The 57,671-nt window shown below is 57.1% G+C and carries 53 protein-coding genes, 3 tRNA genes and 1 pseudogene (1 of these 57 running past the window's edge); 19 read left to right on the top strand and 38 right to left on the bottom strand.

All coding sequences use genetic code 11. The features are described 5' to 3' along the window. From rpsP to QP442_RS06145, 6 genes are all read right to left on the bottom strand, one after another. Nucleotides 1–481, bottom strand: partial view of a 30S ribosomal protein S16 gene (rpsP, locus tag QP442_RS06170; protein ID WP_103631881.1) — the 5' portion only. 8 nt of this gene lie to the left of the window's left edge; the window shows 481 of its 489 coding nt (coding positions 1–481); it begins with the start codon at nt 479–481; its stop codon lies beyond the left edge, outside the window. A gap of 227 nt (nt 482–708) precedes the next feature. Continuing rightward, nucleotides 709–1,815, bottom strand: a complete 1,107-nt coding sequence (locus QP442_RS06165) for an amidohydrolase family protein (RefSeq protein ID WP_006681185.1) — start codon at nt 1,813–1,815, stop codon at nt 709–711. Beyond that, nucleotides 1,812–3,404, bottom strand: a complete 1,593-nt coding sequence (gene ffh / locus QP442_RS06160) for a signal recognition particle protein (RefSeq protein WP_285069701.1) — start codon at nt 3,402–3,404, stop codon at nt 1,812–1,814. Before ffh ends, QP442_RS06165 begins: the two co-directional genes overlap by 4 nt. A gap of 154 nt (nt 3,405–3,558) precedes the next feature. After that, nucleotides 3,559–4,836, bottom strand: coding sequence for a signal recognition particle-docking protein FtsY (gene ftsY / locus QP442_RS06155; protein ID WP_285069700.1), 1,278 nt, complete (start codon nt 4,834–4,836; stop codon nt 3,559–3,561). 88 nt (nt 4,837–4,924) lie between these two features. Further along, on the bottom strand, nt 4,925–5,269 hold the full coding sequence (locus QP442_RS06150) for a hypothetical protein (protein WP_050998791.1): 345 nt from the start codon (nt 5,267–5,269) through the stop codon (nt 4,925–4,927). A 117-nt stretch (nt 5,270–5,386) separates the two neighbouring features. After that, complete coding sequence (locus tag QP442_RS06145; RefSeq protein ID WP_285069699.1) at nt 5,387–7,267, bottom strand: RNA polymerase sigma factor; 1,881 nt, start codon at nt 7,265–7,267, stop codon at nt 5,387–5,389. A 198-nt stretch (nt 7,268–7,465) separates the two neighbouring features. Between QP442_RS06145 and QP442_RS06140 the strand changes: the two genes are divergently transcribed. Next, complete coding sequence (locus QP442_RS06140; protein ID WP_103631884.1) at nt 7,466–8,566, top strand: polyprenyl synthetase family protein; 1,101 nt, start codon at nt 7,466–7,468, stop codon at nt 8,564–8,566. Between the two features lie 104 nt (nt 8,567–8,670). Here QP442_RS06140 and QP442_RS06135 read toward each other — a convergent pair whose 3' ends face one another. Then, the gene (locus QP442_RS06135; RefSeq protein WP_006681191.1) at nt 8,671–9,021 is read right to left on the bottom strand and encodes an Rv2175c family DNA-binding protein; all 351 of its coding nucleotides are present in this window, start codon (nt 9,019–9,021) and stop codon (nt 8,671–8,673) included. A 120-nt stretch (nt 9,022–9,141) separates the two neighbouring features. On the opposite strand from QP442_RS06135, the gene pknB reads away from it, so the two are divergent. Then, nucleotides 9,142–11,184 carry a Stk1 family PASTA domain-containing Ser/Thr kinase gene (gene pknB, locus QP442_RS06130; protein ID WP_219585188.1) on the top strand — a complete coding sequence of 681 codons (2,043 nt, stop codon included), beginning with the start codon at nt 9,142–9,144 and terminating at the stop codon, nt 11,182–11,184. A 302-nt stretch (nt 11,185–11,486) separates the two neighbouring features. Here the strand turns inward: pknB and QP442_RS06125 are convergent, their stop codons facing one another. From QP442_RS06125 to QP442_RS06115, 3 genes are all read right to left on the bottom strand, one after another. Beyond that, a complete protein-coding gene (locus tag QP442_RS06125; RefSeq protein ID WP_179369715.1) occupies nt 11,487–12,902 on the bottom strand; it encodes a class II 3-deoxy-7-phosphoheptulonate synthase in 1,416 nt (471 codons plus the stop codon). 8 nt (nt 12,903–12,910) lie between these two features. Further along, nucleotides 12,911–14,128: a pyrophosphate--fructose-6-phosphate 1-phosphotransferase gene (locus tag QP442_RS06120; RefSeq protein ID WP_179369716.1), complete on the bottom strand. Its 1,218-nt coding sequence runs from the start codon at nt 14,126–14,128 to the stop codon at nt 12,911–12,913. Between the two features lie 125 nt (nt 14,129–14,253). After that, nucleotides 14,254–15,072, bottom strand: coding sequence for a lysophospholipid acyltransferase family protein (locus QP442_RS06115; protein WP_179369717.1), 819 nt, complete (start codon nt 15,070–15,072; stop codon nt 14,254–14,256). A 49-nt stretch (nt 15,073–15,121) separates the two neighbouring features. Here QP442_RS06115 and QP442_RS06110 point away from each other — a divergent pair, with 49 nt between their 5' ends. After that, complete coding sequence (locus QP442_RS06110; protein ID WP_219585189.1) at nt 15,122–15,868, top strand: 3'-5' exonuclease; 747 nt, start codon at nt 15,122–15,124, stop codon at nt 15,866–15,868. A 148-nt stretch (nt 15,869–16,016) separates the two neighbouring features. On the opposite strand, the gene trpD is transcribed toward QP442_RS06110, so the two are convergent. The 6 genes from trpD to QP442_RS06080 all read right to left on the bottom strand — a co-directional run bounded on the left by trpD (nt 16,017) and on the right by QP442_RS06080 (nt 21,425). Then, a complete protein-coding gene (trpD, locus tag QP442_RS06105) occupies nt 16,017–17,078 on the bottom strand; it encodes an anthranilate phosphoribosyltransferase (protein WP_179369719.1) in 1,062 nt (353 codons plus the stop codon). Then, nucleotides 17,075–17,470 carry a response regulator gene (locus tag QP442_RS06100; RefSeq protein WP_006681198.1) on the bottom strand — a complete coding sequence of 132 codons (396 nt, stop codon included), beginning with the start codon at nt 17,468–17,470 and terminating at the stop codon, nt 17,075–17,077. Before QP442_RS06100 ends, trpD begins: the two co-directional genes overlap by 4 nt. 119 nt (nt 17,471–17,589) lie before the next feature. After that, nucleotides 17,590–18,585 carry an FKBP-type peptidyl-prolyl cis-trans isomerase gene (locus QP442_RS06095; protein ID WP_219585190.1) on the bottom strand — a complete coding sequence of 332 codons (996 nt, stop codon included), beginning with the start codon at nt 18,583–18,585 and terminating at the stop codon, nt 17,590–17,592. A 13-nt stretch (nt 18,586–18,598) separates the two neighbouring features. After that, nucleotides 18,599–18,952: an iron-sulfur cluster insertion protein ErpA gene (erpA, locus tag QP442_RS06090; RefSeq protein WP_006681200.1), complete on the bottom strand. Its 354-nt coding sequence runs from the start codon at nt 18,950–18,952 to the stop codon at nt 18,599–18,601. Nucleotides 18,953–19,065: 113 nt separating this feature from the next. Beyond that, nucleotides 19,066–20,052 (bottom strand): glycerate kinase, encoded by a 987-nt coding sequence (locus tag QP442_RS06085; RefSeq protein WP_219585191.1) that lies wholly within the window; start codon nt 20,050–20,052, stop codon nt 19,066–19,068. Further along, nucleotides 20,049–21,425, bottom strand: a complete 1,377-nt coding sequence (locus QP442_RS06080) for a M20/M25/M40 family metallo-hydrolase (protein ID WP_103631890.1) — start codon at nt 21,423–21,425, stop codon at nt 20,049–20,051. Before QP442_RS06080 ends, QP442_RS06085 begins: the two co-directional genes overlap by 4 nt. Nucleotides 21,426–21,526: 101 nt before the next feature. On the opposite strand from QP442_RS06080, the gene QP442_RS06075 reads away from it, so the two are divergent. Further along, on the top strand, nt 21,527–22,120 hold the full coding sequence (locus tag QP442_RS06075) for a DUF3043 domain-containing protein (RefSeq protein ID WP_006681203.1): 594 nt from the start codon (nt 21,527–21,529) through the stop codon (nt 22,118–22,120). A gap of 106 nt (nt 22,121–22,226) precedes the next feature. On the opposite strand, the gene QP442_RS06070 is transcribed toward QP442_RS06075, so the two are convergent. From QP442_RS06070 to QP442_RS06040, 7 genes are all read right to left on the bottom strand, one after another. After that, a complete protein-coding gene (locus QP442_RS06070) occupies nt 22,227–23,102 on the bottom strand; it encodes a TrmH family RNA methyltransferase (protein ID WP_285069698.1) in 876 nt (291 codons plus the stop codon). Then, complete coding sequence (locus QP442_RS06065) at nt 23,099–24,157, bottom strand: quinone-dependent dihydroorotate dehydrogenase (RefSeq protein ID WP_285069697.1); 1,059 nt, start codon at nt 24,155–24,157, stop codon at nt 23,099–23,101. The genes QP442_RS06070 and QP442_RS06065 overlap by 4 nt, the downstream gene beginning before the upstream one ends. An 18-nt stretch (nt 24,158–24,175) precedes the next feature. Next, nucleotides 24,176–24,688 (bottom strand): hypothetical protein, encoded by a 513-nt coding sequence (locus QP442_RS06060; RefSeq protein ID WP_006681206.1) that lies wholly within the window; start codon nt 24,686–24,688, stop codon nt 24,176–24,178. 386 nt (nt 24,689–25,074) lie between these two features. Further along, the gene (locus tag QP442_RS06055) at nt 25,075–25,236 is read right to left on the bottom strand and encodes a MetS family NSS transporter small subunit (protein ID WP_006681207.1); all 162 of its coding nucleotides are present in this window, start codon (nt 25,234–25,236) and stop codon (nt 25,075–25,077) included. Next, a complete protein-coding gene (locus QP442_RS06050; RefSeq protein ID WP_006681208.1) occupies nt 25,233–26,855 on the bottom strand; it encodes a sodium-dependent transporter in 1,623 nt (540 codons plus the stop codon). The genes QP442_RS06055 and QP442_RS06050 overlap by 4 nt, the downstream gene beginning before the upstream one ends. A gap of 166 nt (nt 26,856–27,021) precedes the next feature. Next, a complete protein-coding gene (gene glf / locus QP442_RS06045) occupies nt 27,022–28,164 on the bottom strand; it encodes a UDP-galactopyranose mutase (RefSeq protein ID WP_006681209.1) in 1,143 nt (380 codons plus the stop codon). A 150-nt stretch (nt 28,165–28,314) separates the two neighbouring features. Beyond that, entirely contained in the window at nt 28,315–29,331 is a 1,017-nt protein-coding gene (locus QP442_RS06040) for a glycosyltransferase (RefSeq protein WP_103632055.1), read from the bottom strand. Nucleotides 29,332–29,531: 200 nt separating this feature from the next. On the opposite strand from QP442_RS06040, the gene QP442_RS06035 reads away from it, so the two are divergent. The 4 genes from QP442_RS06035 (at nt 29,532) to QP442_RS06020 (ending at nt 32,444) form a co-directional block, all read left to right on the top strand. After that, entirely contained in the window at nt 29,532–30,476 is a 945-nt protein-coding gene (locus tag QP442_RS06035; RefSeq protein WP_181002086.1) for a ketopantoate reductase family protein, read from the top strand. A gap of 69 nt (nt 30,477–30,545) precedes the next feature. Next, the gene (locus tag QP442_RS06030; RefSeq protein WP_006681212.1) at nt 30,546–31,376 is read left to right on the top strand and encodes an HAD family hydrolase; all 831 of its coding nucleotides are present in this window, start codon (nt 30,546–30,548) and stop codon (nt 31,374–31,376) included. A gap of 169 nt (nt 31,377–31,545) precedes the next feature. Continuing rightward, nucleotides 31,546–31,776 carry a glucose PTS transporter subunit EIIB gene (locus QP442_RS06025; protein ID WP_006681213.1) on the top strand — a complete coding sequence of 77 codons (231 nt, stop codon included), beginning with the start codon at nt 31,546–31,548 and terminating at the stop codon, nt 31,774–31,776. Nucleotides 31,777–31,913: 137 nt separating this feature from the next. Continuing rightward, nucleotides 31,914–32,444 (top strand): PTS sugar transporter subunit IIA, encoded by a 531-nt coding sequence (locus QP442_RS06020; RefSeq protein WP_219585197.1) that lies wholly within the window; start codon nt 31,914–31,916, stop codon nt 32,442–32,444. Nucleotides 32,445–32,581: 137 nt separating this feature from the next. Here QP442_RS06020 and malQ read toward each other — a convergent pair whose 3' ends face one another. Together malQ and QP442_RS06010 are read right to left on the bottom strand one after the other, a co-directional pair. Continuing rightward, nucleotides 32,582–34,738, bottom strand: a complete 2,157-nt coding sequence (gene malQ / locus QP442_RS06015) for a 4-alpha-glucanotransferase (protein ID WP_103631895.1) — start codon at nt 34,736–34,738, stop codon at nt 32,582–32,584. A 92-nt stretch (nt 34,739–34,830) separates the two neighbouring features. After that, the gene (locus tag QP442_RS06010; protein ID WP_103631896.1) at nt 34,831–35,085 is read right to left on the bottom strand and encodes a PTS transporter subunit EIIB; all 255 of its coding nucleotides are present in this window, start codon (nt 35,083–35,085) and stop codon (nt 34,831–34,833) included. 220 nt (nt 35,086–35,305) lie between these two features. On the opposite strand from QP442_RS06010, the gene QP442_RS06005 reads away from it, so the two are divergent. The 3 genes from QP442_RS06005 to QP442_RS05995 all read left to right on the top strand — a co-directional run bounded on the left by QP442_RS06005 (nt 35,306) and on the right by QP442_RS05995 (nt 38,662). After that, complete coding sequence (locus QP442_RS06005; protein ID WP_285069696.1) at nt 35,306–36,265, top strand: acyl-CoA thioesterase; 960 nt, start codon at nt 35,306–35,308, stop codon at nt 36,263–36,265. Between the two features lie 1,126 nt (nt 36,266–37,391). Further along, entirely contained in the window at nt 37,392–37,892 is a 501-nt protein-coding gene (locus QP442_RS06000; protein ID WP_006681219.1) for an integrase core domain-containing protein, read from the top strand. 248 nt (nt 37,893–38,140) lie between these two features. Then, entirely contained in the window at nt 38,141–38,662 is a 522-nt protein-coding gene (locus QP442_RS05995) for a methyltransferase family protein (protein ID WP_006681220.1), read from the top strand. Here QP442_RS05995 and QP442_RS05990 read toward each other — a convergent pair. The 5 genes and pseudogenes from QP442_RS05990 to orn all read right to left on the bottom strand — a co-directional run. Beyond that, nucleotides 38,632–38,955: pseudogene (locus QP442_RS05990) on the bottom strand (terminase TerL endonuclease subunit); the annotation flags it as partial. The gene QP442_RS05995 and the pseudogene QP442_RS05990 sit on opposite strands and share 31 nt — an antisense overlap. Continuing rightward, nucleotides 38,955–39,890: a nucleoside hydrolase gene (locus QP442_RS05985; RefSeq protein ID WP_006681222.1), complete on the bottom strand. Its 936-nt coding sequence runs from the start codon at nt 39,888–39,890 to the stop codon at nt 38,955–38,957. The pseudogene QP442_RS05990 and the gene QP442_RS05985, both read right to left, overlap by 1 nt. 111 nt (nt 39,891–40,001) lie before the next feature. Continuing rightward, nucleotides 40,002–41,684 carry an energy-dependent translational throttle protein EttA gene (gene ettA / locus QP442_RS05980; RefSeq protein ID WP_006681223.1) on the bottom strand — a complete coding sequence of 561 codons (1,683 nt, stop codon included), beginning with the start codon at nt 41,682–41,684 and terminating at the stop codon, nt 40,002–40,004. A gap of 141 nt (nt 41,685–41,825) precedes the next feature. Next, complete coding sequence (locus tag QP442_RS05975) at nt 41,826–42,554, bottom strand: single-stranded DNA-binding protein (RefSeq protein WP_285069695.1); 729 nt, start codon at nt 42,552–42,554, stop codon at nt 41,826–41,828. Nucleotides 42,555–42,747: 193 nt separating this feature from the next. Next, on the bottom strand, nt 42,748–43,374 hold the full coding sequence (gene orn / locus QP442_RS05970; RefSeq protein ID WP_285069694.1) for an oligoribonuclease: 627 nt from the start codon (nt 43,372–43,374) through the stop codon (nt 42,748–42,750). 299 nt (nt 43,375–43,673) lie between these two features. Between orn and ilvA the strand changes: the two genes are divergently transcribed. Beyond that, nucleotides 43,674–44,975 (top strand): threonine ammonia-lyase IlvA, encoded by a 1,302-nt coding sequence (gene ilvA, locus QP442_RS05965; protein ID WP_103631904.1) that lies wholly within the window; start codon nt 43,674–43,676, stop codon nt 44,973–44,975. A 95-nt stretch (nt 44,976–45,070) separates the two neighbouring features. Here the strand turns inward: ilvA and QP442_RS05960 are convergent, their stop codons facing one another. From QP442_RS05960 to rpmF, 5 genes are all read right to left on the bottom strand, one after another. Then, on the bottom strand, nt 45,071–45,502 hold the full coding sequence (locus QP442_RS05960; protein ID WP_285069693.1) for a winged helix-turn-helix domain-containing protein: 432 nt from the start codon (nt 45,500–45,502) through the stop codon (nt 45,071–45,073). 313 nt (nt 45,503–45,815) lie between these two features. After that, nucleotides 45,816–45,888 (bottom strand) — tRNA-Arg (locus tag QP442_RS05955). Nucleotides 45,889–46,128: 240 nt separating this feature from the next. Next, nucleotides 46,129–46,419 carry a putative quinol monooxygenase gene (locus QP442_RS05950; RefSeq protein WP_006681228.1) on the bottom strand — a complete coding sequence of 97 codons (291 nt, stop codon included), beginning with the start codon at nt 46,417–46,419 and terminating at the stop codon, nt 46,129–46,131. An 84-nt stretch (nt 46,420–46,503) separates the two neighbouring features. Beyond that, on the bottom strand, nt 46,504–47,712 hold the full coding sequence (locus QP442_RS05945) for a cation:proton antiporter (RefSeq protein WP_285069692.1): 1,209 nt from the start codon (nt 47,710–47,712) through the stop codon (nt 46,504–46,506). 343 nt (nt 47,713–48,055) lie between these two features. Continuing rightward, entirely contained in the window at nt 48,056–48,226 is a 171-nt protein-coding gene (rpmF, locus tag QP442_RS05940; protein ID WP_006681230.1) for a 50S ribosomal protein L32, read from the bottom strand. 276 nt (nt 48,227–48,502) lie between these two features. Between rpmF and QP442_RS05935 the strand changes: the two genes are divergently transcribed. The 4 genes from QP442_RS05935 (at nt 48,503) to QP442_RS05920 (ending at nt 51,787) form a co-directional block, all read left to right on the top strand. Further along, entirely contained in the window at nt 48,503–49,144 is a 642-nt protein-coding gene (locus QP442_RS05935) for an IMPACT family protein (RefSeq protein WP_219585201.1), read from the top strand. 251 nt (nt 49,145–49,395) lie between these two features. Further along, the gene (gene cysK, locus QP442_RS05930; protein WP_285069691.1) at nt 49,396–50,328 is read left to right on the top strand and encodes a cysteine synthase A; all 933 of its coding nucleotides are present in this window, start codon (nt 49,396–49,398) and stop codon (nt 50,326–50,328) included. A 181-nt stretch (nt 50,329–50,509) separates the two neighbouring features. After that, nucleotides 50,510–51,118 carry a serine O-acetyltransferase gene (gene cysE / locus QP442_RS05925; RefSeq protein ID WP_006681233.1) on the top strand — a complete coding sequence of 203 codons (609 nt, stop codon included), beginning with the start codon at nt 50,510–50,512 and terminating at the stop codon, nt 51,116–51,118. A gap of 177 nt (nt 51,119–51,295) precedes the next feature. Beyond that, nucleotides 51,296–51,787 (top strand): GNAT family N-acetyltransferase, encoded by a 492-nt coding sequence (locus tag QP442_RS05920; protein WP_006681234.1) that lies wholly within the window; start codon nt 51,296–51,298, stop codon nt 51,785–51,787. A gap of 122 nt (nt 51,788–51,909) precedes the next feature. Here the strand turns inward: QP442_RS05920 and QP442_RS05915 are convergent, their stop codons facing one another. Beyond that, nucleotides 51,910–52,872: an Fpg/Nei family DNA glycosylase gene (locus tag QP442_RS05915; protein WP_179369738.1), complete on the bottom strand. Its 963-nt coding sequence runs from the start codon at nt 52,870–52,872 to the stop codon at nt 51,910–51,912. A gap of 221 nt (nt 52,873–53,093) precedes the next feature. Beyond that, entirely contained in the window at nt 53,094–56,024 is a 2,931-nt protein-coding gene (locus QP442_RS05910; protein WP_179369739.1) for a leucine--tRNA ligase, read from the bottom strand. 117 nt (nt 56,025–56,141) lie between these two features. Here QP442_RS05910 and QP442_RS05905 point away from each other — a divergent pair, with 117 nt between their 5' ends. Then, nucleotides 56,142–56,582 carry an HIT family protein gene (locus QP442_RS05905; protein ID WP_179369740.1) on the top strand — a complete coding sequence of 147 codons (441 nt, stop codon included), beginning with the start codon at nt 56,142–56,144 and terminating at the stop codon, nt 56,580–56,582. Between the two features lie 30 nt (nt 56,583–56,612). Here QP442_RS05905 and QP442_RS05900 read toward each other — a convergent pair whose 3' ends face one another. Beyond that, nucleotides 56,613–57,392, bottom strand: a complete 780-nt coding sequence (locus QP442_RS05900; RefSeq protein ID WP_006681238.1) for a metal-dependent transcriptional regulator — start codon at nt 57,390–57,392, stop codon at nt 56,613–56,615. A 97-nt stretch (nt 57,393–57,489) separates the two neighbouring features. On the opposite strand from QP442_RS05900, the gene QP442_RS05895 reads away from it, so the two are divergent. Together QP442_RS05895 and QP442_RS05890 are read left to right on the top strand one after the other, a co-directional pair. Beyond that, nucleotides 57,490–57,562: transfer RNA gene (locus QP442_RS05895), tRNA-Lys, on the top strand. Nucleotides 57,563–57,597: 35 nt separating this feature from the next. Then, a tRNA-Lys gene (locus QP442_RS05890) sits at nt 57,598–57,670 on the top strand. Nucleotide 57,671 lies beyond the last annotated feature (1 nt).

Here is a 57,671-nt window from a genome sequence, read left to right as displayed (position 1 = left end):
CCTCGCCAGCTTCAGCCGGAGCTTCTTCAGCTTCAGCTTCTGCTGCCTTTGCTTCAGCCTCGGCAGCTTCAGCAGCGGCCTTTGCTTCTGCTTCAGCCTCTGCCTTTGCAGCTGCCTGAGCAGCCTTCGACTTTTCGGCTTCTGCTTCTGCAGCCTTGACAGCTTCAGCAGCTGCGCCAGCCTTGTCAGACTCGGCAACCTTGACGCGGGAAACCGCATCCTTCTTGCCGTTGAACTTTGCGATGTCGCCGGTCAGGACGAGCAGGTTACGAACCTGGTCGGACGGCTGTGCGCCAACACCCAGCCAGTACTGAGCGCGAGCCGAGTCGATGCGGATGATTGACGGGTTCGGCTGTGCGTCGTACAGACCGATCTCTTCGATGACGCGACCGTCACGCTTCTTGCGCGAATCGACGACGACAACACGGTATGCGGGAGCGTGAATCTTGCCCACGCGCTTCAAACGAATGCGAACTGCCACTTGTGTGGTCACTCCTGTTTCTAGTTCAGAGTTGGAACGTGCACTTCCCCGGTGGGAAACACAGGTCAATGTTTGTTCCGGGACGCGGTCAAAGAAGGTGAGAGGGTCCTTCAGTGCCCGAGTACGCCCTCAATTGTGCCATAGTTGGCGCCCGATGCCCCAAATCTGGGGCTCATCACACGCTTCAACCCGCCGTGGAATCGGTCACGTCCGAAGCAAAGCGCAATTCAAGAACGCGAATAAACCAGCTGCCCATTGATCACGACATGGTCGGGCTGATCCAATGCACCGCTTGTTCGCGGATCCTCGCGGTAGATCAGAAGATCCGCACTGGCACCCGGACTCAACTGCTCAAAGTTCAGTGCAATGCGGGACTTCCATGTGGCGACATCGATCAGTTCTAAGCGCGATACTCCCCGATCCAGCCAGAGTTCAAACTCTTTACCGATCGTCCCATGCTCTTGGTAGCCACCAGAATCAGTACCCATCACCAAGGTGACGCCGAATTCCCGGAGCATCGCGAAATGCTCGCGACGCTCGTCGTACATACGAGACATGGTCGCACCGTATACGGGGTATTTCGCTCCGGCCTGATCAGCGAAGTCCTTGAACAATTCAACTTGAAGTAGCGTCGGAGTGATCAGCACTCCCCTGCGCGCGGCCTCATCTGCTTGATCCGCGTCCATGCCCGTCGCGTGTTCAATGTCGTCGACGCCCGCTTCAAGAAGCGAGTCGATCGTCGCGTGAGCGAAGGAGTGAACCGCCACTTTCGCACCGTTTTCGTGGGCAGCTGCAACGGCATCCACAAGAACCTCCGTCGGCCACAGCGGCTCGAGGTCAGAATCTACACCATTCGAGCGATCAATCCAGTCGCCGACCAGTTTCACCCAGCCGTCGCCCCGTTTCGCCTGCTCAGCGACGAGGTCCGGAAGATCAGCGAGATTCTCACAGTCGATGGGCATGCCACGAATGTATCGCTTGGGACGAGCAATATGACGTCCTGCTCGAATCAGTTTCGGCAGGTCATCGCGTGAATCCAACCAACGGTTATCAACGGGAGCGCCACAATCGCGCAGAGCCAAGACACCCGTGTTCCTCTGGGCACGCGCCTGTACTTCTTGCTCTTCAAGGCCCACGGGCCCATCTGATCCAACGCCAATATGGGCGTGAGAGTCAACGAATCCGGGCACCGCAAAGCCGGTGAAGTCCGAACCTGTCGTCCCGGCCTCGTCGATCATGGTGATGCCGGAAGGATCAATCTTCCACGAACCGGTTGTCCACGATGCCGGTGAGCCGGAGGTCGCGGACCAGAGTAGCGATCCCTGAAAGATCACTTGAGGCCGGCCATCATGCGCTTGATGTCGTCTGGCAGATCATCCATCGACGGACGAGCGGTCGGCTCGGGAGCAGGCGCACCGCCGAATGCGGATCCTGCAGCGGGAGCAGACGAACGTTGCTCGGGCGGAAGAAGAGCCTCAAGCTCCTGCTGGCGACGCTTCGCAGGATTACCGGAACGCGCCTTCTTCTTGACCTTCGCACGCTTTGCCTGAGCGGCACGCGCATTCGCCTTCTGCTTCGCCTTACCGCCCTGGCCGGGCATGTTACCGAAGCCGGGCATTCCGCCCATCGCACCCATCTGGCCCATCATGGCCTTGGCAGCTTCAAAGCGCTTGACCAGCGAGTTCACCTCAGCAACCGTTACACCGGAGCCTCGTGCGATACGCGCACGACGCGAACCGTTCAACAGCGAAACATCTTCACGTTCCGCTGGCGTCATCGAACGGACAATCGCCTCAATACGGTCGACCTCGCGTTCATCGAAGTTTTCAATCTGCTCGCGAATCTGGCCTGCGCCAGGAATCATGCCGAGCATCTTCTTCATCGAGCCAAGCTTCTTCACCTGTTGCAACTGCGAGAGGAAGTCACCCAAAGTCAGTTCGCCGGCCATTGCCTTTTGCGCCATGCGCTCGGCTTCTTCGGCGTCCAGCTTCTTTTCTGCCTGCTCGATCAGGGTGAGAATGTCGCCCATATCGAGGATGCGTGACGCCATACGGTCAGCGTGGAAACGCTCAAAGTCATCGAGGTTCTCACCCGTGGACGCGAACAGGATCGGTGCACCGGTCACGCCTCGCACGGAGAGCGCAGCACCACCGCGGGCATCACCGTCGAGCTTCGACAGGACAACACCGGTGAAGCCCACGCCATCGCGGAACGCGGTCGACGTTTGGACGGCATCCTGACCGACCATCGCGTCAAGCACGAACATGATTTCGTGCGGTTGAACAGCATCGCGGATCGCGACAGCCTGAGCCATCATTTCTTCGTCGACACCCAAACGACCCGCGGTATCGACGATGACCACGTTAATGCCGTTTTCAATCGCGTGGTTCAGACCCGAGCGTGCGACCTGCACCGGATCGCCAACGCCGTTACCGGGTTCGGGTGCCCACACTTGAACGCCAGCACGCTCACCCACAACCTGCAACTGGTTCACTGCATTCGGACGCTGAAGGTCAGAGGCAACAAGAAGAACGGACTTGCCTTCTTCGCGGAGCCACTTACCGAGCTTTCCGGCAAGCGTCGTCTTACCGGCACCCTGCAGACCAGCAAGCATGAAGACCGTCGGGCCGCGATCAGCAAACTTCAGTTCACGAGTTTCGCCGCCCAGAATCTCAACCAGTTCCTCGTTGACGATTCGAATGACCTGCTGTCCGGGATTCAGTGCCTTCGAACGCGCCGCACCGTAGGCCTTCTCACGGACCGAGCTGGTGAACTGACGGACAACGGGAAGAGCAACGTCAGCATCAATCAGGGCGCGACGAATCTCTGAAATTGTCTGGTCAACATCTGATTCGGTCAGCACACCACGAGAGCGAAGCTGTTTAAAAGACTGAGTCAGCCGATCCGACAGATTTCCAAACACGTTGAGTCTCCCAAAAGGTGGAAAGCAAAAAGGGTACGAGGCCATGACCTCGTTGAGTGGTCAAAGCCTATCGCACGCGGGCTATCACAGCCGTATGCGAGGCAGCCCTCACACAGCGTGAGACTGACCCGCCTAGCGTGCAACTCGAAAAGTGTCAGCCATTCACGATGGCGTCAACGAAGCCCTGCGGATCGAACGGAGCAAGATCGTCAGCGCCTTCACCCAGGCCAACGAACTTCACCGGAACACCAAGAGCCTTCTGCACGGAGACAACAATGCCCCCCTTTGCAGACCCATCAAGCTTGGTCAGGACAATGCCGGTCACTCCAACAACTTCAGCGAAAACCTCAGCCTGCTTCATACCGTTCTGACCGGTGGTCGCATCGAGGACCAGCAGAACCTCGTTGACGGGAGCCCGCTTTTCCATGACACGCTTGACCTTGCCAAGCTCATCCATCAGCGTCGACTTCGTCTGCAGACGACCAGCGGTGTCAACCAGCACGACATCAATATTCTTGTCTGCGCCAGCCTTGAGCGCATCGAAAGCAACCGAAGCCGGATCTGCGCCCTCGCGGTCAGAAGCAACGACCTCAACACCAACGCGCTCACCCCACGTGCCCAGCTGTTCGCCGGCAGCAGCGCGGAAGGTGTCAGCTGCACCCAGCAAAACGCTCTTGCCTTCGGCAACGAGAACGCGAGCCAGTTTGCCAACGGTCGTCGTCTTACCGGTGCCGTTCACGCCAACCATCAGGATCGATGCGGGAAGCTCACCTGTGTCGCCCTGACGATCAAGATGCAGGCTACGATCCATCGCAGGATCAACCAGCGCAAGAAGCTCTTCGGAAAGAAACCTCTTAATGGAATCAGTGTCGTGAACACCTTCGACAGCCACGCGATTCTTTAGTGCCTCAATCAGCGTGTCGGTCGCTTCAAGACCAAGATCAGCGACAAGAAGCGTATCTTCGACTTCTTCCCAGTCAGCGGCTTTCAGCTCACCACGGGACAACACCGAAACGATAGCCTTGCCCAGCGTGCCCGAACGCGACAGGCGCGACCGCAGGCGAGCCATACGGCTCGGCAGTGATTCAGGAACCTCAACTGACAGTTCAGGTGCTTCGACAGTCTCTTCAACAGGTGCTGTCAGCTGGTCTTGCCCGCCATCTACGACAGGGTCAGACGTCGGAGCGCACAAGGCGGCCTCGTCGATCGGCGACGGACTACCGCGCGCATCAGGTGCATCTGCGGGGACCTCATCCGCAGGAGTTGTCGGCGCGGCCGTAACTGGCGTGGCCGGAGTAGCAGGCGTAATAGTCGGCATGGACTTCTTCGAGCTACGCGCAACTCCAATACCAATGCCCACGATGACAACGACGAGCAGTGCAATACACGCAATGCCCGCCGGAGAGCTTAAAAATGAAAGAACAGCGTCCATGGGCTCATCATCTCCCATGGACGCTATCAAGTTCCACTTATTGGTTGAACCTAACGGAGTCGAACACTAGTGGCACGCTAGGCAACGTTTACTCGGCCGAAGATTCCTTGCCTGCCTTGCGGTGCTCCTGCATCGCTTCAAAACGATCCGTCACACGCTCAATACGATCAACGCCGGGCAACCGATCCGCATCAAAATACGCGTTCTTCATCGACGACGTATCACCCATCAGATCCGTCAACGTTGTCGAGTGAGGTGACACGGGATCGGCATCATTTTCGGGAGCATTCGTCAGCTTCTCACGCTGGTCACGAAGATGTTCCTGCCAAACGGACGCAGGGCGACGCTCAAGTGCCAAACCAACGATCACCGCAACAGCGATAACCACAACGAGCAGAAGAACAAAGGCCATGATGAGAAAACCCGAGAGCATGTAACTATGTTCTAACTGTTCGAGCCCGCCCGCCACCTCACACTTAGTGACTTCATCGTTTCGTGACCATGAGATGACTCACCGCAACGTTACTGAGATAAGACAAACGCGAGGTGATCAGTCGAGGTAATCGCGAAGCACCTGGCTACGCGACGGGTGACGCAACTTCGACATCGTCTTCGACTCGATCTGACGAATACGCTCGCGCGTCACGCCATAGACCTTGCCGATCTCATCCAGGGTCTTCGGCTGACCATCGCCCAGACCGAAACGCATCGACACAACGCCAGCTTCACGCTCCGACAGGGTGTCGAGCACGTTGTGGAGCTGTTCTTGAAGAAGCGTGAACGACACAGCGTCGGCGGGAACGATTGCTTCAGAGTCTTCGATCAGGTCGCCGAACTCAGAATCGCCATCTTCGCCCAGCGGAGTGTGAAGCGAGATCGGTTCGCGACCGTACTTCTGAACCTCGACGACCTTTTCGGGCGTCATGTCGAGTTCCTTCGCCAGTTCTTCCGGCGTGGGTTCACGACCAAGATCCTGAAGCATCTGGCGCTGGACGCGAGCGAGCTTGTTGATGACCTCAACCATGTGGACAGGAATACGGATCGTGCGAGCCTGGTCAGCCATTGCACGCGTGATCGCCTGACGAATCCACCAGGTTGCGTAGGTGGAGAACTTGTAGCCCTTCGTGTAGTCGAACTTCTCAACTGCACGAATCAGACCGAGGTTACCTTCCTGGATCAGATCCAGGAACTGCATGCCACGACCCGTGTAACGCTTAGCCAGCGAAACGACCAGACGCAGGTTTGCTTCCAGCAGGTGATTTTTCGCCAGCTGACCGTCGGATGCCATGAAGTGCAGCTCACGACGTTCCTTCGCCGTCATCGAATCGGCTTCGTTCTTCAGCTTGTATTCAGCGTAGAGGCCAGCTTCAATACGGCGGGCAAGGTCAACTTCCTGCTCTGCGTTCAGCAGCGAAACCTTGCCGATCTGCTTGAGGTAGTCCTTGACCGGGTCCGCGGTTGCGCCCGCGACGGTCACCTGCTGGACGGGCTCATCGGACTCGTCGGAGTCGGAAACGACGAAACTCCCCTTCGTCTTTGCCTTCGACGTTGTTACCTCAACGACTGACGGCTTAGGCTTGGACTCTTCATCTTCCTCTTCAGATTCGTCTTCAGATTCCTCTTCATCATCTGACGTATCGTCGCCATCTGTGTCTTCAGTATCGTCGAGTTCTTCTTCGTCGTTCAGATCGATATCAGCATCGTCGATATCGTCTTCAGTCTCTTCTTCAGACTCTTCAATTGCCGGTTCTTCGACCTTGGGCTCGTCCTTCTTCTTGCGACGAGTCGTCTTCTTTGCAGGCTTGTCTTCTTGAGCCTCTGTAGCCTCTGCAACCTTCTTGGTACGACGCGTAGCTTTCTTCGCGGGCTTACCTTCTTGGGTCTCTGCACCCTCGACGGTCTTCTTGGTCGTGCGACGAGTTGCCTTCTTCGTGGACTTGTCTTCTTGAACCTCGGCAGATTCGCCGTCCTTCTTCGTGGTGCGACGAGTCGTCTTCTTTGCCGTTTTTGCGGGCTCTTCCTGGGTAAGCGGAGCCTGCGCGTCGGTTGTAGGAGCATCACTAGAAGCGACTTCAGCGGTCGCCTTCTTCGTGGTACGACGCTTGGTCTTCTTTGCAGGAGCCTTGGTGGCTTCAGCTTCAGACGAAGCCTTTGCAGTTTCGTCGGCGACCTTCTTCACGGTACGTCGAGTCGTTTTCTGAGCAGGCTTCTCTTCGGGAGCGACGTCGCCAGCTTCCGCGGTCTTCTTTGCCGTACGGAGCGTGGTCTTCTTTGCTGGAGCCTTGGTAGCTTCGTCGGTAGCCTTTTGAGTCACAGCCTTCGAAGCACGCTTCTTCGTTGCTGGTGCGGTCTTTTCTACCTCTACTGTTTCGTCAACCCTACTAGCCTTGGAAGTAGTCTTGGACCCCTTGGTAGTGCTCGATCCGGCCACACCTATCCCTTTCGCAGAAAATGGGGACTTCTTCGCGCCGATTCGGGCGCTGAAAACCTACTTTTAATTATAGTCCGATAGTGCAAATTTTCCTGATGAACTCACCTGTCAACCCCTATTTTTAATGATGTAGCTCACCAAAGGTGAAACAATAATGACCAGCACCACATTTACACGTGTCACGCTACAGTGTGACCTATGGAAACACTTACCGCACGGTTCGCCGAACTCCGCCCCACCATCGACAATGCGACTCACGATCATCTGATCGCGTTGATGGATGAAATCGGCACGTCACGAGTCTCGGATGAATTTACTCAGACCTGCGTCGCCTCGATCCAGTCAGGCAAGCGTTTCCGCGGACTTCTGGCATATTTCGGGGCTTCGTTGGCCTTGCAACGTCCGCTGGATGATCCGGATCTTGACCTTTCGGCGTTGGCAGCCGGCCTTGAGCTCTACCAGGCCTCAGCATTGGCGCACGACGATCTCATTGACCATGCTGATACGCGTCGCGGAGCCCCCACTCCCCATGTTCGCCTTGCTGAGATTCATCGCGATAGGGGCTGGGAAGGGTCTGCAACCGCATTCGGTGCCGCCGGCGCCGTTCTTGTCGGTGACCTGTTGTTCTCCGCCGCCCAGGCCGCAGTCAATTCTCAGTGCTCACTGTTGGCCCCGGAGCGCGCCTTCTTGCTCATGCAGCGTTTTACGACGATGCACGCGGAAGTGGGCTTGGGGCAATACCTTGATATCCGAGCAGAAAATCTTCCGTTGGACGTCGAAGATAACGTTGCCATCAGCGTCGAGGATGTCATGGAGGTTGTCCTCCACAAGAGCGCGCATTATTCGATCGTCCACCCGGCGATTCTCGGGGCGATTGCCGGCGGTGGTTCACCCGAGCTGATCCAGGCGTTGGACTCCATCCTCACTCCGTGGGGTATCGCTTTCCAGCTTCGCGATGACGATCTGGGGATCTTCGGCGACCCGGCAACCACGGGCAAGCCTGCCGGCGATGATCTGCGTGAGGGCAAGCGAACCGTATTGCTTTCTTTGGCGTGGTCTCATGCGACTGTAGACGAACGTCGCACTCTGCTCGGAGTGCTCGGCGACGAGGATGCTTCGGATGAAGCGATTGCCCAGTGCGCGACGATTATTGAAGAACGCGGTCGACGCGCCCACGAGTCGCTGATCGATTCTCTAGTGAAGGAAGGCCATCGCGGTTTTGACGCCTATCCATTCACTGAAGATCAGCGTCGCGATCTGACCGAGTTGGCTGAGATCATCACCGCCCGTACGGCGTAACCAGTCACCTTACGCGTTCAGATTTGCCTTCTGTGATAATGAAAAGAACGAGGCAACGCACATGGCGAGCCTCGTTCTTTGTTCAAGCGCGGGTCGGAATAATCTCAGAACGCCAGAGTTGAGGCGATTGAATTGACCTTGTGGTGGCGCCCCTTCAACAGGGCTTCCATGGGCGTTTCACCGAGTTCGTCTTGAACGGTGTACAACCAAGCAGCCGCTTCTTCGGGCGTAAAACCGTCGTCCTCCAGAAGCGTCAGCGTGCCAGGAAGGCTGAACAGTGGCTCCCAGCCGTTTGCACCTAAGACAATGATTTCGCGAGGAATCGCAGGCTTTCCGCTCTCGCCCTTCACGGCAAACAAAACATGATCACGCACAAACTGCTTGATCCGGCGTTCTTCGACGCCCAACAGACGACCGGCTTCTTCAAACGAAATAGTTTCCACATTCTGGGTCATGTTCTCAGCCTAGCCGTCAAACGCTCCCCCGGCCTCGTCTCGAGGCACTGAGCGCACGAACTCACATGGCGCGCCGTCTTGCGTACGCCCACTACGGCGCCCCTCTAATACAATCCGAACGTGACCGATTTTGATTCAGACCGACGCACCCCTGACACTGGTTCGCAGCCGACTGAACGCCTGCAGACCCTACCAGGGCATCGTGTTGCACCTGAATCACCCGAGCCCAACGATCTTTCATCCCCTACGAGCGACCAGATTGATCCGCTTCTAGGAATGCTTATTGACTCGCGCTATCGCGTAATCCGCCTGCTGGCTCGTGGCGGAATGGCAACCGTGTACGTGGCACAAGACGAACGCTTGGAGCGCCCGGTTGCTTTGAAGATCATGCATCCGCATCTTGCCCAGTCACAGGATTACGTTGCTCGTTTCCGTCGCGAAGCGCGATCCGCTGCCCGCATTATTCACCCCGGTGTCGTCTCGGTTTTCGATCAGGGTGTTGTTGCTGGTCAGGGATTCTTGGTCATGGAACTCATCGACGGACCGACCCTTCGCACTGTCTTAAACGAGCAAGGTTCTTTTACCGTTGGGCAAACACTGTCCTACGTTCACGACGTTCTTGACGCACTCCGAGCCGCTCATCGTGTTGGTGTGATCCACCGCGACATCAAGCCAGAAAACGTCCTTGTTCCCGCAGATCCGCCTGCTCGCGTGACCGATTTTGGTTTAGCACGCGCGGCCTCTGAAGTGTCACTTTCGACCACTGGTTCAATGCTGGGAACCGTGGCCTACATTGCTCCGGAAGTTGCCCTGTCACACGACGTTGATCAGCGCACCGACCTTTACGCCGTTGGCATCATGGCGTTTGAAATGCTCACGGGTTCAGTGCCGTGGGAAGGCGAAAATGCTATCCAGATTGCTACGCATCATGTGAATGATCCCATTCCGATGCCGTCGGCTCTGGTCAGCTGGTTGCCTCGCGAAATTGATGACTTTATTTCAGCGTTAGCTGCAACGAATCCTGATGAGCGACCAACAGACGCCGGTGAAGCACTTGAGCTCCTCGCTCGCGTCGAAAGTGGACTGCCGGAAGAAATCCTTGCTCGTCGAGCCGACGTTGCACCAAAGGTTGCCTCTTCTGCGGGAGAAACTGCCACTTGGGAGCATCTGGGTGTGACCTCTTCACTTCCCCCGAATGGTCATTCCACGTCCCGCACTGTTGTCCAGGCCGCTGGAGTGCAAGGAGCGATGCATTCTCCAAAAAAGAATCGCCGTTCGTTCATCGGCAAGTTCCTGGCCATCATTGCCTTCGTCTCTATCATCGGTGGTGTAGGTGGCTGGTGGTGGTGGAACGAGTATGGCCCCGGCTCGTACTTGACCATGCCTCAAACAGCTGGGCGTTCCTCACAGGCCGTGAAGTCAGAGCTTGCAGCTCTTGGGCTTGGAGTGATTGAAGAGGAAGCGTTCTCTGACACCGTCCAATCCGGTATCGTCATTTCTTCTGATCCCGGTGGCGGGCAGCCTGTTCACAAGAACGCAGAGGTTCGCGTAACAACCTCCAAAGGCATCGATATGCGACCTGTGCCCGATCTTGTTGGAAAGAACAAGTCTGAGATTGAGACTGTGCTCACCGATGCTGGTTTAGCCGTGGGCACAATCAACGAAGAGTATTCGGAAGAGGTTGCCAAGGATATCGTCATTTCTCAGTCCTTGGATCCCGATACGTCGATCCCCCACGATACGAAAATCGATGTTGTTGTCTCGAAGGGTCGAGAACCACTGACGGTTCCGGACCTCATGGCGATGAGTAGCGCTGATGCTCAGGCTGCGATCGAGGCACTGGGATTGGTCGCGTCGCCAAGTGAAGAGTACTCGGACAGTGTCGCCGAAGGCTCCTTGATTTCTCAGACAACAGCAGCTGGCACGACTCTCCATAAGGGCGACAAGGTCGAATATGTCGTTTCCAAGGGGCCAGAAACAGTTGAAGTCCCCTCCATTACGGGTAAGCAGGAAGCTGAAGCGAAACGAATCCTGGAAGCTGCCGGCCTGAATGTCACGGTTCAACGCGTGCTCGGTGGCTTCTTCGGGACCGCGCGTTACACAGATCCCGGTGCTGGCACGGTTGTGAAAAAGGGATCGACGGTCACCCTCTTCATCGTGTAGTCGATAGCTCTGCATAGAGCTTCTACCGATACAGCTTCCACTGTGGCTCTCACTACAGCTGTCAGAAGCGTTGACGGTGTCACTCCAACGCCCGACACCCATACTTCGACAAACTCCGCCACGTCACACCATGCCCCCGTCCAAGAACACGAACACAACCAGGAAAGCGCCCAAAAACGGGGTCCGCTCCACGCAACCCCCACACCATCGCCACAGACGACCAAAGCCACCAGAACAAGGCCGCGCCCGCCAAGCAATACGATGCTTGTGCGGGCACGGCCTTGTTGTATCGGGACTAAGATTTAGAGATCGCGACGCAAATACTCTGCGACTTGGAATGCCATTTCCAGCGACTGCTGGTGGTTCAAACGTGGATCCACCAGGGTCTCGTAGCGCTTCTGAAGCGACTCATCGTCAAGCTTTGCTGAACCACCAATAACTTCGGTGACATCGTCACCGGTCAGTTCAACATGGATGCCACCCGGGACGGTTCCTGCTTCATCATGGGCATCGAAGAAGCCTTTCACTTCCTCCATGATCGTTTCAAAGCGACGCGTCTTATATCCGGTCGACGAGGTGATCGTATTGCCGTGCATGGGATCGGTAATCCAGGTGACGGGGCGACCGTCAGCCTTCGCAGCGCTCAGCAACGGAGGAAGATTTTCAAGAATCGTACCTGCACCCATGCGAGTGATGAATGTCAGACGTCCTTCTTCCCCTTCGGGATTCAATCGATCCATCAATCCAAGCAGATCGTCGGGGGTCGTTGTAGGACCAACCTTGACGCCGATCGGGTTACGCACACGTGCAAGAAGCTCAATATGAGCACCTTCAAGATCACGTGTGCGTTCCCCTACCCACAAGAAGTGACCAGATGTGTCATAGGGCAAGCCGTTACGCGAGTCGATACGCGTCATTGCTGACTCATATTCAAGCAGAAGTGCCTCGTGCGACGAATACAGATCAACGTCACGCAGTGAATCAAAGTCAACACCGGCAGCCTGCATGAATTGGACGGCGCGGTGGATCTCTTCAGCCAACGACTCGTAGCGTGCGTATGCGGGGTTCTGCGTAAAACCACGGTTCCAGTGGTGAACCATGCGCAGGTCAGCGTAACCACCCTTCGTGAAGGCGCGAATCAGATTCAGCGTCGACGCAGCATGGTGGTACGTCTGAAGAAGACGATCCGGATCCGGGATACGCGCTTCGGGCGTGAACTCGTAGGAATTCACCGCGTCTCCTCGGTACGACGGAAGAGTCACGCCGTCGCGGGTCTCCATGTCGGAAGAACGCGGTTTCGCATATTGTCCGGCGATACGACCAATCTTCACAACGGGAAGCGAAGCACCGTATGTCAGGACAACCGCCATCTGAAGAAGCGCCTGAATCTTTAGACGCAGGTGATCAGCGGTGGATTCTGCGAAGGTTTCGGCGCAGTCTCCACCCGTGAGGACGAAGGCTTCACCGCGTCCCGCAACTCCCAACCAGGTCCGCAGATCGTCCACTTCACCAGCAAACACAAGCGGTGGCTGGCGACGCAACGCTGTTGTTACGTCTTCGACTGCCTGCGCATCCGGGTAAGTCGGTTGTTGCAGGGCTTCACGGCTACGCCATGAGTCCCACGGCGCGTCCGTACCGGCTTCTGGAGCTACGAGATTCTCCGGGTCGCGGCACGCCGGGTACTGTGCGAACCGTGGCGTGCCGCGACCGGGATTCATAGGAAAACTCACTGTGCAGCGGGCTTCACTTCCTGGCCGATCTCGGCCATCATGTCGAGGAACCACTTCTGAGAAATATCGAAGGGTTTGCCACCGGCAATACGCGGGAAGGCGATTGCGGTCAGACGGTCACCGTTTTCTTCATCGTGGCCGATAACGCCGGATTCGCCCTTGAGAGCGCATTCGACAGCAAGATCAGTCATGGACTTGATCAGGCGCAGGTCCTCAGCGTTTGCACGCGAAGAACGTGAGAAGTAGCCCGACTTCTGGACCATGACCTTCTCAGCGTCAATCTTGGATGCGAACTGCTTGGCGAACCACTGGCCGGGGTTGATGGTGTCGAGCTTGACGTGTCCGAAGGGGTCGCGTTGGACCTCAACGCCAGCTGCTTCCATTTCAGCGATGATCTCAGGAACGCCGGCACCCTCGGAGAGGAAGATGTTGACGTTGCCCTGCTCGTCCATGATCTTCTTCAGGCGGGCGGCCTCGGCGTCGATGTCGAGTGCCATTTCGGGTAGGAAGACAGCGTGGATGTCCCAGCGCTCCTTCGACAGGCCGATGGAGGGAACCCATTCCTGGGTCTTCAGCCAGTTGTGGTACTCAAGCGAACCAGCAGCGGTCAGCCAACCGCAGTGCCGACCCATGATTTCATGGATGATCAGCATACGGGGGTTGGAGCGGTGCTCGCCGATGACGTTCTGTGCATACTCGGAGACTTCTTCAGCGGCGGTCCATGCACCCAGGGACTGACGGATCGGCACAACGTCGTTGTCGATCGTCTTGGGCAGGCCGACGACCGTCAGGTGGTAGTCATGTTCTTCGAGATAGGCAGCAAGATCTGCAGCCGTGGTGTTGGTGTCGTCACCACCGATGGTGTGCAGGACGTCAACGCCATCCTTACGGAGCTGCTCAGCAGCCTTTTCAAGCGGGTTTTCGCCTTCGGCGACAAGGCCACGCTCGACGAGGTTCTTCGCGTTGGTCAGCTTGACGCGCGAGTTACCGATCGGGGAGCCACCGAAGCGGTGAAGGACGCCAGCATGCTTACGAGCTTCTTCGTCAACGACGACGAAGTTGCCGGTCAGCAGACCGTGGTAGCCGTTCTGGTACGCGATAATCTCGATCGAAGGATCGATTTCGTTGTAGCGCTCAATGAGGCCACCAACAGCGGAAGAAAGACACGGAGCGAAGCCACCGGCGGTGAGCAGAGCGACGCGACGAACCGACATGGAAACACCTTTCAGCGTTGGAACAAGTGCGGTCGGACGACACGCACCTCAAACACCACTAGTTTAAAGCCACAGTGGAGTTGGTATGGGGGTCGCCCGTCCCATGGACGGGCGTGCACACGCATTTATTCTGCGTTTTCACCCGTGTGAGGATCAGTTTCTCTGGATTCTTCTTCGGGGCGATGAGGTACCTCGACGATCGGAGCGGTACGCCCGCCGGGGCCGGGTCGACCATTCGTGGGAACCGGGCCGTCGAACTTTCCGTCGGCGGCAAGCTTCGCCTTCACGTCTGCTGCATAAAGGTCAACGTATTCCTGACCCGAGAGCAGCATCAGGTTGTACATGATTTCGTCCGTGATGGCGCGCAGGACGAAGCGATCCTTGTGGAGACCCTTGTAACGGGAGAAATCCAGGGGTTCGCCGATGACCATGCCAATGTTGGTACGCGACGGGATTTTCTGGCCGATCGGTTGAGCAGCGTGCGTGCCGATCATCGCGACGGGAATAACTGGGGCTCCGGACAGCAGAGCAAGTCGAGCAACACCCGTTTTACCGCGGTAGAGACGTCCATCGGGCGAACGGGTTCCTTCGGGGTAGATGCCGAAGAGTTCACCGCTGGCGAGGCGGTCAAGACCGGCCTTCAAAGCACCTTCGGATGCGCGACCGCCCGAACGATCAACGGGAATTGTGCCAACGGCGCGCATGAATTCCTTCGTGACCCAGCCTTTTGCACCGGTACCCGTAAAGTAGTCGGCCTTACCCATGAAGACGACCTCACGGTCGAGCATCATTGGCAGGAAGACAGAATCCCACACCGCGTTGTGGTTTGAGGCAAGAATTGCCGGCCCGGAGGTCGGGATATTCTCTTTGCCACGAATCCACGGCTTGTATGCCGCCTTCAGGATCGGACTTCCGGTTGCCTTCAATGCTTGGTAGAACGCCACGGCCCCTCCACGAGGTTCGAAGGTGAAAACACGAACTATGCTTAACTCTATGCCCACTTCACGCGATATGTTGGCAGGCAACGACGCTATCTCAGATTCAACGGACAGGCGTGCGAATATCGTTGCACAGGTGCGCACGTGTCTGAGCCAAGTACGTCAGATACGCGACGGCGCATCACCCATAATCAGTGGGCTGTCTTTTGCTGATACGACGTACGTTGTCGTTGATCTTGAGACGACGGGGCTTGGCAACGATGACCAGATCACCGAAATTGGTGCGCTTAAAGTCCGCGGCGGCCAGGTACTTTCTACTTTCCAGTCGATGGTGAACCCACTGCGTCCTATCCCTAAAATCGTCACGACTTTGACAGGTATTACCGATGAAGACGTGGAGGGCGCTCCGACTGTTGACCAGGTCCTCCCCCAGTTCTTGACGTGGATCGACGACGGTGATCCCGCGCAGGTTTTCGTTGCTCAGCACGTTCCTTTCGATCGCGGTTTCCTGCTGAGAGCATGCCAGCAGACAGGTCTTAAATGGCGACCTTTGCCCTATTTCGACACGTTGACTCTTGCCAGGATTCTGCTTCCAAAGCCTGAGGTTCCCAGTCATCGCCTGGGTGCTCTAGCCGATTATTTCGATGCTCCCGTAGTGGAAGCACACCGTGCTTTGGCTGATTCCTACATGACGTTGCATGTACTGGACGGGCTTACGCGCATACTCGAAGACATGGGAGTGACCAGCAGCGACGATATTGCTCTCTTGTCGACGCCAGGCGAAGAGTTGAGTGCCTACTAGCACGTCGGGGTACGAGGCACATCATTGAGCTTTCCCTTTAACAAAGCACAAGGTAAGGCGACAGAACCGAAAAACCGGGCGGACACCTGATATTGTCCGCCCGGCCTCGTACATTCTTCATCGCACCAAGGTGCACGATGAGCACAACTCAGGCTGACGCGAGTTCGATCCAGCGGTTCAGCAGATTCATGGCACGACCATCATTCATGGCATCGCGTGCCATCTGGATACCAACGCCGAAACGCTCGACCAGCGAGCCATCGCCAGGACGCACTCCCTGAGCCTTGCCGTATGCGATCAAACCACCCGCGGTGTTCAGCGCAACCGCGTCACGAACAGCCTTTCGGCCACCGCCGAGCAGGATTTCTCGGACGACAACAGCGTTATCGTCTGGGTCGCCACCGCGAAGGTCTCCGATTGCTGCAGGATCCATGTCGAAGTGTTCGGTCGGGTCGAACTCGCTATGAGTGACTTCGCCGTCGCGGATCTCCCAGATCTCATTCACGTCAACCGTAGAGAGTTCATCCAAGCCGGTTTCCTTGCCTCGGAACACCAGAGCAGACGCGCCACGATCAGCAAGAACGCCGGCCATCAGGCGAGCATTCGTCGGATTCGACGAGCCGATCGCGTTCGAGGTCACCTTCGCGGGGTTCGTCAGCGGGCCAAGAATATTGAATGCTGTCGGGAACGCCAAGGAACGACGAACAGGAGCGGCAAAACGCATCGACGGGTGAACCTTGTTCGCGAATAGGAACGCGATGTTCAGTTCATCGAAGATCTCGCGCATGTGCTCGGTCTCGTGGTTCAGGTTCACACCCAAGGCTTCCATCACGTCGGCACTCCCCGACTGGGAGGTCGAGGCGCGGTTACCGTGCTTGATCAGCGGAGTACCAAGGGATGCCAGAACGATTGCTGACATGGTCGAAATGTTGACGGTCTTGTAGCCGTCACCACCCGTACCGACAATATCAAGAGCATCGGTGGGCAGGTCAACGCTGACCGCGTGGTCCTGCATAGCGTCGGCAAGACCACGGATCTCGGACACCGTTGGCTTTTTGATGACCATAGCGGTCAGGAAGGATGCCAGGCGTGATTCGCCAAGCTCGCCACTCATCACCTGGTCCATCATCCAGTAGGAGCTGTCGTAATCCAGGTCCTTACCCGAGATGATGTCGGCGATCAGTCGAGCCCATTCGAAAGATTGACTCACTGGCGCGCTTTGCGCAGAAGGTCTGCAACGGTTTCCTGCAACTCGATCGGATCAAGGGGATCCGAAATAGTTGCCGCAGCGCCCGCCCAGGTAGCAAGCCAGGAATCCTGCTGGCGTGCGGTCAGGAAGATGATCGGCGGAACTTTCTCTACCGTGTTCTTCAGTTCCTGAGCGACGGACATACCACCTTCCTTGGTGGTTTCAGCATCGAGGATCAGAAGATCGAAATCGTTGTTTTCCACCAGTTCCTTGGTGCCGAAGGGGGTTGCAGCTTCGGACCATTCGATGGTCGGCAGATCCTTCGCAGCACGGATACCAACACCGTTGACAACAGCATGGCGCTTATCAATGTCGGCGCTAAAAACCAGGATGCGTGCGGTCATTTCGCTCACGATCTTCTCCCAATGGTTGGATGCCTGTACGGCCTCGAAATTTTTAACCGGGTCTATTGTATGCGCTAGTGGGCGATCCACCGCTTGGTGAACCGCCCACTCAAACGAGTTGCGTCAGACTATCGGTGTGCCTTCATCACTCCGATAACGTCCAGAACGAAAACCTTCGGGGTGGTCGTCTGCGTTGAGTCCGACTGAGCACCGGACTGGGCAGACTGCTGAGCAGCTGCGCTTGCACCGGCGATGTACAGGAAACGAGTACCAACAGTCTTCCCTACCACCTTCAGGTCGGCAGCATCTGCGGTGTACTTGTTTGTGGTGTCAGACCACGTCGACTGGATCTGAGAGGCATCACCGAACGGGGCACCCAAACCGCGATAGAGAACAATGTCGCCGTCTTCGATGGTCTCACCGATACCGGTGTAGATATCAATCGATGCGTCTTCGGTGGGGGCAGCGCTTCCTTCGGTGAAGGACAGAGTAGGTTCGACCGCTGGGGCACCTTCAACGCTGATGCCGGCGGGCAGTTCGTTACCGGTAGCGGTAGCGTTCTTCAGGCTTTCCTCATCAATAGAAACGTTCGATGTGGAATCAAGCAGGTCGACAACGAAAATCAGCGTGGAGTTGGCGGGAATCGATGCGGAATCTTTGTCTCCGTACGCCCAGTTTGCGGGAACAACCAGCTCAACGCGGTCGCCAACGTGCTGGGTCGCCAGGCCGTAGGTCCATCCGGGGATCACCCGGTTCAGAGCGAAAGCGATCGGCTTACCGGTTTCGAAGGAGGACTCAACCTTGGTGCCGTCCCAGAGAGCGAGCTCGTAGTTGACGTAGACGGTGTCGGTGAGCTGAACTTCAGCGCCGTCACCTTGAACGAGGGTCTTGACGTAGACCTTGTCGGTCGGAGCGTCGCCTTCGCCGGCGGAGATTTCAGTGTCTTCACCGTATCCGCCCGTTGTTGCCGGGAAGTTGAAGTCGCCGTCACGTTCAACCTCGGGGATTGATGTACCCGATTGGGGTGAGGCAGACTGCGGGGCGTCAGTAGAACCACACGCTACTAGACCAAGGGAAACGGTGATGGTGAGGACGGCTGTGGCCGCCTTATGCATAATCTTCATGTTTGCTTTCGGCTCAGTGGAAGGATTCACCACATGCGCAGGTGTTCTGCGCGTTCGGGTTGTCGATGGTGAAGCCCTGACGTTCGATCGAGTCTGCGAAGTCGATCGTTGCACCGGTGAGGTACGGAACCGACATGCGGTCGACGACAACCTCAACACCGTCGAAGTCGCGCACGGCGTCGCCGTCGAGCAAACGGTCATCGAAGTAGAGCTGGTAGATCAGGCCGGAGCAACCACCGGGCTGAACGGCGATGCGCAGGCGAAGGTCGTCGCGACCTTCCTGTTCGAGCAGGCTCTTCACCTTGGCTACTGCAACGTCCGTCAACGTCACTTCGTGTGCGGGTGCTTCGATGCCGGTGTCAGACATGATGCTCCATTCGTTTGAAAAAAGTCATTAACAATTGTTTAGAGTACGTGCGTTCGTCGCGTTGTGCCACGGCAGGGGCGCGCGTGGACGCTACGGGTGAGAAAACTAACCGTCTATCGCGCCCACGTGCGCGCGATTCGTTCTCCAGCTTCACCCAGGGTGAGCGCCCCATCGGTAAGGAATTGCCCATGCAGACCCCACTGGGCACGTTCGTGCGCGGCAAGTGATGATTCGGCTGCGAGTGCCACGACCGGTAAAGCGTAAAGCCCCGCCACGTCCGTGATCACATCCAGTGATGCGTCAGCGAGCGACGGTGAATGTAAGCGCGGTTCGGCGACGATGACGAGGTTCGCATCTGCGAGCGCAGAATCAAGGTCGCAAATGGCACGCAAGAATTGGCCGGTGGGAACAATTCGTCCCCCCAGTGCACCGACAATCGCGCCGATTCCACCGGCTGCACCGGATCCGGGAGCCGTGCCCCAGTTGGTGGGAGCGGCCTCGTCCCCCGTGGGGGACGCCAAAAGGTTACGCTTCGCTTTCGTTGAAAGAACACGGGTCAGCATCGAAGTGAGCTGAAGGTTTTGCGATGTGCGCGCCTCAAGGTCGACGCCGAGCGCCAGCACGGATGACAGTCCCAGCAGTGGCCTCATCGACGAGGCCGCGACCACCACATCACGACCGGCGATTGTGGCGCGGGCAGTATCGAGCGCACGTCGCAGCCGGTCTTCAAGATCCGGACCATCGCTCAAATCGACGTTGGATAGGGCGCTCAAAAACCCGAATCCGCAGTCAACGTCAATCGAATGGGCGCCTTCAATAAGCGGGGTGAGCCCGCCGTCAAGGGCATCGAGCGTGCGCTGGCCCGCGTCGAACGTGGATTCTTCGTGGATGGGAACGACGATCGGTGCCCAGCCGGTGGCCTGCGCTTGCGCGAGTGCTTCGGTGAAGGCAACGCCAGCTCCAAAAGGAACAAGGCGAATATTCCAGTCGGGTTTGCGCGCGCTAAACCCGTCAGCGCAGGCATGTAAAGCAGCCAGCGTTGACGGGTATGCGGGGTCACCGCCGGTCCAGTGCCCGGCGATGACCAGTGTTGAACTCACAGTTGGGGCAGACGCGTCAGGAGCAGTGCTTCAGCAAGAATCGCTGCACGCAGGTCCGGGATCGACTGCGACTCGTCTTCGGAGTGCGCGTTCGTGAGCGGATCCTCAACGCCGGTCACGACCACCTGAGCGTGAGGGAACAGGCGCTGGAAGTCGGTGATGAACGGGATCGAGCCACCCACACCAATGTTTACAGACTTCACGCCCCACGCATCCGACAGGGCCTCGTGCAGAAGCTTCGTGACGGGTGAATCCATATCCGCCTGGTAGCCGTTTCCGGCTTCGTTGCGGGTGATCTCAAGGTGGGCGCCGAACGGTGCGTGCGACTCGAGGTGCTCGATAAGACGATCCATGGCCTCAACCGGATCCTTGCCCGGGACGACGCGCATCGACAGGCGGAAGCGAGTGTGCGGAGCTATCGTATTCGACGAGTTCGACACGGGGCACGCGTCAAAACCGATGACGGAAACGCTGGGCTTGGTCCACACGCGGGCGGCCAGATCGCCACTACCGGCAAGCTGAACGCCGTCAAGCAGGCCAGCCGCTGCGCGGAACTCATCTTCTGGCCAATCCACGTCAGCCTTATCGGAGCCACCAAGACCCTCGACAACCAGATCGCCCTTCTCGTCGTACAGGGACGAGATAAGCATGGCAGCGCAGGTCACCGAGTCCAGCATCGGGCCACCGAACATACCGGAGTGAACCGCGTGGTCAGCGACAGTCAGGTCGACGGTGCACACGGAGTTGCCACGCAGGGTCGAGGTGACGGCGGGCTCGCCGACCTTCCAGTTATCGGAGTCGGCGACGACGATGACGTCAGCCTTCAGCTTGTCCTTGTGGGTTTCAAGGAAGGTCGTAAACGACGGGGAACCGATTTCTTCTTCGCCTTCGATAAAGACAACAACATTCACCGGCAGGCGATCCTTCAACAGCGACATCGCACCGAAGTGAACGATGACGCCGGCACCGTCATCCGAGGTGCCTCGACCGTAGATGCGATCCCCGCGAACCTCGGCAACAAACGGGTCAGATGCCCAGCGGGACACATCGCCGGTCGGCTGAACATCGTGGTGAGCGTAAAGCAGAACCGTCGGTGCGCCCTCAACCTTCGGGCTGGTCGCCACGATGGCGGGCTTACCTTCCACGCCTTCGGGCGTGGTGACGCGAAGAACCTCAGCGTCAAAACCAAGCGATGCGAAGCGCTCACACACGTGTGCGGCGCTACGAGCCAGGTCTTCCTGGTGCGCAGGATCGGAAGAAACCGAAGGAATTGCAACCAAAGTCTTCAATTCATCAAGGAAAGAATCGAAGGAGGAATCGAGCAAAGAATTGAGTTCATCTCGCGACGGCGCGAGTGCAGATGTTTCAGACATGACTCTTACATTACTGGACGAAATGAGCCTTTGGCGCTTTCATCAGTTAGCCTGTGTACGTATTTCATGCACCCATCACTGGCATTCAAAGGGGATTACAGGTGTCCGAAGCCGAAAAGCAAAACGAAACGACCGGCAAGAAGGGACGTCCCACTCCGAAGAGGAAGGACGCTCAGGCGCGTAATTCTCACCCGCTGGTTCCCGCTGATCGTAAGGAAGCAAAGCGTCAGGCACGTGCCCAGCGCGATGCGCAGTTCAAGCGTGAGCAGATGGCATTGGAGACCGGCGACGAACGCTACCTGCCCGTCCGAGACAAGGGTCGCGTGCGTCGTTTCATCCGCGATTACGTCGATGCACGCTGGTCGTTCTCTGAGTTCCTTCTTCCCGTGATGGTGATCTTCCTGATCGCGATGATGGGGGTTTCCCTGATCCGTTCGCTTCCAGCTAACGTCACAAGCATCATGATGATCTCGGTGACTGTCGCGCTCTACGGCCTGTTCCTGATCTCAATCATCGAAGGCGTTGTTGTGTGGCGCACGCTGAAGCGTCGCATCGGCGAGCGCTACCCGAACGATCAGATTGCAGCGCGTTCGTGGTACTACTGCTTCTCGCGCATGATCATGGCTCGCCGTTGGCGTAGCCCTCGTCCGCAGGTTGCGCGTGGTGAATTCCCGGGTAAAAAGAAGATCAAGTAACCCGGTTACTTCCGTTTAAAAGTCGAGGTCACGCCCGCTGGCCTCGACTTTTTAGTATCGCTTCTGCCACTTCGCCGATTGCGTATGGTGGTTCCTCGTTTGTGTTTTACGAGGCCGCCTGGCCGACATGGCGAGTTGCCCAGAATACGACTGCGGAAGCTGCTGCGACGTTCAGCGAGTCGACTCCCCCAGCCATTGGAATACGCACAACGGTGTCAGCGTTCGCGATAGTGCGCGATTTCAATCCGTCGCCTTCTGTTCCCATGACCATCGCGATCTTGGCGTCTGGCACGGTGCAAGCGTCGGATTCAACAAACTCGTCCAAGCTGACTGAGTCGTCAGACAGTGCGAGTGCTGCAACGTGGAAGCCAGCATCGTGTAGTTCATCCATTGCGGGCCACTTTTCCATGCGAGTCCACGGCACTTGAAAGACCGTGCCCATTGAGACTCGGACCGATCGCCGATAGAGCGGGTCAGCGCAACTGGGCGTCACCAGAACAGCATCGACGCCAAGAGCGGCCGCGGATCGGAAAGCTGCACCGACATTCGTGTGATCAACGAGGTCTTCAAGAATGACGATGCGACGTGCTGACTCACCGTTACGGGCAGTTTTCAAAAGATCACTGACTGACTCCAACACCGGGCGTTGCATCGCTGCCAATGCGCCCCGATGCAGATGGAAACCGGTGATGGTTTCTAAAAGAGCCTCGTCCGCCATGAAAATCGGGATGTCTGCCCCGTCGGGCGACCCCGTTGCCTTCTCGATCAGCGGAGCAAGATCACTCATCCATTTTTCAGCCATAAGGAATGACCGCGGATGATGACCGATTTCTAGGGCACGCATAATCACGTTCGTTGACTCTGCCATGTAGAGTCCGCGTTCGGGTTCAAGAGCGGCACGAAGCTTGACGTCTTTCAGCTTCGTGTAATCGGCCAGACGAGGATCTTGGTCAAGATCAGCCGATTGAAGAGGAATAATCACGGACGCACCTTCGCCAATTCCCTGTTCACTTCACCCGGCCATGATGGCCCCTCGTAGATGAACGCGGTGAAGGCTTCGACAAGATCGGCACCTGCACTCAGCATGGCGCGCGCATCGTTCGAAGTGAAGATTCCGCCGGCTCCGATCAGGATCTGCTCATCATCGAGGTTCGAGGCAACAAGGCGTACAACGTCCAGGGCACGCTCACGCAATGGAGCTCCGGATACACCACCATCACCCAGATCGTGGTTGATGGTCGTGTTCGTGGCGACTACACCAGCCACACCCAGTTCGCGCGTGAGCGCACAGATGTCGACGATATCTTCATCAGCCAGATCGGGAGCAATCTTGACGAACAGAGGAATCGGACGGTCCGTGGCTTCCTCGCAACCTTTTCGGGCTGCCTGCAGGATCAGACGAAGCGAATCAACGGATTGAAGATCGCGAAGCCCCGGAGTGTTCGGAGAAGACACATTGACGATCACAAAATCAACCCACGGTGAAAGCTTGCGAGCGCAGTATTCGTAATCTGCCGGGGCCTCTTCGGCGGGAGTCACCTTGTTTTTCCCAATATTGGCACCAACAATCGCGTTGCGACCCGCTTTTGTTGAACGCAGTTTCTTCAAGCGCTCACCCGCAGCATCGGCACCTTCGTTGTTGAATCCCATGCGATTACGAAGACCCTGAGATTCCATCAGACGCCACAAGCGAGGTCCCTCATTGCCAGGTTGGCCCTTCGGGGTGATCGTACCGACCTCGACGAATCCGAAGCCCAAAGCAGTCAGTCCAAGAACCGCACACGCATCTTTGTCCATTCCTGCTGCAAGACCCAGGCGGTGACGTACAAGACGCCTGCCAATGTAAACCTTGCGACGCTCTGGAAGCGAATCAACATCGATATCGTCAAAGTGACCGATCGTCGCTCGCATTAAACCGCGAGTAAGTGCACACTTTCCTGCATATTCAATGGCAGTGATACCCAAATGATGAGCCATCTCAGGATCGATGCGATAAATGAACGTTTTAAACAACCACGAGTACGTCTGACGGATCATGCCTTAAGCCTATGTGTTTCAGTCCCACCATATCCACCACCCATTTCGTGATTGAAAATCGGTGGGGACTAAGAGGAATTCATCAGGATCCCCTTGAGCGCTGGTCAGCCCGTATTTTTCACGAAGAATCGGCCAACATAACGCCAACGAACGCGCATATGGAGCCTGCGCAGAGCAGTCGGGTGTGGAAGGAAGATAGATTCCATCAATGCTGATCCGTTCGTCAAAACGAGGTGCACACACAACGTATCCGCTCAAATAGACTCCCCGATTGTTCGCGCACGCTTTCAATAGGTCACACACCTGTGGTCCGGAGTTTTGTGATTCTTCCAGGTTTGCTTTGGGAAGCAGGGACAGAAGCTCACCAGCAACGTGGGATCCGATCATGTCAAAACGTGCAAAATCATCGCTCAAAGCGGGAAGACACATATAGGGCGATAACAGTTCATAGAGCCCCGTTTCGTGAACCCAATGGCGTGGACCGTACAGTCCCTCATAGCCCGACATTGGTTGAAGAGTATTCAGCGTCATCATGCAATCCTTTCTTCGTTGAAAACGACTGCTTTTACTGAACGCCGAACCGGCTGAGGGCGCATCTTCATTCCCTCGCTTCTGTGGATAAGTGCCCCTTCATCACTTTTGTGGATAACTCCCCAGGACTGGCCAATACGACAACGCCATCGACTACACCCCCACATACCAAGACGGATCCCTAGATATCCGCACAGGCTGGGCAGGCCGCTCAAGCACCCCGACACGCCCGGAAAAAGACACACAATTCGGGCATTAGCCCCCCTTGGGTATTAATCCAAAACTCGGGTGGAATGCAATAAAGGCGGTGGCCGGTGATGAACAGTCATCACCGGCCACCGCCGTCGATCAAGCCAAACGCCACGCAAGGCACTTCCACGGCTTCATCATTCGCTTGTTGTCGAGCCCTTCGGGTCTAGCGACTGAGCTGGAGCCTCGGCCTCGTCCCCGGGAACTGAAAGGGTGCGGAGAAGCACGACGGAGGCAACAAGGCCACCCCACACAAGAAGGATCGTCACAAGGAACATGACGGTTGCAGCTGCGCTCACGATGCACCTCCTTCACGGGTTACCTCAGCGGTTTCGGCGCCGGAAACGGTCGCATTAACCAAAGCGTCTTCGTCTTCTTCAACAAGGTGAGCAACCGTAGCTGCATCGACGCTGTGATGACTCCAGGGCAAAAGCGTCAGGATTACAGACACGATGATCGCGAACGCAACCGAGCCCCAACCAAAGATCAGGACGAAGCTGGTCTTGTAGCCACCGTAGCCTTCCTGGATGTAGCCGACGATCGCAGAGAAGAGCATGAAGATCAGCACTGCGGGGATAATGACGCCGACCAGCGCTTCCCAAGCCTTCGGCACCTTGACGCTGGACACTGAGTTCAGATGTGTGCGCAGGCCCTTCAAACGCGGAGCGAAGAGCGCTACCAAGATTGCCATCGAAACAGCGGTCGACACGACGCCGATGTTGTTGATGAAGGTATCGACGATATCCAGGTTGTTCAGACCCGAGCGGGTACCGAACAGAGACAGGGAGATAATCATTGCGGGAACGCCGAGGACCATGGAGGCCTTAACCGGCGAGAAACCGAACTTATCCTGCAGACCGCCGGATACAACCTGAAGGAGCGACAGTAGCGAGGTAATACCGGCAAGCACCAAGGAAGCGAAGAACAAGACGCCGAACAACGAACCACCGGGCATCATCGAAACGATCTGCGGGAAGGTCACGAAGGACAAGATCGGGCCAGTCAGGCCTTCCAGTTCATTCACGCCCACACCCTGCGATGCTGCCATGAAACCAAGAGCAGAGAAGACGCCGATACCGGCGAGGATTTCGAACGAGGAGTTCGCGAAACCTGCGACCAGAGCGGTGCCGGTCAGGTTCGTCTTCGGCTTCAGGTAGGACGCATACGTCAACATGATGCCGAAGCCCACGGACAGCGAGTAGAAGACCTGTGAGAAGGCTGCGAGCCACACGTGCGGGTCGGACAACTGTCCCCACTGCGGAGTGAAGAATGCGTTCAGACCATCGATCGCGCCATTGAGGAAGATTGCGCGAAAAACCATGACCAGGAACAGGACAACCAGCAACGGAAGGAAGACCTTGTTTGCTGCTTCAACGCCCTTGGACAGGCCACGGCCGATGATCAGAAGGACGAACATCCACACGAGTGCCAGCGGGATCATGATGGCTGCAACGGGGCTCCATGAGAAGGTTTCACCATCAACGGTCTGCAGGAAGTCATTCAGGAAGAACCCCTGAGGATCATCGCCCCACGATTGGTTCACCGAGTAGATCATGTACTGAACGCCCCATGCGATCACGGCACCGTAGTACACCATAATCACGAAGCAAACCAGAACCTGGAACCAGCCGATAAACTCGCCACCGGCTTTCAAGCGACGCAGCGCCCACGGCGGTGAACCACGGAACTTGTGGCCAAGCGAGTAGTCGAGCCACAGCATCGGAATACCGACTGCGATCAGCGCGACAAGGTAAGGAACAAGGAAGGCGCCACCGCCATTTGCGTAGGCGACACCGGGGAAACGCCAGATATTTCCCAGACCGATTGCGGAGCCGATCGCGGCAAGGAGGAAGCCGGTCTGACCGGTCCAGGTATCCTTGCGTTCCGGCTGCTCGGCCGTAGGTGTTTGAGTTGACATGGGTACTCCCTATAGACAGGATTTCCATTCAATGTAACGGCCACGCATAAAGTGCCGGCAAAATGTCCACCAGATAGACACCTAGGCGCACATTGGTCGCTTAAACGTTTGACAGGATCTTCGTCGCCTTCGCCTCAGGGCTGAAGTCGGACTTGGCGTACACGCCTTACCAGCGCGAAACAACCTCATCAAAACGGGTCAAAGCCGACGCAATCGCCATATGCATATCGAGGTACTGATACGAGCCAAGTCGCCCGCCAAACAGAACCTTGTCCTCCTGCGTCGCAAGCTCGCGGTAGGTAGCCAGAGTCTGCCTGTCGGTCGGCGCTGAAACCGGGTAGTACGGCTCGTCATCAATAGTGGCGAAGCGCGAGAACTCGCGCATAATCACTGTGTTCGTCGCACCCGTCCGGTCACGTTCAGGATGCAGGTGAGCAAACTCGTGGATGCGCGTGTAGGCAACGGTTTCATCGGCGTAATTCATCACCGAACACCCCTGGTAGTCAGCGGTATTGACGACTTCGGTCTCAAAATCAAGGGTTCGCCACTTCAGCTCGCCTGCCTGGTAATTGAAGTAGCGATCAATTGCACCCGTGTACACAACACCGGTTTGACCAACCGTGCGCTCTTTGGAGAATTCGTGTGAATCATCGAAGAAATCGGTGTTTGTCTTCACTGTGATGCGTGGATGATCAGCCAGCCGGGTCAGCCATGCTCCGTAGCCGTCGACGGGAAGCCCCTCGTAGGTGTCGCGGAAATAGTGGTTGTCGTAGGTAAAACGAACGGGAAGACGCGAAATGATTGCAGGATCCAGATCCTTCGGATCCATCTGCCACTGCTTCGCGGTGTATCCCCTAATAAACGCCTCATAGAGCGGGCGACCGATCAGGCTGATCGCCTTTTCTTCCAGATTCTCAGGAGTTTTACCACCGAGCTCTGACGCCTGCTCTTCCACAAGCGCTCGAGCAGCGTCTGGCCCGTAGGCCGCATTGAAGAACTGATTGATCGTCCCTAGGTTGATCGGCATCGGGTAAACAACGCCCTGATGGTTTGTGTAGACGCGATGCTGGTAATCGTTGAACGCCGTAAAGCGATTGACGTAATCCCAGACGCGTTCATTTGACGTGTGAAACAGGTGCGTCCCGTATCGGTGCACTTCAACACCAGTTTCAGGATCAACTGATGACCATGCGTTGCCACCGATGTGCTCACGGCGTTCGACGACAGTCACGTTCATACCGCGAAGTTCGGCTGCCTGACGCGCAAGCGTGAGTCCGAAGAATCCGGAGCCAACAACGACAAGATCCATACAACCGGTCCTTTCACACAGGCAAGAGCACGTGTGTCAACCGCGCACGCCCACAATGCAGATTCCCCCCAGTTTAGTGGCAAGAACGCAGTCTTCCGGCCAACAGCACGTTGTCAGAGCACAAAGAACGACCAGAACGGGCAAGCCCGGTCAGTTAAAGCCAATGAGCGCTCGGACAATCCCATAGCCTTTTCGCAGAACCCATTCATTCTTCATGCGAATCACTCGCCCCAGAAGATCGGACTCAACACGTTTGGCCGCGACGGGATTTACGTCTTCAAGGTCCTTCCACAGCTGGTCTTTCATCGCCAGGTGCTCGTCAGTTCCCGACAGAACAGCCATGATTGTGCAGACCACGCAGTTAATGCGCAGGTAGTGGATCATGTAGTTATAGAGGTTGGCCGGAACCGTGTCCGGGTCCGGAATAGCCTTCACCATCTCACGATTGACGCGCATCAGTTGATCCAAGCGCGAAATCATCACGGGCTCGTTGACCGACTGGTCGTCGCGACCAATGAAGTAGCGGTACAGGTCGACGTCAAGGTAGCGGATCGTGCGAATCAGCGGGAACGGCGTGTGGGAGTAAATGAAGTCAACGTAAAACGTGTGCTCGGGCATGACCAGACCGGACTGACGGACAAGTTCGGTGCGCATGGTCAGCGAGTGCATCATCAGGTACTGCGTGTAACGGCACTTACGAACGTCTTCCCAGCCAATTGTGCGTCCCTGTGGCAGGACGTTGCGGTAGCGGACAATCAGCTTGTGCGCTTTGCCCTGCTTTTCGTAGACGTAGTTAGTGACCAGAAGATCCAGTTCACGCCCGTTCGCACGTTCTTCACGAAGAACGTCAAGCACCTTGTTCATTGCCGCGCGATCAACCCAGTCGTCAGAATCGACGACGCGAACGTGTGTGCCCGTGGCAGCTTTCAAACCGGCATTGACTGCGCCACCATGGCCTTTATTTTCCTGGTGGATAGCCCGCACGCAGGTCGGATACTTTGAAGCCCACTGATCAGCAAGCGCACCGGTGTTGTCTTTTGAGCCGTCGTTGACGATCAATACTTCCACTTCATCGTTGTAGTCAACGAGGGTCGCAAGCGCCCGATCCAGATAGTCCTGCGAGTTGTACGAGGGAACGATGACAGACAGCAACGGCTGGGCGGACATGAGCTTTCCTTGATCGATGTCAGGCGGGTATGCATTAAGCATAGTCGTTGAAGCGTTACGCATATCGCGCCCCCTATCAGACGCAGGCGCCTGGGAAGAGATGCGTGGCCTCGTGCATAAATCACCATTGCCGAGTGTTAACAGTTGAGAATTTTTCGCAAACCGGTGACGCGCACCCGCAAACGTGCCACTATCGAAGCATGAAGATCGCAATTATTGGTTCCGGCGGCGTGGGCGGCTACCACGCAGGTGCTCTCATGGATGCGGGCGCCGAGGTTCATATCGTCACCACTCCCCGTCACGTCGCAGCAATCAGCGACAGGGGCTTGATCGTTCACACCGAATCCAGTTCGCGCACCTACCACCCCGCATCGGTGACCACCGACGGCACGGGCGTAGGCGTCTGCGACCTGGTGATGATCACCGTCAAGCTCACTCACTTCGAAGAATCGCTGGAAAACTGCCAGCAGATGATCGGCCCGGACACGCTGGTCCTGACCTTCCAGAACGGTGTCGTTGCGCCCGACATGGTGGCAAAACGCTTCGGAGCGGAGCACGCACTACCGTGCGTCACCTTCATCGTTGCCTTCATCGACGGCCCGGGCGAGGTCCGTCAGATCGGTGCCCGACCAAAGATGCTCATCGGCAGTGCACCGATTGGCTTGGACGGAACGTACCCGATCCTCGAAGAATTCAAGGACGCACTGCTTGCCAACGACGTTGATGCGCACATGTCCCCCACGATCGCACACGACCTCTGGTACAAGTACGCGGTCATCTGCACCATGGGTGGCGTGAACGTTCTGGCAAACGCGACCGTCGGCGAAATACGCTCCTTCGACGAAACCCACGCTCTCTGGACAAAGTCCGTGAAAGAGGTCCAGTCGGTCGCGCGCGCCAGCGGCGTTGATTTGACCAACGAGGACTGCGAAAAGATCGTCGGCGAGCTGGATAGCTACCCGGAAGCCTCGACCTCGTCGATGCAACGCGACCTGATTGCAGGAAAACTGTCAGAACTGGAGTACCTGAACGGAGCTCTTGTGGCGAAAGCTGACGCTGCCGGAATTGATGTTCCGTTACAGCGCCTGATTGTGACCATCGCGCGCTTGCATGCCAAGCGTGGTCGCGTTGGTCTAGCTTCCTAGCCCTCCTGCACTCTTACTTCACACGGTCGTTCGAGCATCGCGTCTGAGCGACCGGATATCCTAAGGACCATGACGTCTGCTTCCTCTTCAGCCCAGTTAATCTTCCTTGACCTTGACGGAACCCTGATCGGCAAAGACCAAACGGTCCCCGAATCCGCCCGTCAAGCGTGCGAGCAAGCCGTCGAAGGCGGCCACACCCTGTTCATGTGCACGGGTCGTTCGATCCCGGAAATCTACCCCTACCTGTGGGATTTCGGTTTTTCAGGGTGCGTTGCGGGAGCGGGAAGCTACGTGCGCGTCGGCCAGGAAGTCCTGCTGGACGAACGCGTTGACCCCGCGCTGATCGAACCGATCACCGATGTGTGGCGTCAGCTTGACGGAATGTGGATCTGGCAGGGGTCGGACGCCATGCACCCCTCCGAGGGATTCATGGAGATGTTCCTTGAAACCGCCGGAATGAAGCCCCAGGATTGGGCTCCCTACGCCGAGTCCATCGCCCCCTATCTTGGCGAGGGTCTTCCGAAGTCATCAGCGAAGTGCACGGCGTACATCCCAGCAGGTAACACGACCTACCAGCAGGTTCGCTCCCTTATCCCCGACTCGATGGACGTCATCCCCGGCTCTATTCCCGCAGGTAACACTCTGGTTTTTGAGGTGACTCCAAAGGGAATCTCGAAGGGCACTGGCATTCAGCTGGCTGCTCGCCATCTTGGTTTCGACATCGCTCACACCATCGCCATCGGCGATTCCATGAATGACCTTGAAGCACTGCAGGTGGCTGGAAGGTCAGTCGCAATGGGCGGAGCCGACCCCGTAATCGTCGCAGCCGCAACGTTCGAAACCGCCACCTTGGAAGAAGACGGTTTGGCCCGCGCCTTCGAAAAGTTGGCGCTGATCTAGTGGTCGCGACCTCGTCCTTTCTGCATCTCACCCAAGGGACGAAGCCGCGCTCACCACGTGAGCATTTTCCCCACTTAATGCGCGATGAACAGGGCACATTCATCCAAAGCACGCTAAACTAAACTAAATGTGACATATGCCCTATTTGCGGTGTTTTGAGGAGGCCCACATGAGTCAGGCAGCAGACATCCTTTCAGCCCTCGGTGGCTGGGACAACATTAAGACGATCGAAGCGTGCATCACTCGTATCCGCGCAGAGGTCACGGATGAAGACAAGATCGACGAAAAAGCCCTCTCTGACGCGGGCGCATTCGGTGTTGTCACCGTCGCAAACTCGGTGCAGGTCGTCATGGGCCCCGAAACCGAAACCATCGTCGAGGAAATCGAAAAGCTCAAGTGACCCACGCGATTATCGAAGCTGGCATCATCGCAACAATGATTGCGGTTCACTGCGCACAGTTCGTTCCTTCTTTGGCGCGAACCCGCACCACGCGGTGACCGCGCACCTCATTCGTTGAAGATCACGCATCTACTTCCATGACGTTCACGATCTACGCACCACTTTCCGGCACGGTCGAAGCTCTTTCCGCCGTGCCGGATCCTGTGTTTTCTCAAGAGATTATTGGGCCTGGTTTCGCTATTGTGCCCGAGAGCGAAGGCGCGGGTGCAACCATTGATGTTGCTGACGTGGGTGCGAGCACGAGCGATGCTGGCGCGAGTGCTGACTCGCTCTCTATCGCGAACGCTCCAATTTCGGGGACAGTTCATTCGCTTCACCCGCACGCTTTTGCGATCAAGCATCGGTCGGGCACAGGAATCTTGGTTCACCTTGGTATCGATACAGTGAACTTGAAGGGTGAAGGGTTCACCGTCCACGCTTCTAAGGGCGATGCGGTGAAAGCCGGCTCACCTTTAATCACGTGGGACCGTAGCATTGCGCGCCGTGCTGGCCTTGCCGTGATTGTTCCCGTCATCGCTCTGCGCCCCGATGTGTCCATGAAATTGCTGGTCAAGCCGGGGACTTTCGTTCGAGCCGGGGTTGCAATCGCCGACTGCTGGGAGCTCTAGCACTTTTCCGGTGGCACCACCTACACCTCACGCGACACAACCACGCCCTCAGACACTAAACCGTCGCATCAGGTGTAGCCCGTGCACGCAAACCGGTCACTCTCTCAAAACCAGCCAGCGAAAACCCAACCAGTCCCCTACTTTCGAGCGCGCACCGATGCCGTAAGAACGGTGAACAGGGAGTTCAAACGCTCATTGGCCGGAAGGTCGTCAATGTAAACCTCAACACCGTCAGCATCACAGAGCGGAACACGCCAGTTCGGATATTCCTTGTCAGTGCCGGGAAGATTCTGCGGACGCCTGTCCCCCACCGCATCCACCAACGATGCCACGACCAGCTGAGATGAGGTCTGCGCAACATACGCATGCAAGGCTTCAACGATCTCACGCTCTGACGGGGATGCGGATTCAAGCAACCCGTATTCACGAAGTCGAGCCAACACCTGTTCACGTTCAAGACGATCAGCGGCTCGCACGGATTCGACATCCTCGACCAGCAGACCAAGCTCGTCACGCAAAGTGGTCTGCACACCAGCCAAGTATCCGGCAGTCGGTGGCAGGTCGTGCGTGTTCACTGCGGCAAGGCACGCGGTGCGATACGAGCCGGGGTGAAGTGGCCATCCGCCACCATCCTTCTCGAACCAGAGGATCGAGGTCCCTAGGATGCCTCGCGAACTCAGGTAGTCGCGGACCCACGGTTCAACGGTTCCGAGGTCTTCACCAATGACAACTGCTCCGGCGCGTTGCGCTTCTAGGAGCACGGTTCCGACCATGGCCTCGTGATCGTAGTACACGTAGGTGCCGTTTCCGGCACCCATGCCCGCTGGGATCCACCAGAGGCGAAAGAGGCCGAGGATGTGGTCGATACGGATGGCTCCCGCGTTGGCGAGGGCTGCGCGGACCATGTCGCGGATCGGCTTGTAGCCGGCCTGTGCCAGGGCTCGTGGCGACCATGGCGGTTCCGACCAGTCCTGTCCCTGCTGGGAGTACATGTCTGGCGGAGCACCAACAGTCATACCTTGGGCGAACACGTGGCGGTTGGACCAGGTTTCGGATCCGTGTGAGTGAACACCGACGGCAAGGTCAGCCATGATGCCGATGTCCATACCGACGTCGGTTGCGACGCGTTGCGCGTCTTGCATCTGCTGGGAGACGATCCACTGGCACCATTCCCAGAATTCGATGCGGTCTGCCAGTTCAAGGCGGGCACGGTCAGCGGACGGTGATGTTGAGGATGCGATCTCGTCGGGCAGGATGGGAGATTCGTTTGCTTCTGCCAGGGCACTCCAGAGTGCGAAGTTCGCCAGATCGCGTCCACCTTCTTCGACGAAGTGGGTGAATTGCGAGGTTCGGTGGTACGAGCGTGGAATCTGGTAGATCAGTTCGAGAGCTTTACGTTTGGCTTCCCACGTGCGATCTCGGTCGACCAGCGCATCCGCGGTATCGGTAGCGTTCGTGGCTAGGCGGAGTTCTTCGATGGATCGACGAACGTCAGGTGATGCGTCGGCGAATTCGTCGATTGCTTCGGGGCGGATGTAGATGGGGTTCAGCCAACGGCGCGAAACCGGTAGGTACGGTGAGTTTTCCATCGGCGTGATCGGGCTGGACGCATGGATGGGGTTGATGAGCAGGAAGTCTGCTCCCCTGTCGGCGCATACTGACGCGAGATCGGCGAGGTCTTCAGCGTCACCCAATCCCCACGAGCGTGCCGAACGCGTTGAGTACAGCTGTGCAGATACGCCCCAGCGTCGCTTGGAGTCAGCGAGCGGGCCGTTGTCAATGTGGTTGGGCGCTACAAGCAAGGTTGCGGAGTGGACTTCTCCGCCTTCAAGCGTTGCGACGATCCGGTGCCAGCCCGGTGCCAGGTGGTCGGGTGTTTCGAAAGTTGCGCGGCCGATCAGCGCGTCACCGATTTGGCGCGGGGCGATGTAGCGGTCGAGTTGCGTGCAGTCGCCGGATGTTCCGTCTTCGCTGATCCAGGTGACGTGCACCCAGTTGCCGTGGGGGACGTGGACGGGGAAATCACGGTGTTGTCCTTGGCGTGCCACGATCGTTGGTGGCAGTGTGGCAAGCCAGAATCGGTCTTCTGTTTCCGTCAGCGCGTGGTGGATATCTCCGACCGTTGAGTCGGCGTCAACGTTGACGCCGAGTGCTTTGAGGACAGCGAGCAGAGAGTCAGCTGAAACGAATTTTTGTTGTCCGTACCAGTCCCAGAAGAAGGTTGCGACACCGTTTTTGTCGGCGAGGGCTCGTAGCGTGTCAATATCGGACGCTGCTGGCGCACTCCAGTCCACGTGTGACTCCTTTGGTTGCGGGCGTACAGCCAAGTCTATGCGTCAGTCTTGCCCTTGGGAACCGTTGGCCGGCAAAGTGGACGCGACTCTAGTTACGCTTCGTTGGCAGTGTCCCTTTTGACAACGGTTGCCATTTTTTCTGCGATGTTGTCAGATTCTGTGCCTGCGATGATTTGGACGATGTTACCGGATCGGACGACTGCTAGGACGAACGGCATGCGGAGTGCGTCTTCGTTGACGTTTGCTTGGTTGCCTACTTCGACTCGGATGCGGAGGGAGCACGGTTCGATGTCGATGATGTTGGAAGATCCACCGAGGGCGTCAACCAACGCGAGAGCCGATTCCATCCCGCTCCTTCCTTCCAAGGCATAGTCCTGTTGCGATCCGCATCACATGGTAGCCCTTTAAACGTATGATCGCAATCACTCAACACGGTCAGGCTAGTGTTTTTTGGCTGTTTTTTGCAGTTTTTCTACGTTGTCTAGTGTTGACAGTAGGCGGCTTTCTGCGCCTAGGGTGGGTGGATTGTGCGGTGGCGTGCGCGAGGTTTCAGGTGAAAATAGATACATGACTCGTCCCATTGATGTTCCGCTGATTTCTACTGAGCCTGTTGCTTCTGTATTAAGGATTTTGGCTTTGGAGGAGTCTGGTCACGATCGTTTTGTTGGCCATTCGTTGCCTCAGGTGAGGCGTGTTTATGGTGGCCAGGTTGTGGCGCAGGCGTTGGTTGCTGCCGCTGCGACGATGGATGAGGGGCGTCTTCCTCATTCATTCCACACGTATTTCATGCGTGGTGGCGACCCGTCGATACCGTTTGAGCTTGAGGTTCAACGTCTTCGCGATGGGCGTTCGTTTTCTTCGCGTCGGGTTGTGTGTCGCCAGGGTGAGAAAGAGATTCTGGCGTTGCAGGCGTCGTACGAGAGGAACGAGGCCGGCTTGGCTTTCACGTCTGACTCCCCTGCCGTGACGCCGCCGGAAGAGCTTTCGAGTGCTTTGGAGATTTTTCGGGCGATGGATCATCCGGTTGGGCGTTTTTTGGGAAAAACAACGGCATTTGATGTGCGCCATGTTCAGCAGTCGCTGTATACGAAGTCGGATGAGTCGTTGGCCAGTCGCCAGCAGTTGTGGATGAAGCCTCGTGCCGAGGTGCCTGCTGAGGCGAGCCAGCATGTTCATCGCGCTTTGTTGGCGTATGTGATTGATCAGGTGATGTTGGAGCCTGCGATGCGCGCGTTGGGGTTGTCTTGGATGACTCCTGGCATGTCGGCTGCGTCGTTGGATCATGCGATGTGGTTCCACCGCGATGTGGATATTAATGAATGGTTGTTGTTCGATGGGACGTGTTCGAATGTGAATTCGTCGCGTACGTTGGTTCGTTATCAGGTGTTTACGCGTGATGGGACGCTGGTCGCTGAGGCTGAACAGCAGGGGATGTTGCGCGTTCCTGGGAATGGGCAGGCTGGTTCTGGGCGCTGGGGTTTCGGTGTGGATCCAAAGACCGGTCAGTTGCGTGCTGGTATGGCGTAGTTGTGTTGGCGTAGGTGCGGGACGGTTTGGCGTTGTGGAACGCAAACAACCTCAGTTGCCGCAGCTATAGGTAGTGCGGAGTCACCGCTGGCAACTCTGCACTACCTATTGGGGATCGAGTGAGGCTCAGTCTTCGTAGCAACGCTTGCCTCCACGGGCGAGTACTTCATGCCCTCCTCCAACACGGCGATCTTGTTGCCGTTTCTCGAAACCCGAAGCTCGTCATCTCGGGGTTAGTTTCATCATGCAACAGCCGGTATAAGGGGTGTTCGAGGGCTTTTCCTTGTCGCCACCGTCCTTGTAACGGTATACGTGCAGTGGTAGTGGAGTGTCCTTGGTTTTTGGGTCCAGGTGACTTGAGTGTTGTCCATTGATGTCCCGCCACTAGGTGGGGAGAATGGAGCAATGGTGAAAAAGTTCAGTAAGCACACGCCCGAACAAATTGTTCGTAAGCTCAACAAATCACGGGAGTTGAGGGAATCAGGATTGGCGACGGCTCAGATCCTCACAGATCCCAGCACTCACTAAGAACTACTCGATTCAATTGTGCTGAGAGGGTGGTGAAAGACTCATCGAAGTGAGTGCGTCCGGCGTTGACCCGGATCTCGTTCTCGAACGAGTAGCCCCACAGAGTGCAGACTAGGGTATCAAGAGACCTCCGAGAAGAACTCTCGTGTCCGAACCCAAAGTTCATGCGTTGGGCGCCCTATCGTGACTACCGAATACTCACACAGACGGATCAACTAATTTGGCTGCCACAGGTCTCTGGTTAGCGCGATCCTGGCCAAGCCCAGTCATCAGACATTCCTTGTAGACGAGTCGCAGTCTACGGTACCTAGAAGAAGAATCCCTGGCGCGCCGCCTTGCCACGATCAATATCTCGTTGAACTTTCATCAAAGCTTCACGCTCTTCGGGCGGAGCTTCATGCATTCTCTTGTCAATTCTCCTTCGCAGAGAGAAATGCCACCAAATGGCAAATCCAACTAGCACGAGAACCGCGAGCACAATCCATTCAGCGATAGTCATATTTTAGTATCTCACAAGGTTCCCCCTCCCCCGCACAGCAAGGATTCGGCGTTGAAGCATCCCGGGTTTTGTTCCGAGGTTTTTGTGAGAGGATTTCGCATGCCAAGGAACTATATAAAAGTTTTTGGGGAGCGGGATGTCAGGCTTGTTGAGGATCGTCTGCGGGATAATCTGGGAGTGTCTGAAACCCGCGAACACGTCGCTTTCATAGTTGCTAGGAAGCTTGATGCTGCTTCGGTGATTGAACTGCTCGACCTTGCCTGCCTCGAGCATGGTGGACGTCCCAGGGTGATCCGGATGGATAACGGCCCCGAATTCATCTCTCACGCACTGCAAGAGTGGGCAACCGAGGATGGGACATTCCAAGCGTTTATCCCGCCCGGTCAGCCATGGCATAACGGGTTCGTTGAATCGTTCCACAACCGGATGAGAGACGAGCTGTTAGAGGACAACAGTATCGAGAACCTGGAACACGCTCGCCCGCTCGTAAATCTGCGGTCACGACGTTACAAAGACTTCCATCCGCATTCCTCGCTGGGCTACCTCAGCCCACGACAATATGCGGAACAATGGAGACAAGAAAACACGGTCAACGCTTAAACCACGTGGACCTAATCCTTAGGCCACTCCAGTAGCCCGGCTATCGCCTCAGCCAAGATCCGTACGTAGCCATAGACAGCAGTCATCTGCATCGCGAAACGTTCTGTCACCAGACGCCCAGCAGATGTCGGCCCAAATAGAAACGAATAGAACGGCGTTATATGGTGGTTTTTAGCTTCGCACGCTTTGGGACGTAGCCAGTTTTTAGACCCATATAAGTTCCTTCCTGGATATGCGAAAATATCTCTATGAACACGGCCGGCACTTCGCATCTTCCCGTGCTAGGGGTAGGGCCTATCTATGTATCGGCTATTTTCGCGCTCACGGTCACGGCGAGCATTCTCAGCTATTTAGGTCTCGCATCAAACGGCGCTATCGCTAACGCGTGGATACGAATACTCATGATTGCAGCAGGCCTGCTCGTGATTGCGGAGGCCGTAATTGTGTGGTGTGCGGCGGTCTTTGGCTCTCACATGGTCCAAAGTGTCAAGACCGGCAAGCTCATGACCAGTGGGATTTACGCATGGGTGCGCCACCCCGTTTACGCAGCCTTTTTGCTGTTGAACTGCGGTCTCTTGCTCGTGCAAGCAAACTGGTGGCTGCTAGCCCTACCAGTGATTTATTGGGTAGGCCTGAGCGTCTTGATGAAACACACCGAAGAGCGCTGGCTAGAAAACAAATTCGGTGACGAATACACCCGCTATGCCACCCGCGTTAACCGCATCCTTCCCTGGCCACCTCATAGCACCAAAAGTCCCCGCAAATCATAAACTGAGCTCGCCTCTGGGGTGTTGCCGCATCTTATTGCCCGATTTAAGGCCATGATGGTAGCGACGACTCCATCGATCTTCTCGGCGGATTTTTGTTTGTCGGGTTTGATGTTTCCTGCTGGGTCAGTACGCACATGAATGTTATCGACCATCCAAGCCAGCACTGGGTGCCCGCCATGGGTTAGCTTGCCCTCTAAGGCAAGTTTCATGAGTTCCTTCGACGGTGGGGACATGTCTTTGAAGCCTTGCCCAAACGGCACCACCGTGAAACCAGCATCCTCAAGGCGGGCACTCAGTAAAACCTCACCAGCTGTTGAACCAAGCGCCCTGCAAGCTCGTCTTCAAGTTCGAATACGGCGCGGACGTTGCCCGACGGGTCGAGGCGTTCGATTGTTTGGCCTCGTCCTTCACCATCGGTGGTATCGACGCTGACTCGCATCTGTTCGCTCCGCTTGGCACTCGACATTCTGCTGGCGAGCGCCACTGTCATCGGATCGTGGAGCGCGCATGAACGCCGACCGAAGACGTCCGTGTAGAAGTCGAAGTACAGGTTGAGGATCTCGCCGAGCGCGCTGACGAAGGGGTGCGAGTGTTCCAGTAGCGCTCGTCGATGTTCTTCGAACATCGGGTATTGCATCGTCACATCAAGAGGAACCAAGGTAATCGGCCATTTGGCATCAAAGACCCGCTGCGCCGCTTCGGGATCGTTCGCGATATTGGCCTCTGCGACAGGCGAAACATTTCCGGGCACGCGTAGTGCGCCACCCATGATGACAAGCTCTTTCACGAGCTGTGGCAACGCCGGCTCCAATTCAATCGCGTGCGCAAGGTTCGTCAGCGGTCCGACAGCAATAACAACGAGGCTACCCGTATACTCGCTCGCGAGATCGATCAGAAGCTCGGCCGCACTCCTCGTATCAGCGGCTTGGGTCGACGCGGGAAGTTCGACGTTGCCAACGCCATTTTCCCCATGGATATGGGGCACTCCCCCGTCATAAGGGTGGGTAAGGAAGTCGTGTGCACCAGTCGCGACTGGTATCCCCGATCGTCCCGCTAAAGCAAGAAGATCAAGCGTGTTTCGCGTTGCCTGTTCGGCATCAGTATTCCCAGAAACGCACCCAACGCCGACGAGCTTCAGGCTGGGGTTGGCAAGACAGAGGGCCAATGCCAGCGCATCATCGATTCCCGTATCGCAGTCCAAGAACACTGGTGTTTGAGTTGGGATCATTTGTCTTTCCTTGCCTCTTACGTTCCCCTAACGGGCCCCTGATGTGACCACGATATAACGAAGTGGAGCGTAGCCAATCGGCTACGCTCCACTTCCTGGGCTCTACGATTCTCAGTCGCGCGTCAGCTTACGGTGCGTGACGCGATGCGGGTTCGCCGCATCCTGACCAAGGCGTTCGATCTTGTTCTTCTCATAGGACTCGAAGTTTCCCTCGTACCAGTACCACTGAGCCGGATCCTCTTCGGTACCTTCCCACGCAAGAATGTGAGTGGCCACGCGGTCGAGGAACCAACGGTCGTGGGTGACGACCACGGCGCAACCGGGGAACTGCAGAAGAGCATTTTCCAGTGAGCCGAGGGTTTCGACGTCCAAGTCGTTGGTCGGCTCGTCAAGGAGCAACAGGTTACCGCCCTGCTTGAGCGTCAGTGCCAGGTTCAGGCGGTTGCGCTCACCACCGGACAGAACACCAGCAGGCTTCTGCTGATCCGGCCCTTTGAAGCCAAACGCGGACACGTAGGCGCGTGACGGCATTTCAACGTTTCCGACCTGGATGTAGTCGAGTCCGTCAGAGACGACCTCCCAGAGGGTCTTATCCGGATCGATGCCTGCGCGAGTCTGGTCAACGTAAGAGATCTTGACGGTTTCACCGATATTCAGTTCGCCACCGTCAAGAGGCTCCAGGCCAACGATGGTCTTGAACAGGGTCGTCTTACCAACACCATTCGGGCCAATGACGCCGACAATGCCGTTACGCGGCAGGGAGAACGACAGTCCATCGATCAGCGTGCGATCGCCGAAGCCCTTTTGTAGGTTGGTTGCTTCGATGACGATTGAGCCCAAGCGCGGGCCTGGCGGAATCTGAATTTCTTCGAAGTCGAGCTTACGAGTGCGCTCCGCTTCGGCAGCCATTTCCTCGTAGCGTTCCAGACGAGCCTTCGACTTCGCTTGACGGCCCTTCGGGTTCGAACGAACCCATTCAAGTTCCTCCTTCAGGCGCTTGGCAAGCTTCGCGTCCTTCTGTCCTTGAACCTGCAGACGCTTTTCCTTCGTCTCCAGGTAGGTCGAGTAGTTGCCCTCGTACGGGTAGAGGTGCCCACGGTCAACTTCAGCGATCCAGCCTGCAACGTGGTCAAGGAAGTAACGGTCGTGGGTAACCGCGATAACGGCACCAGCGTAGGTGGACAGGTGCTTTTCCAGCCAGAGCACGGACTCGGCATCCAGGTGGTTCGTCGGTTCGTCAAGCAGTAGCAGATCGGGAGCCTCGATCAGCAGGCGACACAGTGCTACGCGACGACGCTCGCCACCGGACAGGACGTTGACGGGCTGGTCTGCCGGCGGGCAACGCAACGCGTCCATTGCCTGCTCAAGTTGGGAATCAATATCCCAAGCGTTCGTAGCATCGAGTGCGTCCTGGAGCTTGCCCATTTCTTCCATCAGAGCATCGAAATCCGCATCCGGATTCGCCATCTCTTCAGAAATCTTGTTGAAACGATCGAGCTTCGCAAACGTATCTGCCGCACCCATACGAACGTTCTCAATCACGGTCTTCGTATCATCAAGCTTCGGTTCCTGCTCAAGGATGCCGACGCTGTAACCCGGGGTCAGGCGAGCTTCGCCATTACTCGGTTCGTCAAGGCCTGCCATAATCTTCAAGATCGAGGACTTACCGGCACCGTTCGGACCGACCATACCGATCTTCGCGCCCGGGAAGAACGACATAGACACGTCATCGAGGATTACCTTATCCCCGTGCGCCTTACGCGCTTTAATCATCTGGTAGATGTACTCAGCCACTGGTCTCCATCCAACATGTGGGTGTGCATGACAGTAAAACTGTCCGTTTATCCCCTCCATGCTAAGCCACACCCACGCTGAACCCCACACGACTGCTGAGAATTACAGCGTGGGCGTGACCACGTCCACGACCTCGCGAGCTTATTTATCCTCTGGGCACTTGTCCTTGGGATAAGTGAAGTTCCCTTTCGTCTTCACCTTCGCCTGATCAACACGTCGATTCTTACCCACCGTTGTCTTCAGAGTCGACGATTGCTCTTGTCCGCACGACCCATCGCAGGCTTCATCGCTACATTCTGGGCCTGTCAATGGCGCGGTATCACCTTCGCTTTCCTCACCAATAGCGTTCAACGCAGTTAAAGGAGAGTCTTCAAAACTTGCTCCCAAAGGGTCGGACACCCCACCCCCGGAGCTCATCCTCACGTTGGCCCCAGAAACGTCAGACGTTGAAGTAAGCGTGGCCACGGCCTCGTCCCTCGAAGAAAGAACAGAACCGCCCTCTGAAGGCGAAGGCATATTCTTGGTCCATGTACTCCTTCCGCTGGTCAAGTCATGCCCGATCGCTTGAGCGTTAATGACCACTTCAGAGCGAATATTTCCGTCAGAATCCTTCCACGCATTCGCGCGAGGGCGCCCCGTCACAATCACGGGCTCGCCCTTCGCCAATGAATGCAGGGCATTATCGGCAAGCCGATCCCACGCGTGAACCGAATACCACTGAGTACGCCCCTGCGTCAGAACCCCGTCAGCAGATGCGAACCAGTGTGTGACCGCCAAGCGGAAACGGATCGTCACGTGGTTGTTCGCAGTCTTCGATACACGCAAGTCTGTGCCAATACGGCCTCGCAAAGTAATCGTCGTGTCGCTCATCAGTGTCTCCTTCATCCTCGCTATTGAGCTGACACGATGAGCTTGAAACTCAATTGGCGAGGGCGCTCATACATCCCTCGCCAATTGTGGATAAGTGGCACATGAGCGAAATTGTGGATAATTCCTATCCGCAACCGTCCCTGCTTTGCCATAACGCGACCGCAATGCTGGCGCGAAACCGAGTTAACGCAGATCAGGCACCAATACGTGGAATCTCAAGAGCCAGAGTTTCCTTCAGCGCTTGAGCCGCAGCCTCGGAAGAAACACGGTGAGACGGGAACAAAACGCGACGGAAATACTCAAGTTCCTGGATAGATTCCAGAATGTCCGCGAGCGCACGGTGACCACCGTGCTTGGTCGGTGCGCCGTAGAACGCGTTCGGGTACCAGCGCTTCGCCAGTTCCTTCAGGGAAGAAACGTCGATGATGCGGTAGTGAAGGTGGTCGATAACACTGGGCATATATTCCTCGAGGAACATCTTGTCCGTGCCGACCGAGTTACCGGCAAGAAGAGCTTTTCCGGGGGTAGGAACGAACTGCTTGACGTACGACAGAACCTGGTCTGTTGCTTCTTGGAGCGTCAGCCCGTTTTCAAGTTCTTTAAGCAACCCGGAGGTCGTGTGCATGTTGCGCACGAAGTCGTTCATGTGCTCCAGTGCAGCTGCTGGGGGCTTGATCAGAACGTCGATGCCTGGGTCAACTATGTTCAGGTCGGCGTCAGTGATAACGACGGCGACCTCGACCAGCGCGTCGGCTTTCACGTTGAGGCCGGTCATTTCGCAGTCGATCCATACCAATGGATCCTTCAGTTTCTTCGTCACTCGCTTATTTTACCGCGGGGTTTTGAGCCCTCTTGCGTGGGACGTGCCACCTTCGTCGCGCCCGCGCGGGTGCTCCCTCTCCCCTTTCGCACACATTGACGAGGCTCCCCTGAAGCTCGTTCCAATTTCGCAGTCCTCACGGGGTAGCAGAATATATCCCCACTGATGTATTTTCTCTGACCGCCACGTGATCGCCATCGAACGCAGGTAGGCAAGCGGTTTTAGACTGTATCCGTTCGCCGTACGCACCCGCGCCGGCTTGCGACCGATTCCTGGTTCCCGATCGATTGAAGGACCTGATGAGCGACACAACCGCTTCCACGTTCCACACAAATGCGACTCCTGCGGATATTGAATCCGCATCAAAGGTGTTGCGTGGCGTTGTTCACCGCACTGCGTTGGCGCGTTCTGAACGGTTGACGGATGCGATTGGTGCCCCGGTGCTGCTCAAGCGTGAAGATACGCAGAAGTGCCGTTCCTTCAAGGTTCGAGGCGCCTACGCACGTATGTCGCTATTATCTGCAGCTGAACGTGAACGTGGCGTCGTCTGTGCCTCGGCAGGTAACCATGCGCAGGGCATCGCCTATTCGTGCGCTCACCTGAAGGTTCACGGCACGATTTATCTGCCGTCGAATACTCCTCGTCAGAAGCGCAATCGTATTGCTGCGATCGGTGGTGATTGGGTCGAGCAGGTCATCGTTGATGGCACCTTCGACAAGGCAAACGCGCTGGCGCAGGAAGCTGCGCGCGCGACTGGGCGCACTTACGTTCACCCCTACGATGATCCGATGACGATCGCGGGCCAGGGCACGATCGGCGTTGAGTTGCTCGAACAGATGCCCGAGAACACGGTGGCAGTCCTCGTTCCCGTCGGTGGCGGTGGATTGCTTGCTGGCATCGCGACGTGGATCCGCGCTAAGCGCCCCGAAATCAAGATCATCGGCGTCGAGCCCGAAGGGGCGGCCTCGATGCACGCTGCCCTGCATGCTGGCGAGCCAATTACGTTGGCATCGGTTGACCCGTTCGTTGACGGCACCGCTGTTGGTCGTGCGGGAGCTCTCGCCTACGACGCTACCCGCCTGTACGTCGACGATGTACTCGTTGTTCCCGAGGGCGCAGTGTGCACGGAAATGCTCGACCTCTACCAGTCCGATGGCGTCATTGCTGAGCCGGCTGGCGCCCTGGCATCGACCGCGATCCGTTCCTACCTGTCAACCCCTGAAGAGCGCGAACGCTACCTGGGTGACTCTGATGGTGCAATCATCGCGATCGTGTCCGGTGGCAATAACGACCTGACACGTTACGCCGAGGTTATGGAGCGTTCGCTTCGTCACGAGGGCTTGCGCCACTACTTCCTGGTCACGTTCCCCCAGCAACCGGGGGCTCTGCGCCTCTTCCTGCAGGATGTTCTTGGCCCGCACGACGACATCGTTCACTTCGAGTACACAAAGAAGAACAATCGAGAATCTGGGCCCGCCGTTGTTGGCATCGATATTGCGGCGAAGGATGACATCGACGGTTTGCGCCGACGCATGGCGGATTCGCCCCTGCACGTCGAAGAGCTGCATGCGGATTCGGAGATTTTCCGCCTGATCATCTGAGGCGTCATGCTAGTTCCACTTGCGAGCGCTTTCGGTAAGCGTGTGGCTTTCTCTTATTCACGAGGCTGGCCACGTTTGCTCGGCCTCGTGGCATGTTATGCGGCCAGAGTGTGCGTGAGCGTTGCTTGGACGCGCACGCCTTCACCCGTGTTGAAGCGGTAGCCCTGGCCTCGAACAGTCGAGATCAGTTCGGGGGCCTTAGCGAGCTTCTTACGCAGACGACGAATGTGTGCGTCAACTGTACGCGAGTCGGGGCCAATGTCAGCGCCGTTCCAGACGGTCGAAAAAAGTTCTTCGCGTGAAACTGCGCGATCAGCGTTCAAGGCAAGGTGAGTGAGTAGCTCGCGTTCCTTTGCACAGAGGGCAATGCGGGCGCCTCGGATGGTCAGTTCCCCGCGGTCAGCGTTGAACTCAACGCGAGCGGGAGCAAGGTGAAGGTGCGCGAGGATCTCAAGGAAATCGTCGAAAGACGTTTCGGGGGTTTCATCGAAGACGGCAGAGTTTGCGGGGGTGTTGACCAGAGTCATGGTGTATCCAGGTTTCTTTGGTGCCGCTACCCAGCTTTGTTAACAAAGGGGCTTTTCACTCACTGCGGCAGTGATTGACAGAGGTTCGGGGGCGTCAATCACATACACATTCGCTCACGCACAGTGGTGCCCTGAAGGCAGCACATTTCGTAAGCGAAGGTCGTCATGGTTGTAGTGTGCCGTATGGGTGTCACACTTTTCCAGAAAGTGACCACATTGTGAGACTTTGTAACACGCGCTGATTCGTTCTTGACGGGGCGCTAAGACAAACAAAACCGGCCTGATCGCAGAAAAACTACGATCAGGCCGGTTGCGCCCCTGACAGGACTCGAACCTGCAACCTCGGGATTAGAAGGCCCTTGCTCTATCCATTGAGCTACAGAGGCATTGCCGGGAGCGCCCACCTCGAGTGGGCTTCGACGCGAACCAAGTTTACCGGCACCGAGCGTCAACGCCCAAAGATGTCACCACCGTGCGTTCTTCGACGCAGACACAACGCATGTGTGCCCGACCTTGTTCATCATCCATCACCGAATGCGCACGATGCATCCAACCCCAAAAAGCACCAAAGGAAAGGGCCGGAGCGATCATCCACCCCGGCATTTTCCTCACACTCCAGTGCGCGTTCACTCCACTGCGTCAAGGAACGTTAGCTGTGACTCCGGCTCCTCGATGATCTGGTTCAGGCGATCGTTGAAGACCTTGCCGTAAGGCATATTGATGTGCGCCTCGAACGCCGCGTCATCGGCGTACTTCTCAAAGACAACGAACTTGCGTGGATTGTCAACCTCACGATGAGGTTCAAACGTCACATTCCCCGGCTCCGTGTGCACATTGCGCGCCAGGCCGGCGATCATTTCCGCAACCTCGTCTTCGAAGCCTTCCTTGGCAGTAAAGCGAGCAATCAGAATCTTCATCGTTTCTCCTTCGATCAAGTCCACTTGGCGACCACTTCTCCGCTGGATTTCAGCCAATCGACGAGGCCGCGCTCACCTGTCATTCTACTCCGCTTCCACTAGGGCGCGAGAAGGAAAAACCCTCTCTTCAAGGGAGGCAAGCAAGGGAAAGAAGAGGACCGACGCGGCGCCGGAAGCCACCAGGATTGATCCGATATCTTCGGCCATCACGCCAGCATTCACAGCCACGCCCGTCACGGCAACGATGATCGGCAGACCCGTCGCACCATAGAGACCAATCCTCGTGGCATCGCGCCATGTAGTTTTCTCGACCGTGCCAACGAAGCGTTCAATCAGCACAATGGGCAAGCCTCGAACCACCAGGATGACAGTCACGAATACCACCAGCAACCAAGGGCGCTCAATGACGGCGCTCAGCGAAATATTCATACCCGAGGTCACGAAGAAAACCGGAATCAGGAACGAGAAGCCAATCGTCCGCAGCTCCCCTTCAATCGCACTGAAGTTCACTGGAGACAGTGCATGGACGACGACGCCGGCGGCGAACGCGCCGAGGACAATGTCGAGGTTCAAGACGGCGGAAAGCGCCATCAGACCGGTCAGGATTGCCATGACCACGCGCATCAGCGTCTTCGACGAAGTCTGTGCACCGCGCAAGATCACGCGACCAATTTCGGGGTGGCGCAGAATGAAACGCGTCGGAATCGCAACGGAGATCAACGTTGCAACGACGAAGAACCCAAGGATGACGGCGGCCCAACCTGGCGACCGCGTGCCAAGCAGAAGCGACATGGCAATAACAGGAGCGAGTTCACCAATCGCACCGTGGATCAACACCGCTTCACCAGCAGGCTTGCCCATCATTCCCGCTTCCATCAGAATCGGAAGCAACGTGCCCAGAGCTGTGGACGTAAACGCAATGGCAAGTGCGATCGCGGAGCTGTAATCACCATTGCGCAATGTGACAACAGCCAATGCAAATGCGGCAAAGAAACAGATCAGCCACGTAATCGCAGCAACGCGACCCGGTTTGGCACGCACTTGCGAAATATTGATTTCAGTACCTGCAATCAGGAACAGAATTCCCATACCGATCTCACGTAGTAGGTGTACGGAATCCGAGACCTGAGCGATCCCCAGAACTGAGGGTCCAATGACGACACCAAGAATCAACAGCCAGACTACATCCGGAACGCGCTTACGAGTCGCAGAAGACAAGAGCGGAGCCAAGAGAGCTGCCAAAGCAATAACAAAAAGGGACACGAAATCTTGGCTGAGGTTCTCCGAGCTCATCGGGTGAAGGCTCTGCCCCGCAAGAGCTGAAACTAACGCATTATTGTGCACGTGCTTACTCTAAAAACCCTTGTGCCTTTTCCGCCACTAAAAAGGCGTATCCCACATTCTTTGCGGCATCTCACTCCCGACGGTCGGGCATGTCATGCGAGGCGACAAAACCCGCCACACAGCACCTCGTACATGCCCACCCACGTCATACGAGGCGACACTTCCCTCCTCCCAGAACCCAAAACGTCGCCTCAGACGACACAAACGACAATCACACTCAGTCAGGCTCGAGAAATCGGGTACGGAAAAGGCCCGGCGCATAAGCACCGGGCCTCAACTGCAGGATCGAGGGTCAGGCCTCGACGTCCAGCAGACCGTTCTTGTATGCCTTTGCCAAACGACGCGGGATACGAACCTCACGGCCAGCAACCTTGACGGTGTTGAGCTCGGTGAGATCTGCCTTCCACGCGGAGCGGCGCGTGCGGGTGTTCGCACGGGACATCTTTCGCTTCGGAACTGCCATTGAATCGTGCCTCCCCTCTCTTCTCGGTAGTCGTATGGTCGGTTGGTGGCTCAAAAACGAGCCGCCGTCCGACGCCAGAACGTCGCGAGAAGGACCCGACCGGCCCATTCCCACCGACGGCAACCCGAAAATCGTACCATGAACGCCCGTTTTGCCCCTAGTTCGATACTCTGCCTGAGATGCGATCCTCATTACATGTTCCGCACCTCTCATGTCATCAGCTAGGTTAGAGGGCGACATCGATGGTGTAGAGGTACATGAGGAAGAGGGGTGAAAATGGGAGTCATTCATACCGTGCGGTCGGGTACTCGGATTGAAAACGAGATCGAGATTAAGCGCTCCCGTTTCATTACGACTCTCGCTCGCACCGATTCCTCCGACGAGGCACGCGCCCTGATTAATGAGGTCAAGGCCGACAATCCGCAGGCTCGCCACAATTGCTCCGCATTCCTTATTCAGGTTGATGGACGCGATCCTCATCAGCATTCGAGTGATGACGGGGAGCCCTCGGGCACTGCCGGTACGCCGATGATTGATGCGCTCCGTCTGGCTGGAGTGTGGAATGTGACCGCCGTTGTCACCAGGTATTTCGGAGGAATCCTCTTGGGTGGGGGCGGCCTCGTGCGCGCGTATTCATCGTCTGTATCCAAAGCGCTCGCCCTGGCACCGAAGGCGAAACTAGTTTCGCTAGACGTGCTGGAAACTCGGGTTTCACTTGCCCAGGCTGGCAGGATTGAAGCTGAGTTAAGGAATGCGGGTGCGCAGATTCTTGGCATCGATTGGGAGAGCGAGGCCGCGATCCGAATCGGCACACTTCCTGATTCTCGCGCGTTTTTTGAGGCGCAGATCCTTGCTCTGACCTCGGGTGTTTCAAAGTTTCAGATGATGGGCACCACGAGAGTCGAAGTAGACGAATAACCCCCATTGTTTTAAGATTCAATTATGACATGCGCTGACATGACACTCACCCCGTGCGGAACTCACCGTCCGGTCACACCGCGTCACCTTCTTTCGTGTTAATTGGGCGAATGACTTTTCTGGCGCTCAGCGTCGTCATTCGCCCTGGCGCATGAACACATGCGTCGCATACCACGAAATTTTTTTCTGACTTCGCACGTTGTACTTACCGTGCACTGAATGATCAGTAGTCAAGCTTTTAGGAGACTCTCATGTCGAACATTGCTTCCAACGTTGCAGAACTCATTGGCAACACTCCCCTGGTTCGTATTAATAAGCTCGCCGGTAAAGGCGTGGACGTCGTCGCCAAAGTTGAAGCATTCAACCCTGCCTCCTCCGTCAAGGACCGCATCGCAGCATCAATCATCGACGCAGCAGAAGAATCTGGCGCCTTAAAGCCCGGTGGCACCATCATCGAAGCAACCTCCGGCAACACCGGCATAGCACTGTCAATGGTCGGCGCAGCCCGTGGCTACAAGGTCGTCATCGTCATGCCGGCCTCCATGTCCATTGAGCGCCGCATCATCGTCCGCGCATTCGGCGCAGAACTCGTTCTGACCGACCCAAAGGGCGGCGTTTCCGCAGCCGTCGCCGAAGCAGAGCGCATCCGCGACGAGCGCCCCGGCTCAATCATCGCCTCGCAGTTCACCAACCCCGCAAACCCGGCAATCCACGTTGCCACAACGGGCGAAGAGATCTGGGAAGACACCGACGGCGAAATTGACGTTTTCGTCGCAGGCGTCGGCACCGGAGGCACCATCTCCGGTGTCGCAAAGACCCTGAAGGCCAAGAACCCGAACATCAAGGTCATCGCAATTCAGCCCGCAGAATCTCCGCTTCTCACCGGTGGCTCTGCTGGCCCGCACGCAATCCAGGGTCTGATGCCGAACTTCGTTCCGGACAACTACGACGCTGAGATCATCGACGAGGTCATCTCTGTTGAGAGCGCCGAAGCACTGAAGTTTGCTCGCCTGGCAGCCGCTGAAGAAGGCCTGCTGGTTGGCATTTCCTCCGGCGCAGCCCTAGCCGGTGCAACCGCTGTTGCAGCTCGCCCTGAATTTGCTGGCAAGAAAATCGTGACCCTACTTCCTGACACCGGCGAGCGTTACCTCTCGACCGCTCTGTTCGAGGAATACAAGGACTGATGTGCTTCAAGCCGACAGGACGTCGACAAAGCGAGAAGCTGAAGAGAATGCGGGGCGCGGATCATCCCTCGCCCCGCATTTTCCTTAGCCCACATTGCGATTGAGCGCTGAACACGCGCGCTTAATCGTCCAACCTCGATAGGATCACTTCTGTTCACCGTTACCCCCCAAAGGAACACCCATGGCGATCAACCCGCGCCGCGCGTTCAAGCTTCTCAGGGAAGATTTACAGACAGCTCGTCATCGCGACCCAGCCGCCCAGTCAAGCGTTGAAGTTGCACTCACATATCCGGGCGTTCACGCACTGTGGGCACACCGCGTTTCGCATTCCTTGTGGATTCGAGGCGTCAAATTGCCCGCTCGCATGTTGCAGTCGGCAACGCGCGTCATGACAGGTGTTGACATTCACCCCGGCGCCCAGATTGGTCGTCGCGTCTTCATCGACCACGCGACGGGCGTTGTTATTGGCGAAACCGCCGAGGTCGGCGAAGATGTCGTCATCTTCCACGGCGTCACCCTGGGTGGCGTCGCCATGACGCCCGGTAAGCGCCACCCTACCGTCGGCAATCACGTGATGATCGGCGCCGGCGCGAAAGTTCTGGGTCCCATCGAGGTCCACGACGGCGCTAAGATCGGCGCGAACGCGGTCGTGGTCAAGGACGTTCCGTGCGGGAACGTTGCGATTGGCGTGCCCGCACGCCTAATCCCGAAGTCCTGCAACGACACGAAGGATGACGATCTGATCATCGATCCCGCTTACTTCTTAGAAGAGCCGGAACTCTACATCTGATCCCAGAGGGCCCCCTCCCGGCGTCTCATTCTGGTTCAGGGCACCGGCGCTACGCAGGTCCCCCGCCTTGTGTGTTTAGCCGGCCTCGCACCCTTATTTGCCCAGCTCAAGCGCACAAGGAGCACACCGGCCCCCAAAGTCCCACATAGTGTGACCCACACCACGTACACTTGGTTTATGGAACAGCGCACACTTCAAGCACCAGTTGATGCGTTGGCCGATGTCGAACGCCCCGAGGGTATCGAGATCGCAACGCTCACCCGTTACGACATTCCGATGCTCGCAGCCCTGACCCTGGACGCGTACGGCGAAGAAAACACACCCGAGGCCATGCTCGAGATTTCGGAAGAACTCCGCATGACCTTCGAAGGGGCATTCGGTGCGACGACCGAAGATTCTTTCGTTGGCGCATGGGATGGTGGCGCACTGATCGGCGCCATCGAAGTCGTCAGAGAATCCCCGTGGGATGACGCTCCCGACGGCCCGTTCGTCGTCGATCTTGTCGTCGCCCCGGAATACCGTCGTAAAGGCATCGCAACCGCCCTCATCGCAGAGGTCGCACGTCGTTGCCAGGATTGGGGATTCGACGGTCTGTCCTTGACGATCGATTCGCGCCACATGGGGGCCGCCAGCCTCTACGACGCGCTCGGCTTCACCGACGTCAAATAATAGGTTCGCCTACTGTGGCTTCCGCGACCGTTTCTGCCCGCCAGTTTCATGGCAGGCTGGGCGGTTATTTCACCTTGGTCATTTTCTCCGATTGACCAGGTTCAGCCCGCTTAACCAGCGCCTTATCGCTGACAGCTGGGGCACCAGAACAGACGACGATTCTGCATGAGCGCTTCACGGATCGGCGTGCCACAGCGCAGGCAGGGACGCCCAGTTCGGTGGTAGACATACCAGCGTGACGCTTCCTCGTCGCCTTCGATCGGTGGGTTGGGTGCTTCGTCGGGATCCATCGTTTCGAGGCGCCCCGCAGCGAGCCCCCGATTCATGAGGTCGCAGATCAGAACCCAGAGGTCCTTCAGTCGCTTTTCGGAAATGTTCGCCCCCTTGCGATAGGGCGAAATTCCGGCGAGGAACAGGGCATCCGCACGGTAGATGTTGCCGACGCCGGCGATGATGGACTGGTCCATAACGATCTCGCCGATATTGCGCTTCTTGGAGTGAGCAACCGACGCGAATCGCTTCGCCGATTCCTTATCGTCGCGCGCTCCATCTTCCAGCGGGTCAGGACCGAGCTTGGCCTCGGCAACCTGACGTTCTTCGTCGTCGATCAGCTCGCAACGGTTCGGACCGACCAAATCGGCAACCGCGTGGTCGTTGAACATGCGGAAACGCACCTGACCAACAGGGGCCGGAGGCTCCCAACTTCCAACTTCAGCCTGACCGTAGCCTTCGCCCCAGCGGGTTTCTGAGTGCCCGTCCCACTCCCCCTTCGGAACGGGAGCAACGCGATGCGCGACACCGTAGCCTTCATCAACGACAGTCTCATCACCATTGAAGCGCCACCATCCATACAGGCCCAGGTGAATATGCATCCAATCCTGGGGCCACGCATCGGGCACTTCGGGCGAAACAAAACCGATAAACATGTGCTTGCCGTGGACACGCACGCACTGAATCAGCTTGCCGTCGAGTTGCGTAGCTGAAGCGCTGAAACGCCCCTGCGGGGATGAAGCAGACACAGTTCCCCCGACAAAGAGCTCATTGAGCGTCGAAGCAAGACGACGGATGGCATCACCTTCAGGCATGAATGACCTTTCATCTGGGATCAAACGATAACTAGGCGGTTGCGACTGGTAGCAACCCGCTTCATGGTGTTGCGAAGCGGTAAAGCTCCAGCCTTTTTCGCACGCTACCGTCGCAGGCTATCGCTTCTTGGTGAGCCTCGCTGAAGATGCCACTGCTTGATAAAAACCCTGCGGCGCGAAGCTCACCGCTTCGCGCCGCAGGGTTGCCATCACAATCGCGATCAGCGCGGGAGCACCACGTTGACCAGGCTCGGCTTGCGCACGATCACCTTCAGAGGTTCACGGCCTTCAAGAGCCTTGACGATCGGCGCCTGAGCCAGAGCCTCGGAACGCAGATCCTCTTCACTGATCGACGGCGAGACCTCGAGGCGCGCACGAACCTTACCGTTCACCTGAACAATCGCGGTGACACTCTCTTCGACCAGTAGCGATTCGTCAGTGACAACCGGGAAGGGCTCGCGAGCCAGTGACTCACCGTGTCCCAGACGCATCCAGAGTTCTTCTGCGATGTGCGGGGCAACAGGGGAAATCATCAGAACCAGGGGTTCGATGGCTTCACGCGGAACCGACTTCAGGCCGGTCAGGTGGTTGTTGAGGACAATCAGCTTCGAGACCGCAGTGTTCACGCGCATGTTCTCGTATTCGACGGTGACATCGGCAATCGTACGAGCAACCAGACGCTTCGTCTCAAGATCTGCTTCTTCGTCGGTAACGGTCACTTCACCGGTTTCCTCGTCCAGCGTGTTACGCCAGAGTCGCTGCAAGAAACGCTGCGAGCCGACGACTGCACGGGTTTCCCACGGACGCGAGACATCCAGCGGCCCCATGGACATTTCGTACACGCGGAACACGTCGGCGCCATAGGCGTCATACATTTCGTCCGGGGTGACGATGTTCTTCAGCGACTTGCCCATCTTGCCGTATTCGCGGGTCACCGGCTGACCCTGATAGGTGAAACCTGTTGCCTCGTCGCCTTCGATTTCGTCGGCGGGCACATACTGTCCACGCTCGTCCTTGAAGGCGTAGGCCTGAACGTACCCCTGGTTGAACAGCGTGTGGTACGGCTCTGCGTCCGGCACGTGACCCAGGTCGAAGAGAACTTTCTGCCAGAAGCGCGAGTACAGCAGGTGAAGAACCGCGTGCTCAACGCCACCGACGTACAGGTCGGTGCCACCGGATTTTTTGCCTTCGCGCGGGCCCATCCAGTAGTCGAGGTTCTCAGCCGAAGCCAGCGCCTTGGAGTTCTTCGGATCGGTGTAGCGCATTTCGTACCAGCATGAACCTGCCCACTGTGGCATCGTGTTGGTTTCGCGACGGTAGTTCTTCGGGCCATCGCCGAGATCCATGGTGACGTTCACCCATTCTTCGCTTCGGCCAAGTGGCGCTTCCGGCGCGGTGTTCGCGTCGTCAGGGCCGAAAGTGCGCGGCGAGTAATCGGACACCTCGGGAAGCTCAACGGGAAGCTGATCTTCGGGCAGAGCATGTGGCAGGCCGTCCTCATCCCAGACGATCGGGAAAGGCTCACCCCAGTAGCGCTGGCGAGAGAACAGCCAGTCACGCAGGCGGTAGGTGACGGTTCCACGGCCGAGGCCCTTGGATTCCAGCCATTCGATCATCGCAGCCTTGGCTTCATCCTTTGCCAGGCCGTTCAGACTGATCTCGTCATTCGCCGAATCAACAGCAACGCCGTCGCCGGTGTACGCCGACTCGGTCAAATCGTGGCCGTACGGATCATCAGCTGCGCCGATAGTGCGAACAATGTCGAGCTCGTACTTGTTCGCGAATTCCCAGTCACGATCGTCATGCGCGGGAACAGCCATGATCGCGCCGGTGCCGTAGCCCCAGAGGACGTAGTCGGCGACGAACACGGGCACCTTGTGGCCGTTGACGGGGTCAATGCCGTACAGGCCGGTGAAGACGCCGGTCTTCGTGCGTTCTTCGTCGGCGCGTTCGGTTTCCGACTTGCCTGCAGCCTGGGCGCGGTAGCGGGCAACCGCCTCGCGCGGGGAAGCTGCGCCATCCGTCCATGCGTCCTTCGTGCCTTCAGGCCACGAGGCCGGAACCGTGAGTGCAGCTTCGTCATCGTCGTTGCCGGCAACCGTGCCACCAAGAATCGGGTGTTCGGGCGCAACAACCATGAAGGTGGCACCAAACAGAGTATCGGGGCGAGTCGTGTAGACCTCGAGGTTGTCGACGCTTGCGCCGACTTCGCTTGCAACGGGAACGTCAAAGCGGACCGTCGCACCTTCGGAGCGACCGATCCAGTTGCGCTGCATCGTACGGACCTTGTCGGGCCAGTCGATCGTGTCAAGGTCGTCTGCCAGGCGCTTGCCGTAAGCGGTAATGCGCATCATCCACTGGCGCAGATTGCGCTTGAAAACCGGGTAGTTGCCTCGCTCGGAGCGACCTTCGGAGGTGACCTCTTCGTTCGCGAGAACGGTACCCAGGCCCGGGCACCAGTTCACGGGAGCCTCGGACACATACACCAAACGGAAGTCGTTGACGACCTTCGCCTTTTCAACGGCGTCAAGGTCTGCCCAATTGCGGCCGTCCGGAACTGCAACCTGGCCGTTGGCAAGCTTCTCTTCGAGCTCAGCGATCGGACGCGCGGCACCGATGGAGCCATCGGGAGCGGTTGCTTCCGGGTCGAACCAGGAGTTGAAGATCTGCAGGAAGATCCACTGGGTCCAGTGCACGTACTCGGTGTCGGTCGTGGCCAGCGAACGGCGACGATCGTGGGACAAGCCAAGACGACGAAGCTGGCGACGCATATTCGCGATGTTTTCCTCGGTCGTAATGCGCGGGTGCTGACCGGTCTGCACGGCGTACTGTTCTGCCGGCAGGCCGAAGGCGTCGTAGCCCATTGTGTAGAGGACGTTTTCGCCCTGCATACGGCGGAAACGAGCGACCGTGTCGGTGGCGATGTAGCCCAGCGGGTGACCAACATGCAGACCCTTGCCTGACGGGTAGGGGAACATGTCAAGAAGGAAGAAGGGCTTCTTTTCCGCTAGAGGCCCTGCGAACTCACCCACCGGGTTGTCTGCGTTAAAGGTTCCTCGTTCGTCCCACCGATCCTGCCATGCGGTTTCAATCTGACCGGCAAGTTCAGCGGTATAGCGCTGTGCGGGTTCCATGTTGGAAGCCTGGCTCATCAGGGCCCTCCCCTTGATATTTCGACATTCTTCGCCGTATCAAGGGTAGACCATTCGCGCGAAAACTCGCCTCCTCATCTCTAGCCACGAAGGTCCTTCTGGGGTGAGAATGGCCTCATGGCTACAGTCTTTGAAAACATCATTTCCGGCGTCTGGGCAGGTCGCTTCGTGTGGACCGACGACGAATGCGTTGCATTCGCGACCATCGAGCCTACCTCTCCCGGCCATGTTCTAGTCGTACCACGTACCCCGTATGAGAAATGGACGGATGCGCCCAGTAACGTCGCCACGCACCTTATGAAAGTCGCGCGAATCATCGGAATCGCCCAGGAAAAAGCATTTGGAGTCCCCCGCGCCGGCTTGGTCATCGCAGGTTTCGAGGTCCCTCACACGCACCTTCACGTGATCCCGCTACGCACAGAAGCTGATGTCCTTCTGTCGAACGCAGTGAAGGCAACGGATGAGGAACTGGACAAGGCAATGACAAAACTCCGCGACGCCCTCTTGTCGCAGGGGCACGGCTCTCACGTTCCTGAAAGCATGACTTCGCTGGGTTGATCTCCCAGCTCAAACAACGCTCGATCGTGTTTAGTCCTCGAGCGGCGACACCATCACGATCGACGCAACATCGCCAGCCAAGCGGACGCTTCGACCAGCACCCACGGTGGGAGCGGTCGCTTGGCGTATTTCAAGCGAAACCTGACCGGCCTGGTCAATATCGACGATACGGACCAACGCGTCTAGGCCGATGCCCTCACTATCGAGAATACGCAAGAATGCAGAGTCTTCGTCGGACAGGCGGGTGACGCGATACCACTTCCCCACCTCAGCGCCAGCAGTTTTCTTCGATGTCGCAATCAACGGGTAAATCACGCGTTCAACCACCGACCCATCCTCGCGCGGGATCAGGTCACCGTGCGGATCACGCTCAGGCTTGCCCAGCGCTTCATCGATATGCGCAAGAAGACGATCTGAGATCGCATGTTCCAGAATCTCAGCTTCCTCGTGGACCTCGTCCCACTCGAAGTTCAGGCGATCATGCAGGTAGGTTTCCAGCAGACGGTGACGACGCACCATTGAGATAGCAAGCGCGCGCCCCGCATCCGTGAAGTGGACTTTCCGATAGGGCTCATGCGTGACCAAACCATTCGCCACCAGACGCGATACATTCTCTGACGCGGTCGACGCAACGACTCCCATCGCGCTAGCCAGGTCATTCACGCTCATGCCGTGCTTTCCGGATTCTTCGCCACCCCACAAAGTCTTCAGATAGTCCTGCGCCATTCGCGACGACGACGCCCATATTGAATCCACCGGCTCTAAGGTCGAGGAGGTCGAATCAACTGATTTCGGCGTTTTTCCGGTCATATCGAACTCCCCGAGTGTGGTGTGGTGGTCTTCTCACCTGCTATTTTTGCATTGATCTGCCCGAAGCGGTAAAGTTTCATATCGGTCGCACGACCCCGCGTCATTAGCTCAATTGGCAGAGCAGCTGACTCTTAATCAGCGGGTTGAGGGTTCAAGTCCCCCATGACGCACAACTCTAAAACAGAATACTCTGTGGCAGAGTCCCGCGTCATTAGCTCAATTGGCAGAGCAGCTGACTCTTAATCAGCGGGTTGAGGGTTCAAGTCCCCCATGACGCAC

The sequence above is a fragment of the Pauljensenia sp. UMB1177 genome (genome assembly GCF_030217965.1).
Lineage (GTDB): Bacteria > Actinomycetota > Actinomycetes > Actinomycetales > Actinomycetaceae > Pauljensenia > Pauljensenia turicensis_A.
Note: the sequence above shows the minus strand (reverse complement) of the source record. Positions and strands in the feature narration are given on the sequence as shown.

Bases quoted from the DNA above. Each gene is read 5' to 3' on its own strand.
- ftsY (WP_285069700.1), bottom strand. From the start codon at position 4,836: ATGGACGCTGTTCTTTCATTTTTAAGCTCTCCGGCGGGCATTGCGTGT.
- QP442_RS06150 (WP_050998791.1), bottom strand. From the start codon at position 5,269: ATGCTCTCGGGTTTTCTCATCATGGCCTTTGTTCTTCTGCTCGTTGTG.
- QP442_RS06140 (WP_103631884.1), top strand. From the start codon at position 7,466: ATGGAAACACTTACCGCACGGTTCGCCGAACTCCGCCCCACCATCGAC.
- QP442_RS06135 (WP_006681191.1), bottom strand. From the start codon at position 9,021: ATGACCCAGAATGTGGAAACTATTTCGTTTGAAGAAGCCGGTCGTCTG.
- QP442_RS06125 (WP_179369715.1), bottom strand. From the start codon at position 12,902: ATGAATCCCGGTCGCGGCACGCCACGGTTCGCACAGTACCCGGCGTGC.
- QP442_RS06120 (WP_179369716.1), bottom strand. From the start codon at position 14,128: ATGTCGGTTCGTCGCGTCGCTCTGCTCACCGCCGGTGGCTTCGCTCCG.
- QP442_RS06110 (WP_219585189.1), top strand. From the start codon at position 15,122: ATGCCCACTTCACGCGATATGTTGGCAGGCAACGACGCTATCTCAGAT.
- QP442_RS06095 (WP_219585190.1), bottom strand. From the start codon at position 18,585: ATGAAGATTATGCATAAGGCGGCCACAGCCGTCCTCACCATCACCGTT.
- erpA (WP_006681200.1), bottom strand. From the start codon at position 18,952: ATGTCTGACACCGGCATCGAAGCACCCGCACACGAAGTGACGTTGACG.
- QP442_RS06080 (WP_103631890.1), bottom strand. From the start codon at position 21,425: ATGTCTGAAACATCTGCACTCGCGCCGTCGCGAGATGAACTCAATTCT.
- QP442_RS06065 (WP_285069697.1), bottom strand. From the start codon at position 24,157: ATGATCCGTCAGACGTACTCGTGGTTGTTTAAAACGTTCATTTATCGC.
- QP442_RS06060 (WP_006681206.1), bottom strand. From the start codon at position 24,688: ATGACGCTGAATACTCTTCAACCAATGTCGGGCTATGAGGGACTGTAC.
- QP442_RS06050 (WP_006681208.1), bottom strand. From the start codon at position 26,855: ATGTCAACTCAAACACCTACGGCCGAGCAGCCGGAACGCAAGGATACC.
- glf (WP_006681209.1), bottom strand. From the start codon at position 28,164: ATGGATCTTGTCGTTGTTGGCTCCGGATTCTTCGGACTCACGCTTGCG.
- QP442_RS06040 (WP_103632055.1), bottom strand. From the start codon at position 29,331: ATGTCCGCCCAGCCGTTGCTGTCTGTCATCGTTCCCTCGTACAACTCG.
- QP442_RS06035 (WP_181002086.1), top strand. From the start codon at position 29,532: ATGAAGATCGCAATTATTGGTTCCGGCGGCGTGGGCGGCTACCACGCA.
- QP442_RS06030 (WP_006681212.1), top strand. From the start codon at position 30,546: ATGACGTCTGCTTCCTCTTCAGCCCAGTTAATCTTCCTTGACCTTGAC.
- QP442_RS06025 (WP_006681213.1), top strand. From the start codon at position 31,546: ATGAGTCAGGCAGCAGACATCCTTTCAGCCCTCGGTGGCTGGGACAAC.
- QP442_RS06020 (WP_219585197.1), top strand. From the start codon at position 31,914: ATGACGTTCACGATCTACGCACCACTTTCCGGCACGGTCGAAGCTCTT.
- QP442_RS06010 (WP_103631896.1), bottom strand. From the start codon at position 35,085: ATGGAATCGGCTCTCGCGTTGGTTGACGCCCTCGGTGGATCTTCCAAC.
- QP442_RS06005 (WP_285069696.1), top strand. From the start codon at position 35,306: ATGACTCGTCCCATTGATGTTCCGCTGATTTCTACTGAGCCTGTTGCT.
- QP442_RS06000 (WP_006681219.1), top strand. From the start codon at position 37,392: ATGCCAAGGAACTATATAAAAGTTTTTGGGGAGCGGGATGTCAGGCTT.
- QP442_RS05995 (WP_006681220.1), top strand. From the start codon at position 38,141: ATGAACACGGCCGGCACTTCGCATCTTCCCGTGCTAGGGGTAGGGCCT.
- QP442_RS05985 (WP_006681222.1), bottom strand. From the start codon at position 39,890: ATGATCCCAACTCAAACACCAGTGTTCTTGGACTGCGATACGGGAATC.
- QP442_RS05975 (WP_285069695.1), bottom strand. From the start codon at position 42,554: ATGAGCGACACGACGATTACTTTGCGAGGCCGTATTGGCACAGACTTG.
- ilvA (WP_103631904.1), top strand. From the start codon at position 43,674: ATGAGCGACACAACCGCTTCCACGTTCCACACAAATGCGACTCCTGCG.
- QP442_RS05960 (WP_285069693.1), bottom strand. From the start codon at position 45,502: ATGACTCTGGTCAACACCCCCGCAAACTCTGCCGTCTTCGATGAAACC.
- QP442_RS05950 (WP_006681228.1), bottom strand. From the start codon at position 46,419: ATGAAGATTCTGATTGCTCGCTTTACTGCCAAGGAAGGCTTCGAAGAC.
- QP442_RS05945 (WP_285069692.1), bottom strand. From the start codon at position 47,712: ATGAGCTCGGAGAACCTCAGCCAAGATTTCGTGTCCCTTTTTGTTATT.
- rpmF (WP_006681230.1), bottom strand. From the start codon at position 48,226: ATGGCAGTTCCGAAGCGAAAGATGTCCCGTGCGAACACCCGCACGCGC.
- QP442_RS05935 (WP_219585201.1), top strand. From the start codon at position 48,503: ATGGGAGTCATTCATACCGTGCGGTCGGGTACTCGGATTGAAAACGAG.
- cysK (WP_285069691.1), top strand. From the start codon at position 49,396: ATGTCGAACATTGCTTCCAACGTTGCAGAACTCATTGGCAACACTCCC.
- cysE (WP_006681233.1), top strand. From the start codon at position 50,510: ATGGCGATCAACCCGCGCCGCGCGTTCAAGCTTCTCAGGGAAGATTTA.
- QP442_RS05920 (WP_006681234.1), top strand. From the start codon at position 51,296: ATGGAACAGCGCACACTTCAAGCACCAGTTGATGCGTTGGCCGATGTC.
- QP442_RS05915 (WP_179369738.1), bottom strand. From the start codon at position 52,872: ATGCCTGAAGGTGATGCCATCCGTCGTCTTGCTTCGACGCTCAATGAG.
- QP442_RS05910 (WP_179369739.1), bottom strand. From the start codon at position 56,024: ATGAGCCAGGCTTCCAACATGGAACCCGCACAGCGCTATACCGCTGAA.
- QP442_RS05905 (WP_179369740.1), top strand. From the start codon at position 56,142: ATGGCTACAGTCTTTGAAAACATCATTTCCGGCGTCTGGGCAGGTCGC.
- QP442_RS05900 (WP_006681238.1), bottom strand. From the start codon at position 57,392: ATGACCGGAAAAACGCCGAAATCAGTTGATTCGACCTCCTCGACCTTA.